Origin of the sequence: Micromonospora echinaurantiaca (assembly GCF_900090235.1) — a bacterium.
GTDB lineage: Bacteria > Actinomycetota > Actinomycetes > Mycobacteriales > Micromonosporaceae > Micromonospora > Micromonospora echinaurantiaca.
The window spans coordinates 803229-858314 of record NZ_LT607750.1; the positions used below are offsets into that span (position 1 = coordinate 803229).

Genomic DNA, 55086 nt, shown 5'->3' on the forward strand with positions numbered 1-55086 from the left:
GACCCGCGAGAGAGCCGGATCGACCCACTCACCGCGGGCGAGTGCCGTCTTCATCAAGGCGGCCCGCAAGCGGGCCGCGCCGGCCCGGCCCCGGCCTGCTGGCGACCTCCGGCCGGCATCGGCCGGGCCGGCCACGTTGACGGACGACACGATCAGAAGACCTCGGGGCTCCGCCCCGAACCCCGGCCCTCCTCAGAGATCAGCCGGGAGCGGATCACCTCATCGGGCACCACAGGGCTACCGGCCTCCCCGGACGGGGCCAAGGTCGTTCGTCCGGTAGGGCGCTCCACCTTGTCCCCGTCCGGGGAGGCCGGACGGTCTGGCGACTGCCCGACGAGGAGATCCGCTTCAACGCTTGGCCTTGGTCTGTTACGCGTCAGCCCACCGTGCCTAGGCGTGAGCACTTGCTCAGAGCATCGCGCTCCCAGTCGCTTCCTACGAGAGCGACGGGGTAGCTGACCTCTCGGCCCCGCTTGTCATCGGTCTCGACTGACAAACCTAGCGGCAGCGGCTCTCGCTGGACGCGTTCCACCGAGCACTCGAACCACAGCTCGACCGCGAGCTGACCGGTGCTGCCAGGGGGTAACAGCCGGGGTGATCCGATGCTGCGTATCACGACACCCGGCCTCTCTGCATGAACCCCACGAATGGTGATCGGCCCGGGGCCAGCGTTGGCCAACGCCAAATACCCGGACAGTCGGACGGATCCCTCGGAGCCCGCGCTTCCAGAGTCGGCCGATTGAGGGAAGGCCACGAATGCGACCACGGCGTTCCGCTCGCGCTGTTCACGCGAGTCTTGCAGTTGGCTGACACCGAAGCCGCCAAGCACAACGCCGACCACGAAGGTGGCAACGAGCCGCAGGGTCGCCTTGCGTCTGACCACGAGGCGATCATGGGCGGGGGTACCCGACTTCGCCGACTGGTGATTGTGCTCGTCCAGGTCGATCACTGCATGCTCCGCAACATGGACGTCAGCCTAAGTCTCTTCACACCAGCAGGCCGCCCGGCCGTAGAGCCGCCCGCACAGCCAAGGCCATCCACAGACGCCGACCAAGCCCGACAACGACGGACAGGCTGACCAGGCGTGCAAAGCCGGACCAGCCACCCCTGATGTTCTTCTCACCGGGAGGCCAGCATGGGCCATCCGTGGGCCAGTAACCGTGGCGCGCAGCGGGCACGAGGGCATGAGACGCAACCGGACCGGCCGCCGCCCGCAGGCGTTTCGGGCGTCGCGACCGCCTGAGCGCACACTTCCAAACTGGCGGTGCGCGTTCATTGCCTCGGCCGAGGTGGGTTCTCTTCTCGCTCCACCCCTGCCGCCAGATCGGTCTCGAAGCTAGTCGATCTATCTGCTGCCAGCGACTCAAGCGCTTGCACGAGCGCTTCAACATTGGGCCGCGAACAGCCGACCCGGATGAAGAACTCGGCACGGGAGGAACCAGCAGTCGCCTCCGCCAAGACGGCCGCCAGGCGGCGACCTCACCGCGGCTCAATGTGAGAGTTACCTGGTCACCTTCGTACGCGCCCCGCACCAGTCCCCTCCCTCCATCCAAGAGCCGTACAGCCATCCGTACAGCCAAGCCACTCAGCTAGAGCCGACGCAGCCCGACAGCGGCAGACCAGTTGAGCAGCGGCAGGGTACATCTACCAGCCAGCCGCGATCTTCTTCTAATCCCCAGGCCGTCGCGGACCGTCCACCGCGATGCTTGACAGCCGCGATTGAGACTCGTCCGGTAGGGCGCTCCACCTTGTCCCCGTCCGGGGAGGCTGGAAGGTCTACGACTGCCCGACGAGGAGATCGCAGGACCGTCCAGGTCAGACGACTGCACCATCCGTGCGTGTGGCGACGTCATTACCGGTCGCAGGCAGGATCGGTCGGTAGACGCCGAAGGGAACCAACGAGAATCCCGGATGCTGTGGGTGATCTGCCAGACCGAGGCTGCCCAAGAGCATCAAGAGATCGTTGATTGCTGCTACTACCTTCGGTCGCTCGATTCCCTTGTCGCCCGCCATCTCCGGAACCTCGAAATCGAAGTCAGGGTCAGCGCTATATGAACCGATCGTTCCCACGATTGTCCAGTCCTGCTCTTGCACGCCATACCTAGCGAACAACACGTCGGGTTCGCTGTCCAAAAACCTGCGCCCCTCTTGCAGGCGTGCAGTAATGGTCGGACCATCGTCATGCTCACTTGGAGACATCGCTAGGTGGAGACCCGGATAGAACATGCCCCGAGCAAGCTTGACCATGGAACGCAAATCGTCTGCTTCGAGTCCTTGCATAAAGGACGTAGCCGACGAGTCGTAGTCAGGGATCAGGCTCTCTAGCTCGTCAGACTGGGCGGCAGCTGACACCGCTCTCTGCTTGGGCCGCTGCTTGGACTTGCCTTTGCCGGGCGTCCGTTGCTCCCTCCCCGAACCTTGCAGATTAAGTACGCCCGCAGCGGCTGTAGTAAAACCGCCGAAGGCTCGCGCAACGTAGCGGGCATCAAAGAGGCGTGCTGGCCCAGTAACTCTTACGAAACTCCCAGGGGGAAAGCGCTCCTGAAACTCCTCAAAGTCTTCCCCATCCATATCCCTGAGCTCGTTCGAGACATCCTCAAGGTATCCCTGCGTAGTTAGGGCGTCCTCTAGTGATGGAAAGACAGCATCCGCCAAAGAGCGTTGGGTGCTTTCCTCGGTCCCCCAGACCTTCTCCCGGCTTGCGACGTTCCTAATCCCTCCCGTCAGATTTCCCTGATCCTTTTCGGTGACCTTCAACTCTTCGGCGACGCCGCCGTCCAACTGAGCCAAAAGCGACCGGACTTTGTCTGCATCGACATAGATGAACTCGCGAAGCAAGGGCTGCTCCCTGCCGGTCCGATGGTGTAAGCCAGTAACGGACATCACTCTATGGGCGGTCTGTAGTTGACGCATCGGTTGATGGGTCGACCAGGTCTGACATGTTGGTCGCAGGAGCGACCGTCGGGAGCGAAGGAAACGCCAGAACCAGCAGGTCAGCGGACACTCGGTTGTGGGTTCCATGAACGAGCCGCGGGACGCCTCCCGACCGTCGCGACCGAGCGACAGCCGCCGGCAGCCCCTCTCGGCGCCGACCGCCGTCAGAACGAAGAGGTCGTCGGTTCGAATCCGGCCAGCCCGACCCGTCCTGAGCCTCACGGACGCCAGGTCTGGTCGTTCGGCCATGCGATGTAGTTCGGCACGTCGATTCGTTCTGTATGCAGATCGAACGTCGACAGGTCAACCCAGCGTCTGCGGTGCGCCATCTTGACCTCAACGGTGGCCGTGCACGGACCGCCGAGCCAATCCAGCGGCAGCCCGTCCGACTCGCGCTCGCGCCCAAACTCAATAAACGCCGTGAGGGCTGTCCTACCGGCAACCGGAAAGGCGGCGGGCAGCGGCCGGTGCCCTTCGCGGGGTTGCACCTCAGATCTGGTCCCACGCCACCACAGGGTGATCGGTAGAGGTTCGGGTACCTCTAGCTTGTTCCACGGGCGATTCTGGCCACCGCCGATGCGTTTGGCTGCCTGCCCGGTGGGACGTTCTAGCCGTAGCCGGAGGTTTTGGACGACGATCGGTGCCGCCCCGTCGTTGTGGAAAACCAGCGGCAGGTTGATCAAAACCTTGTCGGGCGCTACAGCGGCTGCGAACGTGTGCGGGCGATGCGCACTCAGCGAACCCCGGCGGACGTTCATCCACCAGAACGACGCGATGGTGAACGCCAAGGCCGCCATGGCGATGACCATGCTTGGCGTGACCCAGGCGTCGGCGTTGGTGCCGAATACCGGCGCTGCGGACGTGGCATCGGTCATGACCGGTAAGCGTGCCATCCACGTGCCAGTAGCGGGTGCCCCGAGCGGCCACGGGCGGGCACGAGCCGTGGCCCACGGGCCTGCCACGAGCAGGCGTTCCGGGCATCTCCGGGCGGTGATCCTCGTCCTTCCAAGCTGACCATCCGCCAGCATGGCAGCGATTCCCGAGCACCCAACCTCGGTACCATGCGAGCAGCGGGTGATAAGCCTAAGTGGACAAAGGGACTCAGATGCCTCAGAAGATGGTGCACTACGTGGGCGGACCTGCCGATGGCCTCGTCCAGCTCGTGCAGGAAGGTCAGCACCCCTTTGTGGTGTCCCTGAACACCGATACGGATGGTTACTACGTCATGGAGTACCAGGTCGCTGGTCGACGCATCGGCTCGGGTGACCTTGAGCTGACCAGCGACGACATCATCGCAAGGTGGCATCAGCGTTCTAGCGCACAGGACTTCATGACGGGTGACACGATCATCGTGAAGGACACCGGTGCCCGGGGCACGACCTTCGCCCCCACGACCTACGTGAACGATGACGGGACTACCGAAGAAGGCTGGATGGTCAGCATTGACTCGAAACTGATGTTCGTCGCCCCGGATCAGATCCGTGTCGCTACGCCGCAAGAACTCAGTGACGAGGAACTGGCTTAACCTGCTGAGTGCGTGCCCGCTGTTGCCCGTTGGTGTGGACGACTGCGGTCACCGGCGGTCAGCTCCTGGACGTGACAGCCAGGGTGGCGGCGCAGGTCAGGCCAGCTCACTGAGGAGTAGCTTCCGCCCGTGTCCACACTTCCTAAACCGTGTGGCACCGTGACGGACGGACGGACGGACGGGCGACCGACTGGGGGACACATGAGCAAGAAGAGCCGATACATCGGTCCCAGCATGAAGGGGCCGTACAGGGGGGTGCCTGAGCAGGCGGACCGCTTGACGCTGATCACTGAGTGGCACAACTTCGTGCCCGAGCGCCCTGTCCTGGTCCAAGCCGGCGAGACGATCTGGATCGAGGACCACCGACTAGCTGAGCACCGAAGGCCGCAATATCACCTGATGGTGAAGCGGAACAGCGGCCAGCTGGACTCATACCCCGGCGAGCTGTACCGCTGAAGTTCTGCGACCAGCGCCGAGGCCCACGGTGCGGACGCCGATGGCTGTACAGCCAAGCCACCCGATCCAGGCCGACATCCCCAGACGCCGCCAGCCGCTCTGAGCTAGCGCCTCCCAGCAGGCCGCCGCGATCTTCTTCTAATCCCAAGGCCGCGCCTGGTCCTAGCGGTCCGCATCCAGTCCGCAAGAGGTCGGCGGACGGCGGGGGAGTAGTGAGAGATGTCGAGAGGTGTTTCCGCTGGTAGAGGCACAGGTGCCCAGGTCGTCGGATCGCCCATCTTGATCTCATAATCCCTCGGTCGCGGGTTCGAGTCCCGCCCGCCCCACCACGCAAATGCCCTGGTCAGCCAAGCTGCCGGCGATCCGGTCGACTCCGCAACCCGATTGAAGGCCGCGACCAACGTCCTGTCATGGCGATGAGCGGTCGTCCGGGACGGGCGCCTTACCCTGCCCTTGACCGGACCTCGCTCCATATGAGTCGGGCCGTGACGGTCAGACGGCGGCGAGAAATGCCCGCACCCGCTCCATGAGCAGCGCGGCCGCCTCAGGGTCGTAGGCATCGAGCGAGGAGTCGGCGAAGAGGTGCTGGTCGCCGGGATAGACGAACAGCTCGGCGGCCGCCGTGGAGCCGGCGAGCTCGCGTGCGGCCGGCAGGTCCTCGTCGAAGAAGTCGTCGCCCTCCTTGCCGTGAATCTGCACCGGCACGCCCTCGGGCCACGTCTCTCCGAATTCCGAGACCGGGAGGCAGGAATCCATGAGGAGTGCTCCGCGGGCGCCGGGCCGGGTCTGCGCGAGCCGCTGGGCGATCGTCACGCCGAAGGAGAATCCGGCGTAGACGAGCCCGGGGCCGAGTTCGTCGGCCGCGGCGACGCCGCGCTCCCGGATCGTGTCGAGTCCCAACTCTCGAGCGAATCCGAACCCCTCCTCGATGCTGCCGAACGTGCGGCCGTCGAACAGGTCCGGCGTGTGCACGGTGTGCCCGGCCTGGCGCAGGCTGTCGGCGAAGCTCCGGACCCCGTCGGTCAGGCCTTGGATGTGGTGGTAGAGCAGCACCTCGGTCACGGCGTTGAACTCCTCGCGAACGATCGAAATTTCTGGAACGTTCCGCGATGCTAGTCTGTTACGCCATGGCCGACAACCCCCCCGACTACGAGCTAGCCGATCGGATGGCGCTGACCAGACCGGACCAGGTGAAGGCCATCGGCCACCCGCTCCGCACGATGATCCTGCAGCTCCTCCACGAGCGGGCCGCGACCGTGACCGAGTTGGCGGAGGCAGTCGAGCGCCCCAAGAGCACCGTCGCGCACCACGTGGACGTGCTCACCCGCAACGGCCTGCTCCGGGTGGTGCGCACGCGGAAGGTGCGGGCGATCGAGGAGCGCTTCTACGGGCGCACCGCGCGCATGTTCTACGTGGCGGCGGAGCCATCCCCCGCTGGCGAGCAGATGCCGGGCGACTTCAACGACTTCGAGGTGGCCGCCCGCGAGTCCGCGACGGCGTTCGAGCAGGGAAAGCTCTGGGGCTTCATCCGGCATGCGCGCATCTCGGAGGATCAGGCCTCTCAATTCTGGGACCGGATCGCGGAACTCGTTGACGAGTTCGACCGGATGCCGAGGTCCGGCGAAACCATGTACGGGTTCGCGATCGGCATCTACCCCACCGACCACCCGACCCTGCCGACGGCTCAGTGAGTCGAGCGGTCTGAGGTCACAGGTCTTTGGCCATGTTGCGGGCGGTCTCGGTGAAGCCCAACTGCTCGTAGAGGGCCCGGGCGCCGGTGTTGTGGGCGAAGACGCGCAGACCGATTCTGGTCAGCGCGTTGTCGCGGCACCAGCGCTCGGCGGCCAGCATGATCGCGCGGCCGTAGCCCTGCCGGCGTACGTCGGGTTCGACGGCGACGTTGTAGACGAACGCGGTGTCGCGGGTGACTTTGACCCAGAGGAAACCGACCCGGCGGTCGCCGTCGTAGGCGTACCAGAAATGGTGGTCAGGGGTGGCGAACTCGGCGGGGAGCAACTGCGCGTAGGTGTCGGCGGCGTCGCGCGCCGCCTCCTGCGCCGACTGGCCCAACCTGGCGACGCTCTGCGCGTAGTGCGCCTCGGCCTCGGCCCGCCACGGCCCGTACTGATCCTCGGTCATCGGCTCCAGCCGCACGTCCACCATGATCGACAACCTACCGACTCAACGGCACCCGGGTCAGTTCGCGCCGCCGGTCCGCAGCCCGACAGCGGCAGACCAGCCCGTTCAGCGGCAGCCGCGTTGAAGCGCCGGTCGGAACGGCGATGGGGGAGCGCTTCCCGTGCTCAGCGGCCCGACAGGCGCGCCGCCCGACGCTTCTCGAGATCCCGGCGACGGCGCCTGCGCTCGTCCGCCGAGAGGTCGGTGACGCGGCGCTCCGTCCGCCCGGTCGACCCGCCATGGAACCGGGCGAGCCAGCGCCGGCGGAGCAGCACGGCGGACCAGCCGACCAGGCCGGCGGCCGCGACGGCGAGCAGCACGCGCAATGGCGCCGGCAGGTCCTCCATCGTGGCGAGGACGGCCGCCAGCCAGCCGAACCCCGCGGGGAGCGCCGCGATCATCGACCGCAGGCTGACGGCCCAACCCTCCAGGTAGAACCGCATCAGGGTGTCGGTCCACCGGGAGCGTACGACGGGCTGGAGCGACAGGGACACCTGCGTCAACGTGACGCCCATGGTGCTCCCGCGCGCCCCCCACGTCGTGAACGACAGGGCGTCGCCGGCATAGGAGGGGCGCAGCGACCGGCCCACGAAGGTGAACGACAGCAGCATCAGGGGCAGCGACGCGCACGGCAGCATCCACAGCACACCGGCACCCCAGAGCAGCGCGAGCACCGGGAGCACGATGAGGATCGCGATCAACTCCCCTGGGCGGTGCAGCGCCTCCGCGACACCCCCGGTGAGGAGCTCGACCTCGCCGAGGGCGCCCGTGACGTCGGACCAGACCAGGAAGGCCAGGACCCCCGGCCCGAGCGCGAGGACCACCGCCGAGAGCGCCGTCCAGACGAGCCCGACCATCAGGTAGCCGAAGGGCCGGAGCGCGAGCGCGACCGGACCAGGACGCCGGACCTCCGGAGCCGTCTCGGACCGCACCCTCGCCCTGCGCGCCCCGTCGCCCATCGCTGCGACCGTCCCATCGTTCGTCCGGTCCGAACTACTCGCCGACCTGCCCCACTGGCCGGCCGGCGGCGCTGTCACCATACCGGCCGCCGCCAACAGTGCCCGTTCCCGCTGGGGTCTCCCGTCGGGCATCCGGCCCGGGTGAGGCGCACTCTCCTGAAGATCTCGTCGGCTTCGGGATAGCCGCACGGTCGTCAGGCGTCTGTAACGGTGAGAACGAGGAAACGAGGTTGGCGGGTGGAAGACGACGATCGGGCACTGCTGGCCGAGTTCGTGGCCAGCCGTGCACCGGTCCTGGTGCGGGTCGCCTACCTGCTCACCGGTGACCGGAGCAGCGCCGAGGACCTGTTCCAGACGGCGTTGGCCAAGACGATCCCGAAATGGCGGAGCATTCGCCATTCCGATCCGGAGGGGTACCTGCGGGCGGTCATGTACCGGGAGCAGGTCAGCTGGTGGCGACGGTTGCGTCGCCGCCGGGACGTACCGATCAGTGCGGACGACCTGGTGGTGTGCGATCCGAGTGCGGGAACCGATCTCCGGTTGGCCTTTCGGGCCGCACTGCGGCAGTTGCCGCCGACGCAGCGAGCAGTGGTGGTCCTCCGCTACTACGAGGATCTGCCGGAGGCCGAGGTCGCCGAGCTGCTGGGCTGCTCGGTCGGGACGGTTCGCAGCCGGACCCACCGCGCCATCACCCGGCTGCGCCAACTCCTGCCGCACACGGAACTGCTGGAGCTGCAGCGATGACTGATCCGTTCGAACACCTACTCCGCTCCAACCTCTCCGAGCTGGCCGAGGAGGCACCGACCGTGCAGGACCCACTGAGCAAGGCGGAACGGCGGGCGCGCAACCGTCGCCGGAACACCGTGGCGGCGAGTGCGGCCGTCGTGCTGGCTGCCCTAGTGATCGCCACGCCGATGGGGTTTGCCGACAGCGGCGGCAACGATGGCCGACCGGCACAGCCGGCGAACCCCGCCCCGACCGCCAGTCCGAGCAACCCTGACGAGCCGGTCCCGAGCCCGAGCGGGCCCGAAAAGCCGGCCCTCAGCCCCACCCCGAGCGGGCCTGGCGAGCCCATCCCGAGCCCGAGCGGGCCTGGCGAGCCGGTCCTCAGCCCCACCCCGAGCAACCCCGGCGAGCCGATCCCCAGCCCCAGCCCGCGTTGACAACGGCCAGATCGCCGGCGTGTGATCGTCCATGGTTCTATGTGGACGTGCAGAACGACGTAGGGCTTACCGCATACCTGGTCAACGAATCGCGAGCGCGTCGGAAGAATCTCGCGGCCGATCCATTGGCGAGCGAGTGGATCGCGGACGATCAGCGCGGCGCGGTCCGGGATCTGTGGGACGAGTTCGCGGAAACGGTGTATCCCCACGACGACCTGGTCGTGTCGCTGCGTGCCCGGATCATTCTGGATACCCTGAGTCAGGCCTTGGACAAGCGCGGCGACACGGTGCTGGTGGTGTGTGGCGCGGGCTTCTCCTCATACCCGTGGCTGCTGCCGTTCGCCGCGGCGATGGAGGTCGATCTGCCCCACATCGTGGCGGCCAAGCGGCGACGAGCCGCCGAGCTGCGGGCCGCCGGGGTGCTCGATCAACGAGAGGTCGAGCACGTCGCGGCGGATCTCAACGATCCGCAGGCACGTCAGCATCTGCTGAACCGTATCCGGCAGTTCGCCGCCGGACGGCCCGTCGCATACGTGGCGGAGGGGCTGATCTTCTATTTGCCGCCGGATGAGGCTCGGGCGGTCGTCGGACTGGGGGTCTCGGTGGGACCGGAGTCCCTGACGGTGGTCAGCTACTGGCCGCTCGCCGCGGCGGATCATCCGGTGCTGGCAGCACAGCGCCGATGGTTCCGGAGACGGTCGGTGCCGGAGGATGCCACCTACCTGACGACCGGCGATCTCTCGGCGATCGTGGGGGATCGGGTGGACAACCACAGCCCCGAGGACCTCCAGCGCCGGTACCTCGGTGAGGTCGTCGTGCCCGAGACCGAGCTGATCCCGGAGCACGTGGCGGTGGCTGGGCAGCTATGAGCGACGTACTGCACATCCAGACCAGGGCCTACCCCCTGCACTACACCTCGATCGACCGCACCGTGGAACGGGTCGTGCTGCCCGGGCGGGGCCAGCTTCGGCCCGTCCCGGGAGTGCTCGGTTCGGTGGCCTACAACGCCGAGGAGACGCTGGACTTCGATCTCACCGAGATCGTCCAGGCCGCGGTCAGCCTGCCCGACATCACGATCGTCAGCTGTCGGAGCCGGATCCTCGCCGCCGGTGGGGTGCTCGTGTCGTACGCCCTGCGGCATACGACCGATCTGCGCACGCTCGACGCGCACGACCTGGCCGCGTTGGACGCGACGATCAACCGCGAGCTGCGCGAGGCGGACCGCGCGTTGCTGGGGGAAGTGCTGGCAGCCGCGAAGCAGTCCGGGGTCTTCGCGCAGGTGGTGGTACCGCCCGGTGGCGCCGAGGCCGCCGACTGGACGGAGGTCGACCCTCGCGCCGTCCGGTACAACTGCCACTTCATCACCCGGGATCCCGCCTGGGAGCCGGACGGTCGAGTGCCGAACCTGGTGCTGGGCCGCCGCTGCCGGATCCTGCTGCCATACACCTACGCCTGGGACGACGATCCGTCCCCGGACCGGATCGACGACATCCTGACGATGCTGGAACCCGCCGACATCGCCGTCGCTCAGCAGTCGGTTCTGGTCGGTGCCAGCGTCGGCGGGCTCCGGATCCTGACCGAGCTGGCTCAGGCCACTGCCGGACGGCTCGAGGGACCAGAATTTCGTCGTTTCCTCGACGGGGTCTGGGCCGACTACCACCGGCTCGATGCGTATCGGGTCGAATCGGGTCAGGACCACCGCGCCACGTACATCGCCGCACGCGAGACCATCGGGCTCGACGGCACGCATGAGCGGGCGGAGAAGCTGCTCAACCACGTGAACGCCTCGCTGCTCGCCGAGTCTTCGCGGCGCAGCGAACAGCTGGACGGGCGGCTCAACCGGGTCGCCGCCGCGCTGACCGTGGTCGCGTCCGCGGCGTTCCTGCTGGACATTGCCGCCTTCCTCTGGCCGGACGTGAGTGGCCTGACGAAGGCGGTGACCGTCACCGGGGTGACCCTGCTGGCCGCCGGCATGCTGGGCGCGACGATCTTCTGGTCCCGGAGAGCAAGCGATGAGGGGCCGGGGGATCGCAGCGATGGCCGGGTAGCTGATGGCATCCGCCAACGTGCCGGTGGAGCCCGCCAAGACCGAGGTCGGGTGCCGGCGGCCCGCCCGCCTGGCCCGTTGGAGATCGACCGGTGACGGTCATGACCGCTCAGCTCATGCGGCCGGGGTGCGCACCCGCAGGTGCATGAGGACAGCGGCGGCGCGTCGGATCGCGACCGCTGACCTTGTGGAACGGAACTGCCTGTCGTGATCCGCTCGGCGGGGCGGTCACGCGTCATCAGCCGTCGGGGTGCGGGGTGTGGTTTTCCGCACCCCGACGGTTGAGGTCGGCCTGCTGAGGTCGGCGGTCGACCTCATGGTCCGGGCCGCGTCGGGTTCATAGCGTCATCGGCATGATTCGTACGTGGCAGGTGCCGATGCACGCTGGCCGGTTGGCCCAGGAATCCGATCCGCCCCAGGGTGGTCTGGTCGGGTTGGTGACCGACCTGACGGAGCGGCTCGGTGCCCCCGGCGCCGGCCTGGCCGTCGCCCTGGAGAACCTGTTCCCGCCGATTCCGAGCGAGGTGATCCTGCCGCTGGCGGGGTTCACCGCCAGCCAGGGCAGGATGAGCCTGCTCGCCGCGATCACCTGGACCACGATCGGTTCCGTGGTGGGCGCGGTGGCGCTGTACTACGTCGGCGTCGCGTTGGGACGGGACCGGGTCCGCGCGATCGCGGTGCGGCTGCCGCTGATGAAGCTGAGCGACATCGACCGGACTGAGGCGTGGTTCGCCCGCCACGGGGGCAAGACGGTCTTCTTCGGGCGGATGATCCCGATCTTCCGCAGTCTGATCTCCATTCCGGCCGGGGTGGAGCGGATGTCGATCGTTCCGTTCCTGCTCTACACCACGTTGGGCAGTCTGATCTGGAACACCGTGTTCGTGATGGCCGGCTACCTGCTCGGGGAGAACTGGCACGCCGTCGAGTCGTACGCGGGGGCGTTCCAGAAGGTCGTCATCGCGGTCTGCGCGCTCGCCGTGGGGTACTTCGTCGTCTCCCGCATGATCAAGATGCGCAGGCGATCGGCGACGGAGAGCGAACTGACGCCGAGCCAGCCCGAACCGTACCGGTCGGACAGCCGTGCCGATCGGCACGGGCACCTCGGCACCGACCACCCGGCCCACGTCGCACGCGGCACCAGGTACGGATCCCCGCGCTGGTCGGAGCGAGACCGATGATGCCGGGGACCGCGAACCCCGCACCGGTGGGGCGTCGCCGGCGGCAGGCCGTCCGCACGCCGTTCGCCACCCGGGTCGGCCGGTGGAGCGCCAACCATCCCTGGCTCGCGATCACCGCCTGGTTGTGTTTCGTGCTGGCCAGTGTGGTCGGTGGCAGCCTGGTCGGCACGGTGAAGGCCACCACCCAGGACAGCCTGCACGGGGAACTGGCCCGCGCGGACCGCATCGAGCGGGCCGGCGCGTTCCCGGAGGCTCCGGCGGCCGAGAGTGTCCTGATCACGGCGCGCAGCGGCGACCTCGATGTCCAGCGGGCCCTGGCTGTGGCGGCCGACCTGTCGGCGCGGATGCGCCCGCTGCCCGAGGTGGCGAAGGTGGCCGACCCGGTCACCTCGCCCAGTCGTGACGCGGTGCTGGTCGAGGTCGAGATGGCGGGTTCGGCGACCGACGCCGACGCACGGGTCGGATCGCTGCTGGAGGCCACGGGGCAGGCGCAGCAGCGGCATCCCGACCTGCGGGTGGAACAGGTCGGATCGGCGTCCCTGGGCAAGGCGCTGACCGAGACACTGGCGGCGGACTTCGTCAAGGCGGAGCTGATCAGCGTGCCGGTCGCGCTGGTGATCCTGCTGTTCAGCTTCGGCGCGTTGATCGCCGCCGGAGTGCCCGTCGTGCTGGCGTTGTCGGCCGTGGCCGGCGCCATAGGACTGTCCCAGTTCGCCTCGCACATCTTTCCGGCCGGGGAACTGGTCAGCAGCATCATCCTGCTGATCGGCATGGCCGTCGGTGTCGACTACTCGCTGTTCTACCTGCGGCGCGAACGGGAAGAGCGAGCCCGCGGGCGGGACCATCGCAGCGCGGTCGAGATCGCGGCCGCCACCTCGGGGCACGCGGTGCTGGTCTCCGGCGTCGCCGTCATGGTCGCCATGGCCAGCTTGTTCCTGGTCGGCGACAACACGTTCAGCTCGATGGCGACCGGCTCGATCCTGGTCGTCGGGGTGGCGGTGGTCGGCTCGCTGACCGTCCTGCCGGCGATCCTGGTCGTCCTCGGGCGTTGGGTGGACCGGCCGCGGGTGCCCTTCCTCGGCCGCCGGATCCAGCGGGCCGAGCGCAGCCGGTTCTGGTCGTTGGTCCTGCGACCGGCGCTGCGCGCGCCGCTGGTGACGTTCGTGCTCTCCGCCGGGGCGCTGGTGCTCCTCGCCGTGCCGGCACTGGAGATGAACCTCAAGCGGCCGACCACCACCGACCTGCCCCGCTCGATCCCGATCCTGGGCACCTACGACCGCCTGGCACAGGCGTTCCCGAGCAGCGAGCTGGGCACCAGCCATGTGGTGGCGGTCCGTACCGGCGTCGCGGACGGACCGGCGGTGGAGCAGGAACTCGCCGATCTTGCCACGCGGATCGAGGGCGACAGCCGGTTCGCCCAGGACCGCCCCCCGACGGTGCGCAGGTCCGCGGACGGCACCGTCTTCCTGGCCACCATCCGCGTGGCCGGGGCCAGCGACAGCAGCGAGGCGACGCAGTCGCTGCGCCGGCTGCGCAGCGAACTGCTGCCGGCCACGGTCGGCACCGTCCCGGACACGGAGTGGGCGGTGGCTGGCCGCACCGCGAGTGATGCCGACTTCCGCGACCGCATGGCGGCGGCGCTGCCGCCGGTCGTCGCGTTCGTGTTCGGCATGACGTTCCTGGTCATGCTCGCCACGTTCCGATCGGTGGTGGTGGCGTTGGTCTCCATCCTGCTCAACACCATCTCCGTGGCCGCCTCGTACGGACTGCTGGTGCTGGTGTTCCAGCACACCTGGGCCGAAGACCTGCTCGGGTTCACCTCCAACGGCGCGGTCGTGTCCTGGCTGCCGCTGATGCTGTTCGTCATCCTCTTCGGGCTCTCGATGGACTACCACGTGTTCGTGGTGAGCCGCATCCGCGAGGCGGTTCAGCGCGGCGTACCGACCCGGCAGGCGATCGAGCGGGGCATCGTCTCGTCGGCGTCCACGGTCAGCAGCGCCGCGATCATCATGGTGGCCGTCTTCTGCATCTTCGCCACCCTGTCGATCGTCGAGTTCAAGCAGCTCGGTGTCGGGCTCGCCGCCGCGATCCTGATCGACGCCACCATCATCCGCGCGGTCGTCCTGCCATCCGTCATGCGACTGCTCGGCGAAGCGAACTGGTGGGCCCCGCGATTCCTCGCCGGCCGCCACGGAGCCGATGCCACACCCGACATCAGCGACGCCGATACGCAGGTCATCACGCTTGCCGATGACCGGTAACGCGACCGCTGAGATCAAACCCCACACACCGAACCGAAAGGAGGACGGGCACGCCCACCCGCACGGGCGCGGCGGCCCTGACCACAGATGACCACCACCTGGGACCCCACAGCGCCGGGCGTGCTCCGACTGCCCTCCGGCCGACTTGTCCGCGGTCGTGCGCTCCGGCGCCCGCTTCCGCCCGGCGCGCAGCCCACGTTCGCGCTCTACCTCCTCGGCCGCCAGCCAACCCCGGTGGCATGGGAACATCGGTGGCTGCGCTGGCCCGACTTCCGGCTGCCGTCCGACCGCACGGCGACCGCCCACGCGTTACGCGAGGCCTGGGCTCGCGCCGTCGACGAACGCGTCGAGATCGCCTGCGGCGGTGGGAAAGGACGCACCGGCACCGCCCTCGCCTGCCTCGCGGTCCTCGACGGCGTGCCCAACGACCAGGCGGTCGCCTATGTCCGGCAGCACTACGCCGCGGGTGCCGTCGAGACGCCCTGGCAACGCCGTTTCGTCACCCGGTTCCGATAGGTGCGACCCGGTCCCGCTCCGGCTCGTGCGGGGGCCAGCCGGTAGCCAGGCGACCTCGCCTGGCTACCGGCGAACCCGCCACGGCTGGCCCGCGAGCTGGACGGGCGCGGCTGGGCCAGTGGCGTCCCGATCCTGGTTCCGAGCCGGTCGGACCTGCAGGACCGCGACCGACGACAGCACCAGCACGCCGCCGACGAGTTGGACAGCGCTCAGGGATTCGCCCAGGGTCAGCGCGGCCAGTCCGGTGGTGACCACCGGTTCGAAGGTGGACAGGATGGCGGCGGTCGACGGGCCGGTCCGCTTCAGGCCGGCGAAGAACGTGAGCATCGCCAGGACGGTGGAGACGACGGCGATGCAGGCCAGCCAGAACCATCCGGGCAGCCTGAAGTCGAGGTCGACCCCGCCGGTGAGCAGCGCACGCGCGCCGAGGGTGCCGGCGGCGCCGGACATCACCAGCGCGGACAGCACCACCGGCGGCAGCCGGTGCACGACGGTGTCGGCGACCAGGATGTAGCCGGTGTAGGTGATCGCGGCACCGAAGGCCAGCAGCGCCCCGAGGGGATGGAAGCTCACGCCGCCGGCCCCGAGGAGGACGAGCAGCGTTCCGCAGGACGCGGCCACCAGGGCGGCGCCGCGCCCGGGTGTCAGCCGGTCCCGGCCCAGCAGCACCGCCGCCACGGTGACCAGGACGGGGTAGGTGTAGAGGATCAGGGACAACAGCGACGCGTCCATCAGCTGCAGGGCCGAGAAGAACAGACTGGCCTGCGTGGCGTACCCGACGGCGCCCAGGCCGACGGCGGTGGCCAGCAGCCGGCGGCGTGCGGCCGCTGGGCGGTCGGCCGGCTCGCCGGGTGGTCCCGGTGCTTCTCGCCGTAGGTCGTGGCGGACGAGCAGGACCATCCCCAGCAGCGCGGCGGCCAGGCTGAAGCGCACCAGGAGCAGCGTCCCGGGCGATACGCCCGCCTGGTAGGCGAGCTTTCCGAAGATCGCCATGGCGCCGAAGCACGCCGCGGAGAGAAGACACAGAGCCGCACCCATGCGATTCAGCATTGGTTACCCGATTCATCAGGTCCAGTGACGATATATGGAGCTGACCCGTTAGCATTCCTGCATGGTCGCGCTGGATCTTCGCCGGCTCCGCTTCCTTCGGGAGTTCGAGGAGCGGGGCACCCTGGCCGCGGTCGCCGGGGCGCTCGGCTACAGCCCCTCCGCGGTGTCCCAGCAGTTGGCTCTCCTGGAACGGGAGGTCGGCACCCGGTTGTTCGAGAAGGCCGGGCGGGGCGTGCGGTTGACCGACGCCGGGCAGCTCCTGGCCCGGCACGCGCGGGTGCTGTTGTCGGCGGCCGAGGCGGCGGAGGCGGATCTGGCCGCGTTGAGCGGTGCGGTGCGGGGCACCGTGCGGGCCGGCGGCCTGCAGTCCGCCGCTCGCCGCCTGCTGGTGCCGGCCGTCGCCCGGTTGACGGTCGAGCACCCGCAGGTCCGCGCGGAGATCTCCGAGCTCGAACTGGAGCAGGCACTACCGGGCCTGCGGCTGGGCGCGGTCGACCTGATGATCGGCGACGAGTACGACGGTCATCCCCGGCCCCGGCCCGCCGGGTTGCGCTTCGCGGTCCTGCACGAGGAGCCGCTGAGGGTGGTCCTCCCCGCGGCCCACCCGCTGGCCAGGTCTGGCGGACCGGTCCCGATCGCCATGCTGCGATCCGAGGTCTGGGCCGCCTCCGACGAGGGGACCGGCCATCACGCCATGGTCGTCGGGACCTGCCGCTCCCTCGGCGGGTACGAGCCCGACCTGCGGCACCGCTCCAGCGACGCCGACGTACAACTCGAACTCGTCCGCGTCGCGGCGGCCGTCGCGTTGATGCCCCTGCTGACCCTGCCGGCCGACGACCCCGCGCTGGCCGTCCGCGACGTGGCCGAAGCCACCCTCGGGCGCCGCCTGGTCGTGGTCACCCGGGACAGTCCGCCGGCTCCCGCCCTGACCGCCCTGCTGGCCGCCGTGACCGACCAGGCGCGCCAGCTCGAACGATCAGGGTCCGAGTCGACGCCCGGACGCCGATCCAGGCGCTGCGCCGAGGAGGGTCGGGTGCTCGGTCCACAGCCACCGCAGGTACTGCCGTAGTTCCTCGGGGGTGGCCACCCACCCCTCGTCGGTGTAGGCGAGGATGCGTCGGACCTCACCCGGCACCAGGTCGTAGCCGGTCGCTGCGGTCTCCGGGACGGGGCGGTCCGGGGGCACGGCCACCGGCAGCGGAATCAGCGGGAGGCGAAGCCCGCCGCCGGTGAGGGCCTTGAGGACCGTGAGGTAGACGCGGGCCAGGTGGTACGGGGAGACGACGAGCGCCAGGCTGGTGATGCCGTACGCCCGGACCCGGTCGACGATCCACGCGGCCTGCAGGCCGGTGTTGGGGGCCGGCTCGGCCTGGAGGTGGACCCCGTCGGTGCGACGGAGGCCGAGGCCGCGCAGGTGGTCGAGGGTGAGCTCGGCGTACGTCTGTTCCGCCGGGTTGCCGTTCGCGACCAGGAGGTGGCGGACCCGGGGGTTGGCCTCCCAGTGCCGGATGGCGTGGGTGAGCCGCCAGTCCTCGCCCTGCCCGGTGGGGACGACGAGCGCGTCGACGTGCGCGGCGGCCGACTGGGGCAGGGTCAGGATCATCGTGAGGGCCTTCGCCACCGCCAGGAACTGGCCGGCGGTGCAGCCGGCGAAATCCTCGTCCGGCACGAGCCGGGGGGTCGCGGGGCGCGACGGCGAGACAGCCACCCGACGATGCTACGAAGCCGCGCCGCCCGCCGCTTGCCCGCCCGCGCCCGCCGCTCGCCGCCATCGGCCCGATGTCCGTAGGCGGGCCGGGGCGCGTAACGGCGGGGGGGGGCGTAGGGTGCCGGCATGGCGCGCGAGGTCTGGGCCGACGGCCAGGCATACGAGGCGTACGTGGGCCGGTGGAGCCGCCGGGTCGCCGAGGCGTTCGTCCGCTGGCTGGCCGTGCCACCCGGCCGGCGCTGGCTCGACGTGGGTTGCGGCACCGGCGCACTGACCTCGACGGTCCTGGGGCAGGCGGTCCCGGCGCAGGTCGTCGGCGTCGACGCGTCCCACGGGTTCGTGACCCACGCCCGGGCGCTGGTCGACGACCGGCGGGCCGCCTTCCAGGTCGGCGACGCCCGGGCGCTCCCGATGCCGGACCGCAGCGTCGATGTCGTGGTCAGCGGGCTGGCGCTGAACTTCGTGCCCGACCCGGCCCGCGCCGCGGCCGAGTTCGCCCGGGCGCTCCGGCCGGGCGGCGTGGCCGCCGCGTACGTCTGGGACTACGCCGAGGGCATGGCGATGATGCGGCACTTCTGGGACGCCGCCATCCGGCTCGACCCGGCGCTGGCCGACCTGGACGAGGCCCGCCGGTTCCCGATCTGCGCCCCGGAGCCGCTGCGGGCGCTCTGGGCGGATGCCGGGCTGACGGCGGTGTCGGTCCGGCCCATCGAGGTGCCCACGGTGTTCGCCGACTTCGACGAGTACTGGGCGCCGTTCCTCGGCGGTCAGGGCGCGGCACCGGCCTACCTGATGGCGCAGCCCGAGCGGCACCGCGCCGCGCTGCGCGAGGAACTGGCGGCCCGGGTGCCGACCGAGCCGGACGGGTCGATCCGGCTCACCGCCCGGGCCTGGGCCGTACGGGGCACGGCGGCCGGCTGATTCCTTGTTGGACGGCGGTCGGCTGGCCTTCCCGCGAATCGGCCGCGCCGCACCGGGCCCCCTGTCGCCGGCAGGGGGCCCGTCGGCGGTCGCCCCGGAGAGCGTGATGACTCAGCGGCATATTGATGACTCAGCGGTGTCACGGCTGTGCGCGACACGACCCGGGACGGCGACGCCGGTGCCGCCCCCCGTCCCGACCCGGCCGGCGGAGGACCGGGCGAACCGGCGTGGTGTCCGATAGCTGACAGGACGCCGGTGCCCCTCGCGCAGCACTGTTGTAGCAGGTCAGAGGCGTGCGGACGGCGGGCCACAGCGCATTCCTCCGGCCCGGTGGCGACGGCGGTGTCGCCACCGACCCCGCCGGCACCGCCCGGGCGTCCGAGCCGGTGCCCGCCCGCCGACACCGAGCAAGAGAGGAGGGGCCGGCATGGCCGCTCCCACCGCGACCGCAACCCTGAACGCGTCGACGTACTCGCCCGGCGACCAGATGACCCTGACCGTCGCCTACGGGGATGCCGACACCCGACCGTTGACCGTCACCGTCGTGGTCACCGACGCGCTGGGCAACAGCAGCGCCCCGGCCCGGGTCACCGCCGTCCTGGACCCGCTCACCGTGGCCGTCGCCGACGACTCCGGCCGCACCTGGACCCGGGTCTCGGACAACGGCTCGGTGGCCGTCTACCGGGCGGTGGCGTGATGCCCCGGGTGACCGTGACGGTGCGTGACTCGGCCGGGCGTACCGTCACCGCCACCGCCGCCTACTCCGTCGCCCCGCCGGTCCTCGGCGGCTACTACCTGTCCGGCGGAGCCGACCCGACGGCGGACATGGCGGGCGGCAACTTCCGCTCACTGACCCAGTACCGCAGCTTCGCCGACGGCTACACCTTCCCCGGCTACAACCGGCCCTGGCTGACCAACCTGGGCCGGGCGGCCGTCCAGATCAACATGGTGTTGGAGTTGAAGCACTACGGCGCGGCCGACGGCCCGCAGACCTTCACCGTGGACGGGGTCAGCTACACCGTGCCGGCGCCGGCGATGACCATGCAGCAGCGCCCGGGCACGACCTGGCCCAAGGCGTACGGCTACGGCCAGGTGCTCGCCGGGCAGTGCGACGGGCTCTTCGCCCGGGCGCTGTCGCAGTACCGCACGCTGGGCTTCGGGGTGAACATCCAGCTTGCCTCGGAACTGGACACCGACCACGAGTTCGGCACCACCGAGGCGGGCCGGGCGTACACCTGGGCGGAGTCGGACGCCCGCGCCGTGCAGGCGATGACCTACATCGTGAACTGGTTCAAGGCCCGCTCGCTGCCGGCCGGCACCACCTTCTCGGTCGGCCTGGGCGGCTTCGACCGGGCCTGCTTCCGGCGCACCCACCCGGAGGCGCTGATGGCGAGGCTGGACTTCCTGCAGTGGAACGTCTACGCCACCGCCCCCGAGCACACCGCGCTGGCCCGGTTCCGCCGCACCAAGGACTGGGCCGTTGCCGACCTCGGCCCGGTCGCGCTCTCCCGCCCGGTGGTCATCGCCGAGTGGGGGGTGCGGGTGGCGGAGATCCCCGACCAGGCGAAGTGGATCGCCACCGTGCCGGCCGCCATCGCGGCGCTCAACGCCGAGCGTGGGCCGCGGATCGTCCGGACCAACTACTTCAACTCCGGCTGGGGCACGCTGTCGCCCAAGGCGGCTGGGCTGGCCGCGCTGCGCGCCGCGTACGCGACCCGGCCGTACGTCTGAGCGCGCCGGCGGCGCCGGTCCGGCCCCGGCCCGGCGCCGCCCCGGTCAGCTCGGCGCCCGGCTCAGGCGTCGCCGAGCCGGGTGGCGTACGCGTCGCGCAGCTCGGCCCAGCCGAACTCCTTCGCCTCGGCGCCCCGGATCGCGCCGACCGGGTCGCCGTCGAGCAGGTGCTCGGCCACGTCCAGGCAGAGGTGCCAGCCGGCCGCCACCATCGGCGCGATCCCGCGCTCGGTGACGGTGTGCCGCAGGGTCAGCCGGCTGCCGGTGGCGGTGGGCGTCAGCTCCCAGCGCAGCAGGTCGTCGCCCCAGGTGTACTCGAGTAGGTGCGGTGGCTCGGCCCGGCGTACCGTCGCCGGGAGGTCCTCGGTGGTCTCGCCGTCGACCATGGTGAGCACGGCGGCGCCGGGGGAGCCGAGGTCGCGGTCGGCGAGGAACGGCGCCCACTCGCGCAGCCGCGCCGGATCGGTCAGGGCCGCCCACACCGCCTCCGGCGGGTGCCGCAGGTCGCGGACGAAGACCAGGGTCGCGCCGCCGTCAGCCGGCTCGGCGCGGACCTCGGCGGGTGGGCTGGGGCGGAAGCTGTCGCGTGGCATCACTGCTCCTGACGGTCGAGGTGTCGTTCCAGGGCGTCCAGGTGGGTCTCCCAGAGTTGCCGGTACGGGGCGAGCCAGTCGTCGACGGCCTGGAACGGGCGGACGTCGATCCGGTAGATGCGCTGCCGGGCCGCGGTGCGGCAGGCGACGAAGCCCGCCTCGCGGAGCACCCGCAGGTGCTTGGAGACGGCGGGCTGGCTGACCCCGAGGGTGTCCACCAGCTCGCCGACGCTGGACTCGGCCCGGCGGAGCCGGTCGAGGATGCGGCGCCGGGTCGGCTCGGCGAGGACGGTGAAGGCGTCGACGGACACCCCTTCAATATGCCCCGCTGGTTATATGACTGTCAAGGCATATGAGCCTTCCCGGCGGTGCCCGGGCCGGCTCCCTATGCTCGGGGCATGGAACTGCGGATCTTCACCGAACCCCAGCAGGGCGCCAGTTACGACGACCTGCTCGCCGTGGCCCGTTGCGCGGAGGAGACCGGCTACGCCGCGTTCTTCCGCTCCGACCACTACCTGAAGATGGGCTCGGTGAGCGGGGAACCGGGCCCGACGGACGCCTGGACCACCCTCGCCGGGCTGGCCCGGGACACCCGCCGGATCCGGCTCGGCACGCTGATGACCGCCGCCACCTTCCGGCTGCCCGGCCCGCTGGCGATCACCGTCGCCCAGGTGGACCAGATGAGCGGCGGCCGGGTCGAGCTGGGCATCGGCACCGGCTGGTTCGCCGAGGAGCACACCGCGTACGGCATCCCGTTCCCCTCGGTGGGCGAGCGGTTCGACCGGCTGGAGGAACAGCTCGCGGTCATCACCGGGCTCTGGGCGACCCCGCCGGGCAAGACGTTCGACTTCGCCGGCCGGTACTACCCGGTGACCGATTCGCCGGCGCTGCCGAAGCCGGTGCAGCAGCCGCGCCCGCCGATCCTGCTCGGCGGCATGGGGCCGAAGCGCACCCCGCGGCTGGCCGCCCGGTACGCCGACGAGTTCAACCTGCCGTTCGTCTCGGTCGAGGACACCGTCGCCCAGTTCGAGCGGGTACGCGCGGCCTGCGCCGAGGCGGGCCGGGACCCGGCGGAGCTGCGCTGGTCCAACGCCCTGGTGCTGTGCTGCGGCCGGGACGACGCCGAGGTGGCCCGCCGGGCCGCGGCGATCGGCCGGGAGCCGGACGAACTGCGCGCCAACGGCCTCGCCGGCACCCCCGCCGAGGTGGTCGACAAGATCGGCCGGTACGCGGCGGCCGGCAGTCAGCGGATCTACCTCCAGGTGCTCGACCTGGCCGACCTGGACCATCTGGAACTGGTCGCCGCCGAGGTGATGCCCCAGGTCTGAACCACGCCGCCCGCGCGGGCCGGCCACCAGCAGCGCCGCGCCGACCGGCGGCCGGTCGGTCGGCCTGACCCGGCTCGGCTCGGCCCGGCTCGGCCCGGCTCGGCCCGGCTCGGCCCGGCTCGGCCCGGCTCGGCCCGGCTCGGCCCGGCTCGGCCCGGCTCGGCCCGGCTCGGCCCGGCTCGGCCCGGCTCGGCCCGGCTCGGCCCGGCTCGGCCTGACCCGGCCGGGGTTGGCCCGGCCTGACCCGGCCGGGGTTGGCCCGGTTGACCGGGTCAGCGGGTCGGGTCGCGCAGCACGGTGTCCAGCCGGCCGTCGCGGTCCCGATCGATCAAGGTCACGTCCGGCAGCCCGTCGCCGTCCAGGTCGACCTGGACCACGTCCGCGACGCCGTCTCCGTCCAGGTCGGTGACCACCTCGACGGAGCCGTCCAGGTGCCGGGTGACGATCGAGCGCGCGCCGGCCCGGGGCGGCGGTCCGGGCGTCGGCACCGGCGTGGGGGCCGGCGGCGGCGCGGGGGTCGGCTTCGGCCCCGGGCCGGTCCCGGCCACCCGCCGGTACGCCTCGACCGGCCCGCTGGCCGGCTCGACGCCGCTGCCGGTCGGGTCGATCTCCTCCTCCGACGGGAAGACGTCGCCGCGTGGGGCGGGATCACGGTAGGTGCTCATCGGCGTAGGGTTCCCCGACGACGGCGGTGGTAACCGCTGGCCGATCGACCGGTGCTGGCGCCAGCCCGGTCGGCGCATGATGCAGACCGGAAACCACGGCCACGAACGGGGGGTACGACGTGGAACTGCATCGCAACCGGGGGGCGTTGGTGCTGCCCCTGGTCTGCGTACTGGGGGGTGCGGCGCTGCTGCTGTTCGCGCGCGACGGCGCCGTGCTGCACCGGATCGTCGGCGGGGGCGGCGTGCTGCTCGGCGGCGTGGTGCTGGCCGGGCTGCTGCGCCCGTTCCGGTTCGCCATCGGCGCCGACGGGCTGACCGTACGGCTGCCGAAGCTGCGCCGGCTGATCCGCTGGCCCGAGATCGACGCGCTGGCGCTGGACCAGCCGCCCGCCGAGCAGGGCCGTCCCGCCTCGCCCCGGCTGCTGCTGGTGCCCGCCCCGGGAGTCGACCTCGGCCTGCCGGCCACCGGGCACCACCCGCGCGACGGACGGGCCGCTGTCGAACTGCTCGACCTGGATCGGGTCCGGGAGAAGCCCGCGGAGATCGCGGCGGCCCTGACCCGGCACGGCGGGGACCGCTTCGTCGACGTGCTCGGGCTGCGCCAGGCCGCCTTCGACACCTCCGACTTCACCGTCGGCCTGCGTGGCTACCAGCCCGACCGGGTCGACGCGCTGATCCGGCGCGGCCAGGACGCCCTGGTCTGGGGCGGCACGCTGGAGCGGCAGGCGGCCCGCTCGGAGATCGAGCGGACCCGGGCCGAGGGCCTGCCGGTCGCCGGTCGCGGCTACAACACGACGCAGGTCGACGCGGCCCTGGCCAGGTTGAGCGGCGCGTTGACCGGCGACCCGTCCACCGACCGGAGGCCGACCACGTGACCCGCCCCGACGCACCGGCCGCCGCCGAGCGGCCCGCCGACGGGGTGCCGCGCCGCAACTGGGCGGGCAACGTGCACTACGCCGCCCGCCGGTTCCACCGACCCGAAACGATGGACGAGCTGCGCCGGCTGGTCGCCGGCAGCGACCGGATCCGGGCGGTCGGCACTGGGCACTCCTTCAACCGCCTCGGCGACACCGGCGGCGACCTGGTCTCGCTGGCCGGCCTGCCGCCGAGCGTACGGCTGGACCCGCAGCGGCGGACCGTGACCGTGCCGGCGGCGATGCGGTACGGGGACCTCGCCACCTTCCTGCACGAGCAGGGGTACGCGCTGGCCAACCTCGCCTCGCTGCCGCATATCTCGGTGGCCGGCGCGGTCGCCACCGGCACCCACGGCTCCGGCCCGACGAACGGCAACCTGGCCACCGCGGTCGCCGGGCTGGAACTGGTCACCGCCGACGGTGACCTGCTGACCGTGGACCGGGCCAGCGACAGCTTCGCCGGGATGGTGGTGGGGCTGGGCGCGCTCGGCGTGGTCACCCGGCTCACCCTGGACGTGGTGCCCACTTTCGACCTGCGCCAGTACGTCCGGCTCGACCTGCCCCGGGAGGCGCTGGACGCGGCCTTCGACTCGGCGTACAGCGTCAGCGTCTTCACCGACTGGCGCTCGCCGCGGCTGCGGGAGGTCTGGCGCAAGCAGCGCGCGGACCAGCCACCGCCCCCGGCGGACTGGCTCGGTACGACGGCGGCCGACCGGCCCCGGCACCCGGTGCCCGGCATGCCGGCGGAGAACTGCACCGCGCAGCTCGGCGAGCCCGGCCCGTGGCACGAGCGGCTGCCGCACTTCCGGCTCGGCTTCACCCCGAGCAGCGGGGAGGAGTTGCAGTCGGAGTACCACCTGCCGCGCGCGGCGGCGGCCGAGGCGCTGGCCGCGCTGGACGGCGTGGCCCACCTGATCGCCCCGGTGCTCCAGGTCTGCGAGCTGCGGACGGTGGCCGCCGACGACCTGTGGCTCAGCCCGAACCAGGGCCGGGACAGCCTCGCCGTGCACTTCACCTGGATCGCCGACGCGGCGGCGGTGCTGCCGGTGGTGGCGGCGGTGGAGGAGCGGCTCGCCCCGTTCGCGCCCCGCCCCCACTGGGGCAAGGTGTTCGGGCTGGCTCCGGACGCCGTCGCCGCCACCTACCCCCGGTACGCCGACTTCACCGCCCTCCTACGCCGCCTAGACCCCCACGCCAAATTCCACACCGACCTGCTGGCCCGCTACTTCCCCCGCTGAGCGGGCTCCATGATCGTCTGCTGCTGGGCAGGTCGCCGGCGGGCCGACGGCCCTGCCCAGCGACAGACGATCAAGAAGGTCAGTGGCGGGCGAGGTCGTCGCGCATGCTGCCGCGCTGGACGGCGCGGCTGATGTCGCTGGGGGAGATGATGCCGACCAGGCGGCCCTCGGTGACCACCAGCGCCCGGCCGTCCGCGCACTCGCTGAGCCGCGGCAGCAGGTCGTTGAGCTGCTCGTCGGGGGAGGCGAGCACCAGCTCGTCGGCCCGGCAGGAGACCTCGGCCAGCGTGGTGCCGGGCCGCCGGTCCGCCGGGATGCCGCGTACCCGGTCGAGGGTGACCAGCCCGACCGGCCGGCCGTCCTCGGTCAGCGGCAGCGCCGAATGCCGGTACGCGAAGAGGTAGTGGTCCACGAAGTCGGCCACCGTCATCTGTCCCGACGCGGTCTGCGGCTGCGGGGTCATCACGTCGGCCACCCGGATTCCGCGCAGCGCGCTGCCCAGCCGGGCCTGCCGCTCCTCCATCCCGGCCGCGCCGATCAGGAACCAGCCGATCAGGGCCAGCCAGAGCCCGCCGAAGCCGACGCCGGCCAGGAACTGCCACAGCCCCAGGCCGATCAGCAGCGCGCCGAGCACCCAGCCTGCCCGGGCGGCCACCACCGACGCCTTCGTCCGGTCGCCGGTGGCCTTCCAGACCGCCGCCCGCAGCAGCCGCCCGCCGTCCAGCGGTGCGGCCGGCAGCACGTTGAACACGGCCAACAGCACGTTGATGCCGGCCAGCCAGGCCATCACGCCTAGCAGCAGACCGTCCTCGCCGGCCAGGGCGAGCAGTACGGCGATGGCCCCGAAGAAGAGCCCGATCACCAGGCTGACCAGCGGGCCGACTCCGGAGATGCGCAGCTCGGCGCCGGGGTCCTTCGCCTCGCCCTTCAGCTCGGCCACCCCGCCGAAGAGCCAGAGCGTGATCCCCTCGACGGCCAGGCCGTTGCGCTTGGCCACGATCGCGTGGGACACCTCGTGGGCGAGCAGGCCGAGGAAGAAGACCACCGCGGCGGCCAGCCCGGCCAGCACGTACGCGGCCACCGACTCGCCGGGGTAGGCCCGGGGGAACTGGTTGGCCGACAGCCCCCAGGCGATCAGCGCGAAGATGACCAGGACGCTCCAGTTGACCCCGACGGGTACGCCCGCGATCCGGCCAAGCCGGAAGCTCGCCCTCATGGTCCCGTGATACCCCCGCATCCCGTCCGCATGCCAGAAACCGGACCGGGGTGGCCGAACCGCAACCGCGCGCGCCGCCCGGGTCGCCCACCGCCCACCGGCCACCGGCCGCCACGCCGCGCTACCGTCCGCCACGGCCGGTGGCCGGCGACCACCGGCCACGGGGAGACACCACCACGCGGAGGTGTGATACCTCTGAGTCATCAATATGACTCAGAGGTATCACGCTCTCCCGCTATCCATCGCCCGTCGCGGCATCGGCCAGGCGACTGGCTGCGGCGCTGTCAGCTCAGCTCGGCGCGCGGGTCCGGGACCGCCTTCTCGGCGGCGCGGCTCACCTCTTCCCACTCGGCCCAGGTCGCCAGGCGTCGCTGGGTGATGTCGAAGGCGACGTCGTAGACCATGCTGCCGAGCAGGAGCCGCAGCGGCGGCTTGTCGCTGGCGACCAGCTTCATGAGGGCTTCGGCGGCCAGCCGGGGTTCGCTGTCGATGGATCCCTCGGCCCACTGCTTGGCGAGTTCCTCGCGCAGCGGGTCGTAGGCGGGGTGGGGGGTGGTGGCGGTGCTGCTGGTGTAGAGGTCGGTCCAGTAGCCGCCGGGCTGGACGATGGTGACCTTGACGCCGAACGAGGCGGCCTCGGCGGCGAGGGCTTCGCTCATGCCTTCGAGGGCGAACTTGCTGGCGCTGTAGAGGCCGGTGCTGGGGAAGCCGCCGAGCGCCCCGATGCTGGAGATCTGTACGAGGTGTCCGCTGCCCTGGGCGCGCAGGTGCGGCAGGACTGCCTGGCTGACCCAGAGGGCGCCGAAGAAGTTGAGTTCCATCTGGGCGCGGGCCTGCTCTTCGGTGAATTCCTCCACCATGCCGGCGAACAGGGCCCCGGCGTTGTTGACGACGATGTCGAGCCGGCCGAAGTGCCGGACCGCCTTGGCGACGGCGTCGACGACCGCTGGGCGGTCGGTGACGTCGAGGCGCAGGGCGAGCAGGCGGCCGGGGTGCCGGGTGGCGAGGTCGTCCAGCGGCGCGACGTCGCGGGCCGCGCCGACGACGCGGTCACCGGCGGCGAGGGCCGCCTCGGCGAACGCGCGGCCGAGGCCACGGCTCGCGCCGGTGATGAACCAGACCCGGGGTGCGGCGGTGCCTGAGGCCTCCATGGGGAACTCCCTCCATTGCGAGACGAACCGTCTCGTCTCGGTTGCGAGGATGACAATACCCGGCCGCATCGGGATGTCAAGACGGACCGTCTCGTCTCTCTTGCTGCTACATTCGGCCCGTGCCCACGCAGAAGGTCGCTCCCGACTCCAGCCGTCGCAGCCAGTCCGCGCGGCGGGCCATCCTCACCGCCGCCCTCGACCTGGCCAGCGAGCTGGGGTACGCGAAGCTCAGCATCGAGGGCATCGCCTCCGCCGCCGGCGTGGGCAAGCAGACGATCTACCGCTGGTGGCCGTCGAAGGGGGCGCTGCTGTTCGACGCCTTCCTCACGCTCACCACGGAGGGCCAGGACGTTGGCGAGGCGGCCCTACCCGACACCGGCGACCTGGCGGCCGACCTGAAGACGGTGCTGCGGGCCACCGTCGAGGAACTCAACGATCCCCGTTACGACCTGCCGATGCGGGCCCTGCACATCGAGGTCGTGCACGACCCCGCCCTGGCCGCCGCCTACCAGGAGCGGCTGGACGGCCCTCTGCGGGAGCTGAAGAAGGAGCGCCTGCGCGCCGCCCGGCGGGCCGGGCAACTGGCCGAGGACGTCGACCTCGACGTGGCCGTGGACCTGCTGTTCGGCCCGATCCTGAACCGGTGGCTGCAACGCACCGGCCCGCTCACCGCCGAGTACGTCGACCAGGTGGTGGACACGGCGCTGCGCGGGCTCCGGCCGACGCCGCCCGCCGGATAGTCGCCGCGCGGGCCGGCTGCCCGCGGCGGCGACGGATCACCGGCGGGGCGTCTCGCTGGCGACCGTCTGCTCGCGGGGCAGCGCGGCGGCCCGCAGCGCCCAGTCCAGCGCGTAGTCGGCGACCTGCTCCCAACCGGGCTGCCCCACGGTGAAGTGCGAGCGGCCGCGGAACTCGTGGTACGCGGTCAGCGCCCGCGACTTCTGGTACAACGCCGCGTTGGAACGGACCACGGTGGGCGGCACCACGTGGTCGGCCCCGCCGGCGATCAGCAGCAGCGGCGCCCGGTCGGTACGGCGGGTGTCCACCTCGGCCGGGGACTTCGGGTCGAGGTTGGCGAACGCCCCTTCGAAGAGCACCCGCCCGGCGCCGGGCACCGCGTACCGCTGCCAGGCCCGGTCGGAGTCCTCCCGGCTGAGGGTGTTGCCGAAGGCGTAGTGGAAGTCGTCGGGCGTGAACGGCACCGCCCGGTTCCGGTTGGCCGGGTTGTGCAGGATGGAGAAGGCCGAGCGCAGGGTGCTCAACGGCAACTTGAGCACGCCCTTCACCGCGGCCGGGTGGATGCCCACCGCCGCCGCCCCGAGCCCCCGGTCGACCAGCACCTGGGTGATCAGACCGCCGAACGAGTGCCCCATGATGATCGGTGCGGCGGGCAGTGCCCGGATGATCCGGTCGTAGTGGTCGACGATCTCGGCGATGCGTTGCTGGGCGATCGGGGTGGGATCCTCCCGCAACTGCTCGACGTCACCCTCCATGCCGGGCCAGGACGGGGTCACCACCCGCAACCCGCGTCCGGCGAACCGGGTGGCCCACCGCTCCCAACTGCGCGACGTCATCCAGAGGCCGTGGATGAGCACGACCGTGTCGACCGGTCCCTGCGGCGCGCTGGCCATGGAACCCTCCCCGGTGTCGTGGCGTCCGGACCGGTGGTTACCCGCCCGACCGGCGGGGATTCCCCGACCCGCCCGGCCAGCGCCGCAGCGCGGTCGCCGTCGACGGGTCGAGCGCCGGCGGGCGGCGGGTCAGGCGGTCGGCGGTGGGGCGGGCAGTTCGTCGACCACCACCACGGCGCTGCCGGTCCGCACCTCCGCCAGCAGCTCGCGCTGGCCGCTGCGGGTCAGCCGGATGCAGCCGTTCGTGGTGTTCCGGCCCAGCTCGCCGTCGTGGTACCAGCTGTGCAGGCCGATGTGCGCCCCGCGCAGGCTGGCCGGCACCGAGTTCGGGTCGTCGGGCACCGCGCCGAGGGCGAAGATGTCCACCCCGCCGTACACCTGCTGCGGAGGTGGGGTGCGGCCGAGGATGAAGGTCCGGCCCAGCGGCGTCTCCTGCCCCCGCTGGCCGAGGCTGACCTCCCAGGACCGGACCGCCCGCCCGGCGCGGTACCAGGTGATCCGGTGCGCCCGGCGCTCCACCACGAGCTGGTCGCGCAGCTCCACCGTGCTGAAGCCGCCGGGCGGCAGCCAGGCGAGCCGGCGGTTCGCCGACGGGAGCAGCACGGCCGTCCAGCCGGCGCGGCGCTCGGCGATCGGCATGGTCAGCTCGACACCGCGGATGGTGGGGGCGAGGAAGGCCAACGGGCGGCCGCCGGGCGCGTCGTACGCGGCGATCCGGCGGGTCGGGTGCAGTCCCTCGGTCAGCGGGGTGACGTCCGAGGCGTCCGGGTCGGCGGGGAAGCCGCGGGGCGCCGGGTCGTAGTCGACCACCGGCAGGTCGTCCGGCGCGGGCGCCGCGGCCGGCACGGTCTCCTCGGGCGTCGGGCTCGGCGCGGGGGCGGTGGGCTCCGGTTCGTCCGGGGCGGCCGCCTGCTCGACCGGCGGCGGCACGGGTTCGGGGGTGAGCGCCCAGCCGGTCGCCCCGGCCGTCGCCAGCAGCGCGGACACTCCGACGGCGGTGGCCACCCGGCGGAGCCAGCGGTACGCGTTCATTCGGTCAAACGGCACAAAGAGACTGTAATGGCAGGACCCCCGTCAAGCCGGTAAATCGGCCGGACGGGGGTCCCGGGGGTGGGGGGTCAGCTCAGCCGCGCGCCGACGTGGATGGCGACCGCGTCGTGGGCGGGGATGTTGGCGGCGAACCAGCCGTTGCCGTCCACGGTGATCACCGGCCCGCTGCACGAGCCGTTGCTGAACGTGCCGTGGATGACGTCGCAGTACCGGCCGGCGGGCAGCCCGGCGTGGTACGACCGGCCGGTGATCGCGTGGTCCTCGTCGTTCACCGTGAGGTAGCCCTTGCCGGTTCGGCTGAACGCGATGTGGTTGTTGCCGTTGTCGTACCAGTTGGCGACCGCGGCGCCCTCGGTGGCGTTGCGGAAGCCGACCATGTTGGCGATCACCGGCCAGCGGTGCTCGCACTCCCAGCCGGAGTAGCAGGTCACGTCGAGGGTCCGGCCGGAGCCGTCCTGCGGCGGGCCCTGGTCGCGCTGGCTGAAGGTGTAGCTGGACATCACCGTCGGCGAGCCGTACGGCCAGGCCAGCATGAACGCGTTGGCCAGCGCGTAGCTGCCCCGGTCGCGGTAGGTCAGCACCCCGCCGACGTCGCGCTGGGTGTCGTGGTTGTCCACGAAGACCGCCGCCACGCCGCCGGGCAGGTGCCCCCAGCCCTCACCGAAGTTGCGCAGGTAGGCGAGCCGCTCGGAGCGGAACACCCGGGCCAGGTCCTTGCCGTAGCGGAACTCGTGCACGTCGCCGTTGCCGGTGTACTCGCCCGGCTGGATCGGCTCGCCGGCGCCGTGGATCACCTCCTGCACCAGGTACGCCGGCCGGGAGAGCCGGCTGCGCAGCGCCGCGATGTCGGCGGCCGGCATGTGCTTGCTGGCGTCCATCCGGAAGCCGTCGACGCCGAGCGAGAGCAGGTCGTTCAGGTAGCCGGCGAGCCGGCCGCGGACGTAGTCCGACTCGGTCTTCAGGTCGGCGAGGTTGACCAGTTCGCAGTTCTGCACCTCCCACCGGTCGCCGTAGTTGGCGATGTCGTCGCCGCCGTTGCGACCGCAGTGGTGGAAGTCCTGGTACTGGTATATGCCCGGGTAGTCGTAGTGCCCGTACGACGAGCCGGCCCAGCCGGTGCCGCCGTTGTCCTGCCCGGACATGTGGTTGACGACCGCGTCCACGATCACCTTGACGCCGGCCGCGTGGCAGGCGTCCACCATGGCCTTGAACTGGGCGCGGGTGCCCTTGCGGGACTCGATCCGGTAGTTGACCGGCTGGTACGCCAGCCACCACTGGGAGCCGCGGACGTGTTCCTGCGGCGGGGAGACCTGGACCCAGCCGTAGCCCTTCGGGCCCAGCGTGGTCCGGCACTCGTTGGCCACCGAGGTCCAGTTCCACTCGAAGAGCTGGACGATCACCTTCTTGGCGCCGGCCGGGGCCGCGACGGCCGGGGGTGCCGTCACGGTGGTCGGCACGAGCACGCTCGCGATCACACCGAGGGCGAGCAGCGCCGAATGCCATCGACGTCGATGCATCGGAACTCCTGACGGGGGTGCGGGGGACGGGGTGGTGGTGCGGGGGAGGCTCTCAGCTGCCCGAATCTTGCAATCGAGGCTGAAAGATTTCGGAAAGATTACAAGCGCATTGCAGCAGCTGTCAACGTATGGAAATTCATCGTTGCTCCGGTGGGTCGCCGAGGGCGGATGCCGCTACACGCGGCGGGCGGCCGGACGGTTCGACGGCCAGGCGGAAATTTTTCCCGGGTCGGTGATCCGACCGCGCCGTCGCTCCGTACTCGATGGGGGAGCAGGGTCGGCCGGCGGTGCGCCGCCGCGAGACGATCGAGGAGCAGATGGCCCGGGTCAAGCAGAACCAGAAACCGGCCACCGTCCGGACCGCCAGCACCAGCCGGGGCGTCCGTACCCGGTCCCGGCCCGCGGTAGCCGTGCTGACCGTGTCCGCGATCGCCGCGCTGTGGGCGGGGACGATGCTCACCGGCGCCGGCCAGACGGCGTACGCCTACGGCTTCTTCTTCACCGAGTTCTTCGCCGGGGTGATCGCCCTGGTGGCGCTGAGCCTCACCGTGATGCTCGGGCTGCTGGCCACCGACCGGCTGGTGCTGCTGATCCGGCACCGGGTGCTGCTCCAGTCCGCGCACCGGGCCACCGGCATCCTCGGCGTCGCCGGCCTCTTCTTCCACGTGCTGACCAAGGTGGCTACCGGCCGGGCGGCGAGCACCGACGCGATCGTGCCGTTCGTCGGTGGGCGCGGGCTCTACGTCGGCCTCGGCACGGTGGCCGGGCTGCTCATGGTGAGCGTGCTCTGGACCGGCATCGTCCGAGCCCGGTTCGCCGGGGTCGGCCCGAAGTGGCTGTGGCGGACGCTGCACTCGACCGCGTACCTCTCCTGGCCGTTCGCCATCCTGCACGGGCTCAACGCGGGTCGGCCGGCCAGTTCCTGGGTGGTGCTCAGCTACCTCGCCTGCGTGCTGCTGGTCGTGCTGGCGCTGCTGGTCCGCCTCTCGGTGACGTTCGGCCGGCGCAGCCGGGAGCAGCACCAGGCGGCCGCGATGAACCAGGCCCTGGCCGCCCGACCGGCCGAGGACGGCAAGGGCCGGTCGCTGCTCGGTGGCGGGCTGTCTCGCCGCCGTGCCGAGGGCGACCGCGCCGGCCGGGACAGCAGCTGGGCCGAGACCACCCTGGCCGGCACCTGGACCGCGCCCGGCGCCAAGCGGCGCGACCCGGAGCGGTTCACCGTGCCGGTGGTGCCCGAGCCGGGGTCGCTGCGCGAGCCGGTCCGCCCCGCCCGCCGCCGCGACCAGGAACTGGCGCCGACCGCCCGCCGACGCCGCACCGAGGAACGGGAAGCGGTGGCCCGCCGCCGCGAGGACGAGCTGGAGCCGGCCGCCCGGCGCCGCCGGGAGGAGGAGCCGGAGCGGCGGGCGACCCGCCGGCGCGGCGAGGAACCGGAGCGCGCCGAGCGGCGGTCCCGCCGGGCCGAGCAACCGGCCCGGGCCGGCCGCCGCCGGGACGAGGAGTTGGCCCCCACCGGCCGGCGGAGCCGGGATGACGAGGAGCTGGCGCCGACCGGCCGGCGGAGCCGGGACGCCGAGGAGTTGGCGCCGACCGGCCGGCGCCGCCGGGGCGCCGAGGAGACCGGGCGGGTCAGCCGCCGGTCCCGGGTCGACGCCGACGCCGACGCCGGCACCCGGTACTCGGTGCCGCCACGGCGGCGGGCCGACGAGCCGGAGGAGCCGTGGGACAGCCCGCGCCGCTGGGAGGTCGCCGAGCCGATCTCCGCCGGCCCGATCTCCGCCGGTCCGATCTCGGCCGGTCCGGTCTCCGCCGGCCCGATCTCAGCCGGTCCCGTCTCGGCCGGGCCGATCTCGGGCGGGCCGATCTCCGCGGCGCCGCGCAGCGGTGGGGGTCGGCACAGCGCCGAGGACGACGTGCCGGAGGAGCCGGACTACTGGCGTCCGCCGGCCCGGTACATCCCGGAGGAGATCCCGGCCGACGACACCCCGACCCTGGTCGACCTCGCCTCCCGGCGAGCCCGCCGGGAGGCCAAGGAGAGCCGCCGCCGGCGTCGGGCCAACGCCGACGCGGTGGACGGGGCGTACTGGGCCGGGCTGCGGGGTGAGGCGCGGTGATGCGGACCACCGTGCCCGCGGTGGCCTGCGTCGGCGAGCCCCGGCTCACCGCCGGCTTCGCCGAGTTCGGCCGCCTCGACCTGCTCGCCCACGAGGAGGTGCACGGGCCGATCGGGCCGATGGAACCGGCCAACCTGCTGCGGCTCGCCGAGGGCATCCAGCTCAAGGGCAAGGGCGGCGCCGGCTTCCCGTTCGCCAAGAAGCTCCGCGCGGTGCTGGAGTCCTGCGAGCGGCAGGACCTGACCGCCGTGGTGGTGGTGAACGCGACCGAGGGCGAGCCGGCCAGCTGGAAGGACAAGGTGCTGCTCACCCGGGCCCCGCACCTCATCCTGGACGGCGCCGCGCTGGCCGCGTACGCGCTGGACGCCGACGAGATCGTGATCGGCATCGCCGACGACGGGGTCGGCAAGGAGTCGCTGACCGAGGCGTTGCAGGAGCGCCGGATGCCGGTGCCGACCACCGTCGTCACCGTGCCGCACCGGTTCATCTCCGGCGAGGGTGGCGCGCTGGTGAACGGGATCAACGGGCTGCCGCACATCCCGCCCGGCACCAAGAAGCGCTCCAGCGACTCCGGCGTCGGCGGCCTGCCGACCCTGCTCTCCAACGCCGAGACGTACGCCCAGCTGGCGATCGCCGCCCGGCTCGGCCCGTACGAGTACGCGGCGCTCGGCACCGACGACGAGCCGGGCACCGTGCTGCTCACCGTCACCGGCGCGGCGAAGCGGCCGGCGGTGGTGGAGTGCGCCGCCGGCACCCCGCTGCGGGAGATCCTCGACCTGTGCGAGGCGCCGGACGGCCCGGGCATCCTGATGGGCGGCTACCACGGCAAGTGGATCACCCAGGAGGCCGCCGACCGGGCGGAGATCTCCCGCAAGGGGCTGGCCGCGGTCGGTGGCACCCTCGGCGCCGGCATCGTCGTCCCGCTCGGCGCGGACACCTGCCCGCTCGGCGAGGCCGCCCAGGTGGTCCGCTACCTGGCCGGCGAGTCCGCCGGGCAGTGCGGCCCGTGCAAGATGGGCCTGCCCGACCTGGCCCGCGCCGTCGACCTGGCGGTCTCCGGCAGCGCGCCGGTGGAGGTGGTCCGGGCCGCCGCCGGTGACGTGAAGGGCCGCGGCGCGTGCAGCCACCCCGACGGTACGGCCCGGTTCGCCCTCTCCGCGATGGAGGTCTTCGCCGAGGACCTGCGGTTGCACACCACCGGCGAGGGCTGCGGCCGACGGGTCAAGGGTGTGATGGGGCTGCCCGGCGCACCCGACCCGAACCCGCAGAAGCTCACCCTCGACTGGTCCCGCTGCGACGGGCACGGGCTCTGCGCGCACGTGGTGCCCGACTTCATCCGGCTGGACGCCAACGGGTACCCCGCCTTCCCGCCCACCCCCGTGCCGACCTGGCTGCGCGAGGGCGCGCTGAAGGCGGTCAAGGTCTGCCCCGAGCTGGCCCTGCGGCTGGCCAAGGCCGAGTAGCCACCTGCGAAGGGAGACGTGATGCGGACGCTGTGCCGGTCGGTCCGGCCCGGGCGGTCACCCCGCCGCACCCCGCGCCGGGTCAGCGGCCCGCTCGCGGTGCTGCTCGCCGCCGTGCTGGGTGCGACGGCCTGCGCGGGCGGAGCAGATCCGGCCGGTCCGGCGGCCGCCGCCACCGGCGGCACCGCGCCGTCACCCACCGGCGGGACCGTGGCGTCGCCGACCGGATCGGCGGGGCCGGCCGCGCCGGTGCCGGACACCCTGGCCTTCACCGCGCGCACCCTGGACGGTGCGGCGTTCTCCGGTGCCGCGCTGGCCGGTCGGCCGGTGGTGCTCTGGTTCTGGGCGCCGTGGTGCGCGACCTGCGCCAGCCAGGCCTGGACGGTCGCCGAGGTGGCCCCGAAGTACCGGGACACGGTGCCCATCGTCGGCGTGGCCGGGCTCGGCGAGCAGCGGGCCATGAAGGACTTCGTCACCGAGTTCGAACTGGCCGGGACGCCCCAACTGGACGACCGGGCGGGCGCGCTGTGGCGCCGCTTCGAGGTGGTCGAGCAGAGCACCTTCGTGATCATCGACCGGAGCGGCGCGGTGGTGCACCAGGGCTTCCTCGACGGCGAGGACCTCACCCGGCGGGTCGCCGCGCTGGCCGGCTGACGCAGGCCCCGCTGCCGGGGCCCGGGCCGTCGGGGCGCCGGTCGCCCCGGTCGGCCCGGAGACGTGATACCTCACAGTCGTATTGATGACTCTGAGGTATCACGCCTGGCGGCAGGGGTGCGCCCGGGCCGCCCGCCTGAGCGGCGACGTCGGGTCCGGTCGCGGCGGGTGCGGCGGCCTCGGGCGGCGGAGTCAGCGGGCCGGGGTGAGGCGGTCGGTGCCCAGCCGGTCGCGGAGCACCTCGGGGATCAGCACCGACCCGTCGGCCTGCTGGAACTGCTCCAGGATGGCCGGGAAGAGCCGGCTGGTGGCCAGCGCCGACCCGTTGAGGGTGTGCACGAAGCGGGTCTGCTTGCCGCCCGGCTCGCGGTAGCGGATGGCCGCCCGGCGAGCCTGGTAGTCGCCGGCCCAGGAGACCGACGACACCTCCTTGTACTTGCCGGTGCTCGGCATCCACACCTCGATGTCCAGGGTCTTCTTCATCGAGGCGCTCGCGTCGCCGGCCGCGAGCAGGCTGGTCTGGTGGTGCAGGCCCAGCTTCTCGACCAGGCTCTCCACGTGGCCGACCATCGCCGTCAGCGCGGCGTCGGCCTGCTCGGGGAGGGTGAACTGGAAGATCTCCACCTTGTTGAACTGGTGGCCGCGCACCGTGCCGCGCTCGTCGGAGTGCGAGCCGGCGGCCTCGCGCCGGTAGCACGGGGTGTAGGCGAACGCCTTCAGCGGCAGCTTGCCGGTGTCCAGGATCTCGTCCTGGTACGCGCCGAGGATCGCCGTCTCCGCGGTGGGCAGCAGGAACTGCCCGCGCGGGGCGGACTGCCGGTCCAGGTGGTAGACGTCGTCGTAGAACTTGGGGAACTGCCCGGCGGCGAAGCCGGCGCTGTCCAGCAGCAGGTGCGGCGGGAGCAGGAACTCGTAGCCGGCCGCGATGTTCTGCTCGATCAGCCAGTTGAGCAGCGCCCACTCCAGCCGGGCGCCCAGGCCGGTGTACATCCAGAAGCCGGAACCGCCGAGCTTGACCCCGCGCTCGTGGTCCACCAGGCCGAGCGCCCGGCTCAGCTCCACGTGGTCGCGGACCTGCTCGATGGCCGGCGGCTCGCCGAAGGTCCGGACGACCCGGTTGGCCTCCTTGCCGCCGGGGACGACGTCGTCGGCGGGCAGGTTGGGCAGCTCGCTCATCCGGTCGCGCAGCCGGGCCTGCACCTCGTCGAGCTCGGCCTCCAGCTCGGCGAGCTGCTTGCGGCCGGCCTCGGGCGTGGCGACCTCCGGCTCGCGGCCGGCCCGCTTCGCCTCCGCGTACGCCCGGGCCTCGGCCTTGCGGCGCTGCCGCTCGCCGTCGATCTCCGTGATCAGGCTGCGTCGCTGCTGGTCGAGCTGCTGGAGCTCGTCCAGCGCGCGGGACACCTCGGCCGGGTCCAGCCGCTTGGCCAGCGCGGTCGCCACCGCGTCCCGATCCTTCCGGATCAACTCCATGTCGAGCATGCTGCTCCGTACGCCTCCGTCCGGACGTCAGGTGGACCTCCAGATGCTACCGTCGCGGCCCCGCGCTCCCCGGGCGGGACCGGCGACGGTCAGCGCCGGATCGGCATCGGGCGGTCGGCGCCGGATCGGGTGGTCAGAGCCGGATCGGCATCAGGATGGAGAACGAGTCCGCGTCGTCCGGCCGGCGTACGGCCAGCGGGGCGATCGGGTCGTCCAGCTCCAGCACCAGCTCACCCCGGCCGCCGGCGTCCAGCGCGTCGAGGAGGTAGCCGCCGTTGACCCCGATCCGGAACACGTCCGGGTCGTCGGTCAGCTCGTCCGCACCGAGCAGCCGCAGCCCGCCCTGCTCGTCCAGGCCGAGCACCGTCACGGACAGCTCGATCCCGTCGTGTCCGCGCGCCACGACCGGGGCGTCCGGGCTGGTCAGCGCGGCCCGCAGGGCGGCCACGTCGACCGTCAGCCGGTACGCCGGCGACCCGTCGGCCAGTGGCCGCAGCAGGGGGGCGTAGTCCGGGAACTCGTCCGGCAGGGCGGTGGCCTCGACGCCGCGCCCGGCCACCGAGACGGCGATGGTGTCGCCGGCCACGGTGAGCCACGCCTCGGCGGTGCTGTCCGCGGCGGTGTCGAGCAGGGCGCGAACCTCGTCGACGAAGCCGACCGGGGCGAGCGCGCGTACCGGCGGGCCGTCCGGCCGGCCACCGACCCGGGTCACGGCCAGCCGGTGCCGGTCGGTGGCGGCCAGCCGGACCCCGTCCGGGCCGATGTCGAACAGCACGCCGGCCAGCACCGGCAGCTCGGGGTCGGCACCGACCGCGAAGCGGACGGCGTCCACGGCGGCGGCCAGGTCGGCGCGGGACAGCCCGAGGCGGGTGAACATCGGCCGCTCCCCGGGATCGACTAGGGCACGGATCCGGGAGAGTTCGCGGCGGGCGTCGGCGAGCCCGTCCTCCAGCCGGCGCAGGTGCGCGTCCAGCAGCCGGTGCACCTCGGCCGGTTCGGCCCGCACCGCCCGCGCGATCTCGGGCACCGGCATCCCGACCCGGCGCAGCCCGGCCACCAGCCGGGCCGGCGCCACCTGGTCGTCGGTGTACCAGCGGTACCCGGTGACCGGGTCGACCCGCGCCGGGACCAGCACCCCGGCCGAGTCGTAGAACCGCAGGGCGCTCACCGTCAGGCCGCTGGCCCGGGCCAGCTCGCCGATGCTGCGCAGGTCGCTCTCCACGGCCGATGATCCTGTCGTCTCAACCAGGTCGAGGGTCAAGCCGCCGCGGCGGCGGGGCCGTCCAGCACCCGGAAGGTCAGCCCGGCCCGGGTCAGCCGGTCCAGCAGCGCGTCGCCCATCGCGGCGACCGGGGTGAGCTGGCCGGCGGCCGGCGGCAGGTCGTCCAGCGCCAGGCAGAGCGCCGACTCGGCGAGCATCTTGGCCGTCTCGTCGTAGCCCGGGTCGCCGCCGGCCACCTCGGTCAACACCTGCCGGCCGCCGCCGGTGCCGACGAACCGGACCCGGAACCAGGACTTCGCCCGCTGCTGCGGCGTCGGCCCCTGCCCGGAGGCGAGCCGGCCGAACAGCCAGCGCCGGGTCGGTGGCAGCTTCACCAGGGCGACCACGGCGGCCAGCCCGGCCGCGCCGGCCAGCACGGTGGGCAGCCGCTTCACCGCGGCGAAGTGCCGGTAGCGGAAGTCCGGGCCGTACTCCGGTCGGGCCGCGGCCGAGCGGCGGACCACCTGCGGGTCGATGGTGGGCAGCGGCACGGACCAGACCCGCAGCTCGGCGGAGCGGGCGAGCCGGCCGGGCACCGCGCGGACCCGGCGGTCGGCCGGGCGCGGTTCGACCGCCCGCCGCTGCCGGGCCGCCCGGGACGCCTGGGCGGTACGGGAGAACGCGGTGAGCGCCGAGTGGTAGGTGCCGGCGGAGAACCGGCCGCCGGCCCGGACGTAGCCGTCCACGGTGATCGGGCCGTCCGCCGGCAGGTGCTTGACCGTGTACCAGACGCCCAGGTCGTGCGGGATCGAGTCGAACCCGCAGGCGTGCACCAGCCGGGCTCCGGTGCGTACCGCCTCGGCGTGGTGGCGCAGGTACATGGTGTCGACGAACTCGGGTTCGCCGGTGATGTCCAGGTAGTCGGTGCCGGCCTGGGCGCAGGCGGCGACGAGCGGCTCGCCGTGGTGCACGTACGGGCCGACCGTGCTGGCCACCACCCGGGCGCTCTCCGCCACCGCGCGCAGCGACTCCGGGTCGGTGACGTCGGCGGTGAGCAGCGGCAGGCTGGCCAACGCCGGGTTTATGGCGGCGAGCCGCTCGCGGACCGCCGCCAGCTTGCCCGGGTTCCGCCCGGCCAGCGCCCACCGCAGCCCCGCCGGCGCGTGCCGCGCCAGATACTCCGCGGTCAACCCCCCGGTGAACCCGGTAGCCCCGACCAGCACCACGTCATGTTCCCGCCGCTCCCGCCCCTCACCCACCCCCCGATCCTCCCACCCCCTCCGCCTGCCCGCCCACCCCGCCGACTCCCCGTTGATCATGAAGTTAGCGGTGTCGTCTGCCCCTTTTGCCGGTATTAACTTCATGATCAACGCGGTGTGGGCTAGGGGGTGGGGTGGAGGACGGGGCGGAGGCAGCCTTCGGCGCGGGTGCGCAGCAGGGTGTAGGCCTCGGGGGCGCGGTCCAGGGGGAGGTGGTGGGTGGCGAGGTACTCGGTGCGCAGCTCGTCGCGGGCCATCCGGTCCAGCAGCATCGGGATGTAGCGCGGCCCGTGCTGCCGGGCGCCGCGGACGGTCAACCCCTTGGCGGTCACCGCGCCGAGCGGGAACGTGTCGACCACGCCCGGGTGCGCCCCGAGCACCACGACGCTGCCGCCCTTGCGGCAGGCGTGCACCGCCTCCCGGACGGCCGCCGGGCGGGGTGCCGCGCCGGTGAGGCGGTCACCCAGCGAACGGGTCGCGGCGGGCGTGCCGACCGCGTCGACGCACACGTCCGGTCCCCGGCCGCCACTGCGTTCCCGCAGCTCGGCGGCGACGTCGACGCGGCGGTAGTCGAGCGTCTCGGCACCCGCGTGCCGCTCGGCCGCGCGCAGCCGGTCGGGGTGCCGGTCGACCACCACCACCCGCTCCGCGCCGAGCAGCCGCGCCGCCCGCGCGGCGACCTGGCCGACCGCGCCGGCGCCCCAGACCGCCACCACGTCGCCGGGGCGGACCCCGCCCAGGTCGGCGCCCATCCAGCCGGCCGGCGCGGCGTCCGAGGCGAACAGCGCCCGGTCGTCGCTGACCGGCTCCGGTACGGCGAACGCCCCGACGTCGGCGTACGGCACCCGGACGTACTCGGCGTGGCTGCCGGCGAACCCGCCCTGGGACCGGGGCTGACCGAAGCAGCCAGCGACCGGGTGGCCCCAGGCCGCCTCGCCCGCCGCCGGGTCGGTGCTGCCGTTGTCGCAGCAGGAGTGCAGCTCGCGGCGGCAGTACCAGCAACTGCCGCAGGAGACCGAGGAGCAGACCACCACCCGGTCGCCGGCCCGGTGCCGGCGCACCTCCGGACCGACCTCGACCACCTCGCCGACGAACTCGTGGCCGAGCACCTCGCCGACGGCCGGCCCCCGCCCGGCGAGCAGTGCCAGGTCGGCGGCGCAGGCGGCGCTGCGCCGCACTCGGACGATGGCGTCGTGGCCGTTGCGCAGCTCCGGGTCGGGCACCTGCCGTACCGCCAGCTCACCGGCGCCCATCCAGCAGAGGGCCCTCATTCCGGCGTCACCGCCGGGCGGTCCAGCTCGCCGCGGTCGGGGCGGAGCACCTCGCCGGTCTCGGCGAGCTGCTTGACCTCCCGCAGCGCCTGCCGGACCAGCCGACCCGGGTCGTCGCCGACCAGGTGGACGGCGAGCCCCGGCGGCGGTCCGGAACCGGGGCGCGGCCGGGCGGCGAGTTCCGTGCCCCGGTCGCCGGGGGCGGGGCGGACCCGCACCTGCACCGCGTCGCCGAGCCGGCGTAGCGGCTCCGCCCAGCGGCCCTCGGGCAGCACCTGGCCGGGTGGGCGGTCCACCGTCACCACCTGCCAGCGCGCCGGCCGCCCGTCCCCGCCGTTCGGCCAGCCGACCGGGCGGGGCGCGGTCAGCGCGCGTACCGCGGCCGCGCCGGCCGCCGCCGCGCCAAGTGCGACTCCGCCACCGGCCAGCCGTGCGATCGGTCCCACCTGTCGCGCACCCCCTGTCCCACCGGTCACCGCTGGCGCTCCGGCCACCTCCGGCCGCCGCCGGGTCGAGCCCCGGCCGGAACGCGCCAGCGGGCGGCCGGTCACGCGCGGCCGGCCGCCCGCGTACGCCCAGGGTGGGCCCGGGACGGGTGAAGCCGGCTCCCCCCGAAGGGGTGAACCCGTTTCGGCCGGGTAACCGGGCGCCGCAGGACCGGGGGAGTGGACGCGTCCGTGGGGGTGGGGGCCGGATGCCGGAGGAGCAGAACCGAACCGTGGTCACGGCGGCGGTGCGGGGCCCGGCCGGCACACCCCTGCTGGCGTCCCGGTTGCGTCCGCCCGCGCTGCCCGATCCGGTGCTGCTGCGCCCCCGGCTGCTGGACGCCCTGGACCGGGGGACCGGCGGCCCGGTCACCCTGGTCTCCGCGCCGGCCGGCTGGGGCAAGACCACCCTGCTCGCCTCATGGTGCCGGGCGGCCGGTGCCGCCGGGCCGGACCGGGCGGAGGGTGGCCCGGTGACCGCGGCTGCCGAGGGGGCCCGCGAGACCGTGCCGGCGGGCGCGCCGCCGGGGGACTTCGGCGCGGCCGGCGACGCTCCACCGGACGGCGAACCGCTCCGGGCGGCCTGGGTGTCGGTGGAGACCGGCGACGACGGCGACCGGTTCTGGTCCTACCTGGCGGCGGCGCTGCGCGCGGCCACCGGGCCGGCCGGGGACGCGCCGGAGCCCCCGGTGCCCGACCGGCCACCCCGCCCCGACCAGCTGGAACTGCTGGCCGCGGCGCTCGCCGCCCGGGAGCGGCCGGTGCTGCTGGTGGTGGACGACCTGCACCGGATCACCGACCCGGCCGCGCTGACCGGGCTGGAGTTCCTGCTCCGCCACGCCGGCGAGCGGCTGCGCCTGGTGGTCGGCGCGCGGGCCGGGCTGCCACTGGCCGTGCACCGGTGGCGGCTGGCCGGGGAACTGACCGAGCTCGGCCCGGACGAGCTGGCCTTCACCGGTGACGAAGTGGCCGACCTGCTCACCGCGCACGGGGTGGTGCTGCCGGTGGCCGGGGTGCGCCGGCTGCGGGAGCGGACCGGGGGCTGGCCGGCGGCGCTCCGGTTCGCCGCGCTGGCGTTGCGCGGGCAGCCGGACCCGGCGCGCTGGGTGGAGCAGTTCGGCGGCGACCAGCCGGACATCGCCGGCTACCTGCGCGAGGAGGTGCTCGCCGGGCTGGAACCCGAGGCGCAGGACGTGCTGCGGCGCACCGCCGTCGCGGACGCGGTCTGCGCCGGGTTGGCCGACGCACTCACCGGCCGGGCGGACACCGAGCCGACGCTGGCCGCGCTGGCCGGCGCCGGCGGGCCGCTGCGCCGCGACGACAGCCGCCCGCCCTGGTACCGCTGCCACCCGCTGCTCGCCGATCTGCTGCACGCCGAGCTGGCCCGGCTGCCCGCCGACGAGCTGCGCGACCTGCACCGGCGGGCGGCCGGCTGGTACGCCGACAACGGCCGGCCGGCCGACGCGCTGCGACACGCCCTCGCCGCCGGCGAGTGGGGCCCGGCCACCGACCTGTTCATCACCCGCTGGCCGGAGCTGGCCCCGTACGACCGGGACACCCCGGCCGGGCCGCCGCCCGCCGTCCCGCCGACCGAGGCGGTGGCCCGCGACCCGGAACTGGCGCTGGCCTGCGCCGCGGAGCGGGCGCACGCCGGGGACGCGGCGGCCGCCGCGGAGCGACTACGGCTCGCCGCCGAGCACGCCCCGACGCTGCCCGCCCCGCGCCGGGAGCGGTTCCTGCGCCTGGTCGCCGCGCTGGAACTCACCCTGGCCCGGCTGGCTGGCGACCACCGGGAGGTACGCGCCGCCGCAGTTCGCCTGCTCGCCACCCGGACGCACGCCGGGATGCCCGGCGCCGCGCCCCGGGGCGACACCGGCGAGGACGCCGACGTGCGGGCGGTGGGGGAGACCGCCGTCGGCCTGGTCGACCTGGCCGAGGGGGACCTACGGGCGGCCGCCACCGGCTTCGGTCGGGCGCTCGCGGCGGCCCGCGAGGCGGGGCGGCCGCGCACCGAGCTGGTCTGTGCCAGCCGGTCCGCGCTGCTGCACGCGGCCCGGGGCGAGCTGCGGGCGGCGGAGGACGCCGCCCGGGCGGCGCTGGCCCTGCCGCCCTGCCAGGGTTGGGCCTGCCGGCTGGACTGCGGCCACGGCTACCTGGCGCTGGCGCTGGTGGCGCTGCACCGCGACCAGCCCGAGGAGGCGGAGGCCAACCTGGGGCTGGCCGCGCCGGCCGCCACCGGCGAGCCGACTGTGGCGGCGCTGGCGGCGCTGTGCCAGGGGTACCTGCGGCGGGACGCCGGTGACCCGGCCGGCGGGCTGCGACTGCTGGTCGAGGCGCGGGAGCGGCTGGCCGACCGGCCCCGGGCCGTCGAGTTGACGCACTGGCTGCTGGCCGCCGAGGCCGACCTGCGCGCCGGTCGGGGCGACCTGGACACCGCCCGCGAGCTGCTCACCGACCGGGTGCGCGAGCGGGCCGAGCCGGCGCTGGCGGTGGCGCTGGCCCGGGTGGAGCTGTGCGCCGACGACTTCCGCGCCGCCGGGCACCTGCTACCGGACTGGCGGGCCCCGGAGGCGACCGAGTGGGCACTGCCGGTACGCCTGGACGCCGCCGTGCTCGACGCGGTGCTGGCCCGGCGGGCGGGGGACGAGCGGCGGGCCGGCCGGCTGCTGGAGGCGGCGCTCGACCTGGCCGGGCCGGACGGGTACCGGCGGGTGTTCACCCGCGCCGAGCCGGGGGTGCGGGACCTGCTCGCCGCGCACCTCGATGCCGGCACCGCGCACTGGCCGACGGTCAGCGACCTGGTCCGGGGCGCCGACGAGCCGGCCGGGCGGGCGGCGACGGAGCCGGCCGCGACGGCGCTGGACGAGCCGCTCACCGAGCGGGAGCTGACGATCCTGCGGTACCTGCAGAGCATCCTGTCCAACGTGGAGATCGCCAGCGAGCTGTCGCTGTCGGTCAACACGGTGAAGACGCACGTCCGCAACATCTACCGCAAGCTTGACGCGACCCGCCGCCGCGAGGCCGTCCGCCGCGCCCGCGAACTCCGCCTCATTTGACCCACCGACAAAAGTGATCAAGAGCTTCGCGTCGACCGGGAAGCCTTCCGGTGCCGCGAAGCTCTTGATCGACAGGAGGGGAGAGGGGCTCAGGGATTGGCGGCGGCGTCCACCGCCGTGAGGAGGTCGGCCAGGTCGTAGGCGTCGTCGTGGCGGACCTCGTTGATGAAGAGGGTGGGTGTGGCGTTGACCCCGCTGCGGATGCCGCTGACGAAGTCCCGCCGCACCCGGTCGCCGTGCGCCTGCCGGTCCACCTCGGCGCGCACCTCGTCGATCGGCAGGCCGAGCTGCTCGATGCCGAGCGAGAGGTGCACCGGGTCGAGCTGGTCCTGGTGCTCGTACAGCCAGTCGTGCATGGCCCAGAACCGTCCCTGCCGGTCGGCCGCCTCGGTGGCCTCCGCCGCGCTCTCCGCGTACGGGTGCAGGTTGGCGATCGGGAAGTGCCGGTACACCAGCCGCACCGTGTCCGCCCGCTGGCGGAGCAACTCGGTCAGGTTCCGGTGCGCGGCTCCGCAGAACCGGCACTGGAAGTCGGCGTACTCGACGATGGTCACCGGCGCGTCCACCGGCCCGCGGACGTGGTCGTGCTCGGTCACCGGGGTGCGCAGCCGGGCGGTGACCTGAAGTGGCGTGGTCATCCGACCCCCCGATCGCCGGCGGACCCGGGCGCGGCGCGCCCGGGTCGGATCAGCCCGTTCGGCTCAGTCATGGCTCCCAGCCTGGTCCTCGACGGGGTGAGCGCGGCTCACCCCGCGCGGGTGGTTCGGCGCCCGGCCGGGCCGCATGGCAACGCCGTTCCGGGCAGCGTGGCCGGGCCGTTCCGGGTGGGTGACGGCGCCGCTCGGGGCCGTGCGGCGGCGTCGTGGCGTACGGCCTCAGCCGAGCACGGGAGCCACCGCTATGTGGTTCTGCACCTCCCGGATGCCCGGCGCGGACCAGACGATCCGCTCCACCTCGGCGCGTTCGGGCATCGAGTGGACCAGCCCGCCGAGCAGCACCGTGTCGCCGTGCACCCGCACCGTGATCCGTTCCGCCTCGGTCGCCCGGTTGCGGGCCAGCGCGTCGACGATCCGCTCGGCCAGCAGGTGCCCGTCCGGCCGTACGTCGGGGCGGACGGTGATCCCGTTGCTCACCCCGCGTACGCCGGTGAGCCGGGCAACCGCCCGTTCCGCGGCCCGGCGCTGGTACTCCCACTCCACCTCGCCGTGCAGGGTCACCCAGCCGTTGGAGACGGTGACGTCGAGCTGTTCGAGCGGCACGAAGGCGTCCCATTCGAGGGCGTGGCCGGCCGCCGCGGCGAGGTCCGGGTCGGCCCGCTCGGCGCCGGTGCTCAGCTGTACGGCCAGGTCGTTGGCGACCGCGCGGACCCGGGCCACCCGGTGGGTCGCCCGCTCGGCGGCCCACTTCTTGGCGTAGCTGTCCACCCGGCCGGTGAGGGTGACCACGCCCTCGGAGACGGTCACCCCGATCTCGTGCGGCTGCACCCGGGGCTCCCAGGTCAACTCGTCGAGGACGGCGGACTGGATGTCCTGGTCGGTACGGGTGATCGTGGTGATCGCCATCTTCGCTCCTCCCCGATCTGGCGGGCCTGCGTACGTCACGCCGTCCCCGATCCTGCCGCCGGCGGGGATGAGACCCCCTCACCCGACCGGGGCGAACCGTGGCTGTGGGAGCGCTTCCATTCGCCGGGGGCGATCGGTTAGGGTGAGCGCGTTCCTCGGGTGCGGGAGCCGTCGCGCCGGGCAGCGGAGCAGGGGCAGCTCCGCCGTTGCCCACGTTCGCTCGTCCCCGGGCGCGCCACCTGGCGCGCTGTCCCGGGCGATCACCCTGGAGGGGAACCGCAGATGCGGAGAAGTTTCGTCGGCGCGGTGGTGGCCGCGCTGGCCACCGCGGCCGTGGTGGCGGCGCCGTTCACCGCCGCCGGCTCCGCGCCGGCCGCCGAGGCGTACGGCTGGAAGAACGTCCGGATCGACGGCGGCGGCTTCGTCCCCGGGATCGTCTTCAACCCCACCGAGAAGAACCTGATCTACGCGCTCACCGACATCGGCGGGCTGTACCGCTGGGAGCAGGGCAGCCAGTCGTGGACCCCGCTGCTGGACTGGGTCGGCGCCGACAGGTGGGGCTGGAACGGCGTGGTCAGCGTCGCCACCGACCTGGTGCAGACCAACCGGGTGTATGCGGCGGTCGGCGCCAGCACCACCGTCAGCTTCCTCGGCAGCTGGACCGGCGCCAACGGTCCACCGGGCACGGTCACCTGCACCAGCCGATGACCCGGGCGGCGGGCGGCCCGGACCGCCCGCCGCCGGCGGTGCGGCGCGGACTCCGGTCCGCCGGGGCGGCCTGAGGGGTCCGGCGCCCCGGCGGACCGGGCCCGGGCGGGTCGCCCGGACCGGCGGAGTCCCCGGGACACGCCTAGGCTCGGTGGCCGGAACGAGGGAAGGGGATCACCCGTGAGTCCGATCAGGACGGCCTACCTGACCGCCGCGCGCTCGGCGCTCGACCTGCTCGCCGACCCGGCCGTGGCGGTCCGGTGGGACGAGTCCAGCGCGTTGGCCGAGTTCGGCGTCGGCGGGCTGGCCGGCCATCTCGCCGGGCAGCTGTTCCAGGTCTCGGCCGTGCTGGCCGAACCGGTCCCGCCCGGCGAGCCGGTCGGGCTGCTCGACCACTACGCGCCGGCCCGGTGGATCGGGACGTCGCTGGACGACGAGATCAACGTCGGCATCCGCCGGGCCGGTGACGAGGTGGCGGCGGACGGGCCGGCGGCGCTGGTCGACCGGGCCACCGCCACGCTGCGCGAGCTGGCCGAGGCGCTGCCGGCGCAGCCGGTGGACCGGGTGGTGCACCTGGCGCGGGGGCCCTGGTCGCTCACCCTGGACGACTACCTCACCACCCGGCTGATGGAGATCGCTGTGCACTCCGACGACCTCGCGGTCAGCGTCGGCGTACCCACTCCGGACCTGCCCGCCGAGGTGCTCGACCCGGTGCTCTCGCTGCTGGCCCGACTCGCCGTACGCCGGCACGGGCAGCCGGCGGTGCTGCGGGCGCTCAGCCGGGCCGAGCGCGCCCCGGCCGACATCACCGCCTTCTGACCGGTCCGGGGCCAGGAGCCGCGCGCGTTCACTGAAAGAGTGGCTGTTCCGTCGGGAACGGCCACTCTTTCTCTGTACGAGGCGCACCAGGTGGAGGCGGTGGTGTGGGGCGACACGGGCGGGCCCCGGTCGACCGGGTGGTCGACCGGGGCCCGTGGAGTGCCCGTGCCGGTGGGCGGTCAGCCGTCCAGGCCGACGGGGGAGTTGGGCCGGTCCACGTCGACGAACTCGATGTCGTCGGCGGCGCGGTCGCGGCTGCCGGCCGCCCGCGCGGCGGTGCCGGCGGCCCAGCCGATCGCCGCGCCGGCCAGCGCGGCGGCGATCAGCAGCGTCCAGGGCAGCGCCGGTCGGCGGCCGGCGAGCGCGTCGAAGGCGAGGCTGGCCCGGCGCCGCGCCTCGTCCGCCGCGGAGCCGACCAGGTCGCCGGCGCCGTCGGTCAGCCCGGAGCCGCCCCGCCGGGCCGATCGGGCGGTATCGCGGACGCTGTCCCCGGCGGAGCTGACCGCCGAGACGAGCTGCTGCCAGGCCTGGTCAGCGATCCGCTCGGGCTTGCTGCGGCGGTCCAGCAGGTTGGTTCCGAACATCGTGGTTACCTCCTCGGGGTGCCGAAGTCGGCCGGCCACTTCGGACTCCGGCGTCTGTCCGGCGCGTTACGGTTCGCCTGCAACCGCCAGTGCCCCGACCGTGGCCGGCGCAAACCAGGCGGCGGGCCGGTGGTAGCGGGTCAGTGGGACGCCCGCCGTCTCGCCGTCAGCGCAGCACCATCACCGCCGCCGGGCCGCGGGCGAAGTCCTCGTCGTCATCGTCGTCGTCATCGCCGCCGCCACCGAACCCGCAGGCCAGTACGAGGGCGAGCAGCGCGCCGACCCCGGCCAGCGCGGCAAGTCTCCTGAGCATCGATAGTCCCCTCCGTCGCAGTGGGCAACCTCTTCGCCGATGCTAGGCGCGGCGGGCAACGGCGGGGCGTAGGCGCGGTGGGCGCGCCCGGGACGGTGGAGTTCGGCGGGGGTGGTGCCGGCCCGTTACCCTTGGACGGCGACGCGTGGGCGTCCGCTGATCGTTGGGGAAATAGAATACGAAAAGTCCGGATAAGGGCGATTTGGCATGCCCGGATCCGCGAATTGCTCATCCCGAGGGGTGGCGACCGAGGCCGTGAGAGGAATACTCTCGGTCGCGGCCCGCGTACTGATGAGGCGCCCGTCGGACGGGCGAGTGGAGGTGCTCGCGTGAGCCTGTCGATCGTGAAGTCGGTTCTGTCCGGTGGTGTCATCGAGATCGCCCCGCGGGGCGAGATCGACGTCGACACCGCGTACGAGGTGCGCGAGGCGATCGCCGAGGTGCTGGCCAAGGGCCGCCCGACCCGGATCGAGCTCAACATGCGCCTGGTCACCTTCATCGACTCGGTCGGCATCAGCGCCATGGTCGCCGGCTTCCAGACCGCGGAGGTCAGCGGCGTCAAGCTGGTCGTCACCGAGCCCAGCCGGTTCGTGCACCGCCAGCTCTGGGTCACCGGCCTGCTCGGTCTGTTCGGCGCCCCCGAGCCCTACTACGCCGGCGCGCCCGCTCCGGAGGTCCTCCCCGGCGCCTGACCACGAGGCGACCCGGAGGTGCCGCGCCCCCGCATCCGGAGGGTCAGGCCGCTGCCACCTCAGTCCCCCGGTCCGGCCGGTGCGCCGAGCCCGGAGAGGTCTATGTCGGTCACTTCGGTGACCGCGCGGATCGCTGTCACCGAGGCGTACCCCTCGGCGAGCAGCGCCAGGTCGGTGCCGGGCTGGACCGACTGTCCCGGCTCCTCCAGCGAGGTCCGCACGTACCCGTGGCCGGACTCGGCCACCGTCATCTGCACCTGACCGAAGCTGGCCAGCGAGCCGCGCCGCACCCCGCGCAGCCGGGCGGGCGGCAGGTCCGGCGCGTTCACGTTGAGCACGCTCTCCACCGGCCCGGCGGTCAGCCGGGGAAGCAGGTCGAGGGCGACCAGGGCGGCGGTCGCCCAGTGCCGCTCGGCGTCGCGTACCCGGGCGGCGGCGGCCACGGCCGCGCCGCCGCTGGCGGCGGTCGCCTCCCCGGCGGAGAGCACGTCCAGCGAGACGGCCATCGCCCGGCAACCGTTCGCCGCGGCGGTGAAGGCGGCGCCGACGGTGCCGGAGTGCAGCACCGCGCGGCCGGCGTTGGCGCCCCGGTTGATGCCGGAGAGCACCACCGACGGCGGCGGGCCGAACGCGCCGTGCACGGCGATCAGCGCGATGAAGCCGGGGGAGCCGCCGACTCCGAAGGCGGGCACCCCGGGCAGTTCCGGCAACGGATGGTCGTGGACCACCACGTGGCCCTCGCGTTCCACCGCGCTCATCGAGGCGCTGGTGCCGCTCGCCTCCTCCAGCGGGGCGGCGACCACCACGTCCAGCCCCCGGTCCACCGCTGCCCGGGCCAGCGCCTGGATGCCGGGCGCGGCGATCCCGTCGTCGTTGGTCACCAGCACCCGCAGCGTCATCGTTCGGCCGCCCGTTCGGCCAGCTCGTCCGGGGTGGTCCGCTCCTGCGGGCGGCTGCCGGCCGGCACCAGCCGCACCCGGTCGACCAGGCCGGTGACCGAGTCCAGTCGGCCGGTGCCCAGGCCGTGGCGGGTGACGTTCAGCGCGCCGGCCGCCGCCCCGGTACGGATCGCGGTGCGCACGTCGCCGCCCCGGGCCACCACGGCGGCCACCCCGGCGGTCATCGAGTCGCCCGCGCCGCGCGGGTCGGCGGCCTGCAGCCGGGGCATCTCCACCTCGAACACCTCGCCGTCGACCAGGGCGAGCGCGGGTTGGTCGGCCCGGCTCACCACCACGTTCTCGGCGCCGCCGGCGTGCAGGTCGTACATCGCCCGGGTGAGCTGCTCCTCGTCCTCGCCGGCGGCCCGCCCGTCGGCGATCAGCTCCTCGTGGCTGACCTTGAGGAAGAACACGCCGCTGTCCAGCACCGCGGCGAGGTGCTCCCCGGACAGGTCGACCACCACCCGGGTACCGTTGGCGCCGAGGTCGGCCGCGAAGCGCCGGTAGAGCTCGGCCGGCACCAGCGACGGCTCGTTCGGCCCGCTCAGCACGCTCACCGGCGCGCGCAGCCCCTCGCCGAGCGCCAGGTTGTAGAGCTCGTCCAACTCGTGGCGGCTCAACGGCTGCCCGGGCACGTCCACGATCTCCCGGCGGGCACCCTCCCGGCGGTCGTGCACGTAGCCGCCGCTGCCCGACTCGCGGATCACCACCTTGAGGTCCACCCCCTCGCTGACCAGCAGCGGCTCCAGCACCTGGCCGATCTCGCCGCCCAGCGCGGTGCAGAGCACCACCTCCACGCCGAGCGACATGACCATGCGGGCCTGCCAGACGCCCTGCCCGCCCGGGTGCAGGTGCAGCTCCGGCTGGTCGCTCGGCTGGTCCACGGTCACCGTCAGTCGCGGGGTGGGCGCGAAGACCATCACGTGTTCGTTCATCCCTGCTCCGCGCTCCGTCATCGACACGCCCGGTGATCCCTCATCAGCTGACCGTATCCGGGCGGTGGGCCGCCGTCCGCCGGTCCGCCCCGCGAGCCCGCCCGGGCGTTGCCAGGCGTCCCCGCGGTGGGCGACGATCGTCCGACCAGTGACGGTGGGGAGACGGTGTGCTCAAGCGGGATTCCTTCAGTTACACCGTCCAGGCCCGCTGCCCGGTGGCGGAGGCGGCGGCGCTGCTCGCGGACCCGACCCGGCAGGTGGAGCTGCACCCGCTGATCGTCCGGGTCCGGCGGGTGCGGACCCGCCGCGGCGCCCGGGCCAGCTACGCGATCACCGACCGGCTGGCCGCCGGGCCGCTACGCTTTCCGGTCACCTACCGGGCGGACGTGCTGGTCGCCGACGCCGATGAGATCGTCACGGTCGCGCGGCAGTGGCCCGCCACCACGGTGCGCAACCGCACCCGGCTGGGGGTCGAACCGGACGGGGTCCGGATCGACGTGGAGATCACGCTGACCGCGCCGGCGCCGCTGTTCGGCTACGCCTTCCGGCAGGCCCGCTCGGCCCACCTGGGGCTGGCCGCCCGGCTCGGCGCGCTGCTCGACCGCGGCCCGGCCGACCCGCCGGCCCCCGGCTGAGCGCCCGGGCCGCGGCCGGGCCCGGTGCCGGGGATCAGCGGGCCGCCGCCGTGGTCGGGCGCCGCGCGGGCGTGCCGGTGGCCCGCCGCAGCCGGCCCCACGGTTTGTACGTGGAGAGCACGGTCGCCACGATCAGCAGGGTGGTGGAGACGGACGGGGCGACCACCAGGTCGATCCGGTCCCGCACCGGGAACGCCGCCCCGGCCTCCCCGGCGTGCCGCAGCGTCGGGCTGAGCTGGAACAGCACCAGCCCGGTCATCACGGTGGTGAGCAGGAACTTGACCAGCACCCAGCGGTGCCGCAGCAGGCCCCACGGGGTGAGCAGGGCGCTGGCCACGCCGACCAGCCAGACGGCCACGCTCAGCGGGGCGAAGAGCACGGTGCCGACCAGAGCGGAGATCGGGTAGACCGCTGCCGGGTCGGCGCCGCGCAGCACGGCGACGCCGAGCGCGAGCAGGACGAGGTCGACGCCGAGCCAGCCGAGCGAGGTGACCAGGTGCAGGGTGAGCAGGGCCTTGCGGGCGGGAGGCGAGAGTCGGCTCATACCGGACGATGCTGCCGCCGTACCGGGCCCGGGTCGTCGGGCCGCTGACGACACCCGGCCTACGTCCGGGGGCGTAGCGCCGGGCGTGGCGCCCGCTGCGTCCGGCGTACCCCGGTGACCCGCCCGCCGTGGACGGGTCACCGGGGCCGGGGTCAGTACACCGACAGGTGCACGTGGTTGGTGTGGTCGCTGGACGGGTCGCCACCCGCCCCGCTGTACGACTTCCACCCGCTGCTGGGCAGCCAGATCTGCCGGTACCAGATCACGTAGAGCACGGCGAGCCGGTCGGCGTTCCTGATGAAGAACGCGGCCAGGTTGTTGCCGTACGTCTTGTCCCCGCCGGTGGCGTCCCCGCCGAAGCCGTTCTTCTGCGCCGCGAAGTCGCAGGCCCGGCCCTTCGGGTGCTCACCGGAGCCACCCGAGCGGTAGCAGGAGACGTACCGGGTGAAGCCGGCCGCCTTGGCCTGGTTCAGCGCGTGCAGGGTGCGCGGGGTGATGCAGCCGTTGGCCGGCGTCGGGTCGTTGACGCTGCACGACTCGGACGGCCAGGAGCCGTCGGCATTGCGCGGGGCCGGCTTGGCCGTCGCGCTGGAGGTGCCCCGGTTGGAGGTGTCGCCGGAGGCCTTCGCGTTGGCCACGGTCAGCGCCCGCTCGGCCTGCTCCTTGCGCTTGGCCATCAGGGTGACCTGCTTGCGCTGCTCGCGGATCTCGCCGTCCAGGGCGAGCTTGGTCCGGTTGGCCTCGTCGCGGGTCTCCTGGAGGTTGCGCAGCGCCCGGTCCTCGTTGGCGGCGACCGCGTCGAGCGCGGCGGCGCGGTCCATGAAGCCCTCCGGGGAACTGCTGTTGAGCAGCGCGGACGCCGTGCCGAGCCGGCCGGCACGGTACGCCACGCCGGCGATCTCGCCGACCTTGCTGGTGCGCTCGGCCAGCTCGCGCTCGGTGGCCTGGAGCTGGACGCCCAGTTCCTTCTGCCGCTTGACCGACTTGTCCAGGGCCGCCTTCGCGTCCAGGTAGCCCTTGCTGGCCGCCTCCAGCTGGGCGCGCAGGGCGGGGGTGCCGCCCTCGGAGTCCTGGCCGGGTGCGGCGGCGAGCAGGCCGGCGGTGGGCGCGGTGGCGCCGGCCGGTGCGGTGGTGACCGGCGCGATGGCGACGCCGACGGCGAGAGTGGTGACGATCAGTGCCGCCATCCGGGCGGCGGTACGTCGTACAGGTGCCACTACTGGCATGCAGGTGTCCTTCCGTCAGCCGCCGACCGGGTTAGCTGACGGGTTCGGGACGGAAGATCCCTACCGCTGACGCGGATGCACCCCAGGAACATGGTTCCCCGGCTCGCCTCGTCGGGCGATTAGGCGGCGGCCACCGCCGGCACCGGTGCGTGCCGCCTGGCGGAGGCCGGAACAGAGCCTACCGGTGCCACTGTGACCCGTGCAGCGGATGTGACTGAGGGTGTCCTAGTGGTCACTCGAAAATCCGGCATAAGCGCACGATACACACCCAGATTTAAGGTTGTGCTCATTACCACTCAACCGACCCGCAGGCCCCAGGCGCCGCTCCGGGCTCGATCTGCAACGTGGCGTGCTCGATCCGGAAGTCCTCGTGCAGGGCGGTGCGCGCCGCCGCGAGCACCCGACCGACGTCCGCGCCGGGTGCCATGGTCAGGTGTGCCGAGGCCACCTCCATGCCCGAGGTGAGCGTCCAGACGTGCAGGTCGTGTACGCCGGCCACGCCGGGCACCGCGGCCAGCCGGTCGTGCACCGCGGTGACCTGGAGGTGCTCCGGGGCGGCCTGCACCAGGATGCGCAGCGCGGCCCGCCCGAGCCGCCAGGTGCGGGGCAGGATGAACAGGCCGATGCCGACCGCCACCAGCGGGTCCGCCCACCACCAGTCGGTGACCGCGATCAGCAGCGCCGCCCCGATCACGCCGAGCGAGCCGAGCAGGTCGCCGAGCACCTCCAGGTACGCCCCGCGCACGTTGATGCTCTCCCGGGCGCCGGAGCGCAGCAGCGCGAAGGCGGCCACGTTGGCGAGCAGGCCGAGTAGGGCCACCACCAGCATCGGGCCGGCCAGCACCTCGGGCGGGTCGCCGAACCGGCGTACCGCCTCGATCACCACGTAGACCGCGACGCCGGAGAGCAGCACGGCGTTGGCCAGCGCGGCCAGCACCTCCAGCCGGTAGAGCCCGAAGGTGCGCTGCGGGTCGCCGGTCGTCCGCCGGGTGGCGGTGATCGCGGCGAGGGCCATCCCGATGCCGAGCACGTCGGTGAACATGTGCCCGGCGTCGGAGAGCAGGGCCAGCGAGCCGGTGCGGAAGGCGGCCACCGCCTCCACCACCATCAGCGCGGTGAGCAGGCCGAAAGCGGCCCAGAGCCGGCCCCGGTGGTGGTGGGCCGCGTTCACCGCCGACCCGTGGTGGTGGTCATGACCTGCGCCCACGCGAACACCCT

The 55086-nt window shown here is 73.1% G+C and carries 56 protein-coding genes and 1 riboswitch (1 of these 57 cut by a window edge); of the genes, 25 read left to right on the plus strand and 31 right to left on the minus strand.

All coding sequences use genetic code 11. The features are described from left to right. The 4 genes from GA0070609_RS33505 to GA0070609_RS03740 form a co-directional block, all read right to left on the minus strand. On the minus strand, positions 1–54 hold the 5' end (the start) of the coding sequence (locus GA0070609_RS33505) for a phage integrase central domain-containing protein (RefSeq protein WP_172899282.1). It extends 324 nt beyond the left edge of the window; the window shows 54 of its 378 coding nt (coding positions 1–54); it begins with the start codon at positions 52–54; the stop codon falls past the left edge of the window. Positions 55–376: 322 nt separating this feature from the next. Continuing rightward, on the minus strand, positions 377–949 hold the full coding sequence (locus GA0070609_RS03735; RefSeq protein WP_088992500.1) for a hypothetical protein: 573 nt from the start codon (positions 947–949) through the stop codon (positions 377–379). An 866-nt stretch (positions 950–1815) separates the two neighbouring features. Further along, entirely contained in the window at positions 1816–2838 is a 1023-nt protein-coding gene (locus GA0070609_RS33020; protein WP_157748049.1) for a DUF6414 family protein, read from the minus strand. A 314-nt stretch (positions 2839–3152) separates the two neighbouring features. Next, positions 3153–3809 (minus strand): hypothetical protein, encoded by a 657-nt coding sequence (locus tag GA0070609_RS03740; RefSeq protein ID WP_088992501.1) that lies wholly within the window; start codon positions 3807–3809, stop codon positions 3153–3155. Between the two features lie 230 nt (positions 3810–4039). Here GA0070609_RS03740 and GA0070609_RS03745 point away from each other — a divergent pair, with 230 nt between their 5' ends. Together GA0070609_RS03745 and GA0070609_RS03750 are read left to right on the plus strand one after the other, a co-directional pair. After that, entirely contained in the window at positions 4040–4459 is a 420-nt protein-coding gene (locus GA0070609_RS03745) for a hypothetical protein (RefSeq protein WP_088992502.1), read from the plus strand. A gap of 201 nt (positions 4460–4660) precedes the next feature. Beyond that, the gene (locus GA0070609_RS03750) at positions 4661–4915 is read left to right on the plus strand and encodes a hypothetical protein (RefSeq protein ID WP_088992503.1); all 255 of its coding nucleotides are present in this window, start codon (positions 4661–4663) and stop codon (positions 4913–4915) included. A gap of 492 nt (positions 4916–5407) precedes the next feature. Here GA0070609_RS03750 and GA0070609_RS03755 read toward each other — a convergent pair whose 3' ends face one another. Beyond that, complete coding sequence (locus GA0070609_RS03755) at positions 5408–5977, minus strand: dienelactone hydrolase family protein (protein ID WP_088992504.1); 570 nt, start codon at positions 5975–5977, stop codon at positions 5408–5410. A gap of 65 nt (positions 5978–6042) precedes the next feature. Here GA0070609_RS03755 and GA0070609_RS03760 point away from each other — a divergent pair, with 65 nt between their 5' ends. Further along, complete coding sequence (locus tag GA0070609_RS03760) at positions 6043–6606, plus strand: ArsR/SmtB family transcription factor (RefSeq protein ID WP_088997470.1); 564 nt, start codon at positions 6043–6045, stop codon at positions 6604–6606. Positions 6607–6622: 16 nt separating this feature from the next. On the opposite strand, the gene GA0070609_RS03765 is transcribed toward GA0070609_RS03760, so the two are convergent. Then, entirely contained in the window at positions 6623–7078 is a 456-nt protein-coding gene (locus tag GA0070609_RS03765) for a GNAT family N-acetyltransferase (protein ID WP_088992505.1), read from the minus strand. A gap of 140 nt (positions 7079–7218) precedes the next feature. After that, complete coding sequence (locus tag GA0070609_RS03770) at positions 7219–8025, minus strand: hypothetical protein (protein WP_157748050.1); 807 nt, start codon at positions 8023–8025, stop codon at positions 7219–7221. Positions 8026–8289: 264 nt separating this feature from the next. On the opposite strand from GA0070609_RS03770, the gene GA0070609_RS03775 reads away from it, so the two are divergent. From GA0070609_RS03775 to GA0070609_RS03805, 6 genes are all read left to right on the plus strand, one after another. Next, positions 8290–8796, plus strand: coding sequence for a SigE family RNA polymerase sigma factor (locus tag GA0070609_RS03775; RefSeq protein ID WP_088992507.1), 507 nt, complete (start codon positions 8290–8292; stop codon positions 8794–8796). A gap of 460 nt (positions 8797–9256) precedes the next feature. Further along, the gene (locus GA0070609_RS03785) at positions 9257–10084 is read left to right on the plus strand and encodes a class I SAM-dependent methyltransferase (protein WP_197700211.1); all 828 of its coding nucleotides are present in this window, start codon (positions 9257–9259) and stop codon (positions 10082–10084) included. Beyond that, positions 10081–11358 (plus strand): hypothetical protein, encoded by a 1278-nt coding sequence (locus GA0070609_RS03790; protein ID WP_088992509.1) that lies wholly within the window; start codon positions 10081–10083, stop codon positions 11356–11358. The genes GA0070609_RS03785 and GA0070609_RS03790 overlap by 4 nt, the downstream gene beginning before the upstream one ends. A gap of 257 nt (positions 11359–11615) precedes the next feature. Then, positions 11616–12440 (plus strand): DedA family protein, encoded by an 825-nt coding sequence (locus GA0070609_RS03795; protein WP_088992510.1) that lies wholly within the window; start codon positions 11616–11618, stop codon positions 12438–12440. Continuing rightward, positions 12440–14701 carry an MMPL family transporter gene (locus GA0070609_RS03800; protein ID WP_088992511.1) on the plus strand — a complete coding sequence of 754 codons (2262 nt, stop codon included), beginning with the start codon at positions 12440–12442 and terminating at the stop codon, positions 14699–14701. The genes GA0070609_RS03795 and GA0070609_RS03800 overlap by 1 nt, the downstream gene beginning before the upstream one ends. A gap of 234 nt (positions 14702–14935) precedes the next feature. Further along, positions 14936–15217, plus strand: coding sequence for a protein-tyrosine phosphatase family protein (locus GA0070609_RS03805; protein ID WP_331716908.1), 282 nt, complete (start codon positions 14936–14938; stop codon positions 15215–15217). A 63-nt stretch (positions 15218–15280) separates the two neighbouring features. Here GA0070609_RS03805 and GA0070609_RS03810 read toward each other — a convergent pair whose 3' ends face one another. Next, positions 15281–16255, minus strand: coding sequence for a DMT family transporter (locus GA0070609_RS03810; RefSeq protein WP_088992513.1), 975 nt, complete (start codon positions 16253–16255; stop codon positions 15281–15283). 73 nt (positions 16256–16328) lie between these two features. Between GA0070609_RS03810 and GA0070609_RS03815 the strand changes: the two genes are divergently transcribed. Beyond that, entirely contained in the window at positions 16329–17336 is a 1008-nt protein-coding gene (locus GA0070609_RS03815; RefSeq protein WP_088992514.1) for a LysR family transcriptional regulator, read from the plus strand. On the opposite strand, the gene GA0070609_RS03820 is transcribed toward GA0070609_RS03815, so the two are convergent. After that, a complete protein-coding gene (locus tag GA0070609_RS03820) occupies positions 17244–17975 on the minus strand; it encodes a YdcF family protein (protein ID WP_231928524.1) in 732 nt (243 codons plus the stop codon). The genes GA0070609_RS03815 and GA0070609_RS03820 overlap by 93 nt on opposite strands. Positions 17976–18101: 126 nt before the next feature. On the opposite strand from GA0070609_RS03820, the gene GA0070609_RS03825 reads away from it, so the two are divergent. The 3 genes from GA0070609_RS03825 to GA0070609_RS03835 all read left to right on the plus strand — a co-directional run bounded on the left by GA0070609_RS03825 (position 18102) and on the right by GA0070609_RS03835 (position 20627). Next, a complete protein-coding gene (locus GA0070609_RS03825) occupies positions 18102–18896 on the plus strand; it encodes a class I SAM-dependent methyltransferase (RefSeq protein ID WP_088992515.1) in 795 nt (264 codons plus the stop codon). Positions 18897–19323: 427 nt separating this feature from the next. Further along, entirely contained in the window at positions 19324–19593 is a 270-nt protein-coding gene (locus GA0070609_RS03830) for a hypothetical protein (protein WP_088992516.1), read from the plus strand. Further along, positions 19593–20627, plus strand: coding sequence for a hypothetical protein (locus GA0070609_RS03835; RefSeq protein ID WP_088992517.1), 1035 nt, complete (start codon positions 19593–19595; stop codon positions 20625–20627). Before GA0070609_RS03830 ends, GA0070609_RS03835 begins: the two co-directional genes overlap by 1 nt. 62 nt (positions 20628–20689) lie before the next feature. Here GA0070609_RS03835 and GA0070609_RS03840 read toward each other — a convergent pair whose 3' ends face one another. Beyond that, entirely contained in the window at positions 20690–21220 is a 531-nt protein-coding gene (locus GA0070609_RS03840) for an SRPBCC family protein (RefSeq protein ID WP_088992518.1), read from the minus strand. Then, positions 21220–21531 carry an ArsR/SmtB family transcription factor gene (locus GA0070609_RS03845; RefSeq protein ID WP_088992519.1) on the minus strand — a complete coding sequence of 104 codons (312 nt, stop codon included), beginning with the start codon at positions 21529–21531 and terminating at the stop codon, positions 21220–21222. The genes GA0070609_RS03840 and GA0070609_RS03845 overlap by 1 nt, the downstream gene beginning before the upstream one ends. 87 nt (positions 21532–21618) lie before the next feature. On the opposite strand from GA0070609_RS03845, the gene GA0070609_RS03850 reads away from it, so the two are divergent. Next, positions 21619–22548, plus strand: coding sequence for an LLM class F420-dependent oxidoreductase (locus GA0070609_RS03850; protein WP_088992520.1), 930 nt, complete (start codon positions 21619–21621; stop codon positions 22546–22548). A gap of 272 nt (positions 22549–22820) precedes the next feature. Here the strand turns inward: GA0070609_RS03850 and GA0070609_RS03855 are convergent, their stop codons facing one another. Then, positions 22821–23213 carry a hypothetical protein gene (locus GA0070609_RS03855; protein ID WP_088992521.1) on the minus strand — a complete coding sequence of 131 codons (393 nt, stop codon included), beginning with the start codon at positions 23211–23213 and terminating at the stop codon, positions 22821–22823. Positions 23214–23332: 119 nt separating this feature from the next. On the opposite strand from GA0070609_RS03855, the gene GA0070609_RS03860 reads away from it, so the two are divergent. Together GA0070609_RS03860 and GA0070609_RS03865 are read left to right on the plus strand one after the other, a co-directional pair. After that, a complete protein-coding gene (locus tag GA0070609_RS03860; protein ID WP_088992522.1) occupies positions 23333–24088 on the plus strand; it encodes a hypothetical protein in 756 nt (251 codons plus the stop codon). Positions 24089–24132: 44 nt separating this feature from the next. Continuing rightward, on the plus strand, positions 24133–25365 hold the full coding sequence (locus GA0070609_RS03865; protein WP_088997473.1) for an FAD-binding protein: 1233 nt from the start codon (positions 24133–24135) through the stop codon (positions 25363–25365). Between the two features lie 79 nt (positions 25366–25444). Here GA0070609_RS03865 and GA0070609_RS03870 read toward each other — a convergent pair whose 3' ends face one another. Further along, positions 25445–26581 (minus strand): site-2 protease family protein, encoded by a 1137-nt coding sequence (locus tag GA0070609_RS03870; RefSeq protein WP_088992523.1) that lies wholly within the window; start codon positions 26579–26581, stop codon positions 25445–25447. A 284-nt stretch (positions 26582–26865) separates the two neighbouring features. Continuing rightward, positions 26866–27732: an SDR family NAD(P)-dependent oxidoreductase gene (locus GA0070609_RS03875; protein ID WP_088992524.1), complete on the minus strand. Its 867-nt coding sequence runs from the start codon at positions 27730–27732 to the stop codon at positions 26866–26868. A gap of 119 nt (positions 27733–27851) precedes the next feature. Between GA0070609_RS03875 and GA0070609_RS03880 the strand changes: the two genes are divergently transcribed. Then, a complete protein-coding gene (locus tag GA0070609_RS03880) occupies positions 27852–28472 on the plus strand; it encodes a TetR/AcrR family transcriptional regulator (protein WP_088992525.1) in 621 nt (206 codons plus the stop codon). Positions 28473–28508: 36 nt separating this feature from the next. Here the strand turns inward: GA0070609_RS03880 and GA0070609_RS03885 are convergent, their stop codons facing one another. From GA0070609_RS03885 to GA0070609_RS03895, 3 genes are all read right to left on the minus strand, one after another. After that, entirely contained in the window at positions 28509–29363 is an 855-nt protein-coding gene (locus tag GA0070609_RS03885) for an alpha/beta hydrolase (protein WP_088992526.1), read from the minus strand. 129 nt (positions 29364–29492) lie between these two features. Beyond that, positions 29493–30410: a L,D-transpeptidase gene (locus GA0070609_RS03890; protein WP_231928525.1), complete on the minus strand. Its 918-nt coding sequence runs from the start codon at positions 30408–30410 to the stop codon at positions 29493–29495. A 71-nt stretch (positions 30411–30481) separates the two neighbouring features. After that, positions 30482–31930 (minus strand): alpha-amylase, encoded by a 1449-nt coding sequence (locus tag GA0070609_RS03895; protein WP_088992528.1) that lies wholly within the window; start codon positions 31928–31930, stop codon positions 30482–30484. A gap of 1720 nt (positions 31931–33650) precedes the next feature. On the opposite strand from GA0070609_RS03895, the gene GA0070609_RS35145 reads away from it, so the two are divergent. From GA0070609_RS35145 to GA0070609_RS03910, 3 genes are read left to right on the plus strand one after another with little or no spacing between them, the layout of a single operon-like run. After that, positions 33651–34034, plus strand: coding sequence for a pentapeptide repeat-containing protein (locus GA0070609_RS35145; protein WP_157748359.1), 384 nt, complete (start codon positions 33651–33653; stop codon positions 34032–34034). A gap of 6 nt (positions 34035–34040) precedes the next feature. Beyond that, positions 34041–35507, plus strand: coding sequence for an NADH-quinone oxidoreductase subunit NuoF family protein (locus tag GA0070609_RS03905; RefSeq protein ID WP_088992529.1), 1467 nt, complete (start codon positions 34041–34043; stop codon positions 35505–35507). A gap of 21 nt (positions 35508–35528) precedes the next feature. Continuing rightward, entirely contained in the window at positions 35529–36161 is a 633-nt protein-coding gene (locus GA0070609_RS03910) for a redoxin domain-containing protein (protein WP_088992530.1), read from the plus strand. 192 nt (positions 36162–36353) lie between these two features. Here the strand turns inward: GA0070609_RS03910 and serS are convergent, their stop codons facing one another. The 5 genes from serS to GA0070609_RS34045 form a co-directional block, all read right to left on the minus strand. Next, entirely contained in the window at positions 36354–37640 is a 1287-nt protein-coding gene (serS, locus tag GA0070609_RS03915) for a serine--tRNA ligase (RefSeq protein ID WP_088992531.1), read from the minus strand. Positions 37641–37773: 133 nt separating this feature from the next. Further along, positions 37774–38850 (minus strand): DNA polymerase III subunit beta family protein, encoded by a 1077-nt coding sequence (locus tag GA0070609_RS03920; RefSeq protein WP_088997475.1) that lies wholly within the window; start codon positions 38848–38850, stop codon positions 37774–37776. A gap of 47 nt (positions 38851–38897) precedes the next feature. After that, positions 38898–40100 carry a saccharopine dehydrogenase family protein gene (locus GA0070609_RS03925; protein ID WP_231928527.1) on the minus strand — a complete coding sequence of 401 codons (1203 nt, stop codon included), beginning with the start codon at positions 40098–40100 and terminating at the stop codon, positions 38898–38900. A 122-nt stretch (positions 40101–40222) separates the two neighbouring features. Continuing rightward, positions 40223–41371 carry a zinc-binding dehydrogenase gene (locus tag GA0070609_RS03930; RefSeq protein ID WP_088992533.1) on the minus strand — a complete coding sequence of 383 codons (1149 nt, stop codon included), beginning with the start codon at positions 41369–41371 and terminating at the stop codon, positions 40223–40225. Then, positions 41368–41808, minus strand: a complete 441-nt coding sequence (locus GA0070609_RS34045; RefSeq protein ID WP_408630655.1) for a hypothetical protein — start codon at positions 41806–41808, stop codon at positions 41368–41370. The genes GA0070609_RS03930 and GA0070609_RS34045 overlap by 4 nt, the downstream gene beginning before the upstream one ends. Before the next feature lie 182 nt (positions 41809–41990). On the opposite strand from GA0070609_RS34045, the gene GA0070609_RS03940 reads away from it, so the two are divergent. Continuing rightward, positions 41991–44912: a helix-turn-helix transcriptional regulator gene (locus GA0070609_RS03940; RefSeq protein ID WP_408630630.1), complete on the plus strand. Its 2922-nt coding sequence runs from the start codon at positions 41991–41993 to the stop codon at positions 44910–44912. A gap of 89 nt (positions 44913–45001) precedes the next feature. On the opposite strand, the gene GA0070609_RS03945 is transcribed toward GA0070609_RS03940, so the two are convergent. Both GA0070609_RS03945 and GA0070609_RS03950 read right to left on the minus strand, forming a co-directional pair. After that, the gene (locus GA0070609_RS03945) at positions 45002–45550 is read right to left on the minus strand and encodes a DsbA family protein (RefSeq protein ID WP_088992534.1); all 549 of its coding nucleotides are present in this window, start codon (positions 45548–45550) and stop codon (positions 45002–45004) included. A 237-nt stretch (positions 45551–45787) separates the two neighbouring features. Beyond that, complete coding sequence (locus tag GA0070609_RS03950) at positions 45788–46474, minus strand: BON domain-containing protein (RefSeq protein ID WP_088992535.1); 687 nt, start codon at positions 46472–46474, stop codon at positions 45788–45790. A 282-nt stretch (positions 46475–46756) separates the two neighbouring features. Between GA0070609_RS03950 and GA0070609_RS03955 the strand changes: the two genes are divergently transcribed. Further along, entirely contained in the window at positions 46757–47182 is a 426-nt protein-coding gene (locus tag GA0070609_RS03955) for a hypothetical protein (protein ID WP_231928528.1), read from the plus strand. A 180-nt stretch (positions 47183–47362) separates the two neighbouring features. Continuing rightward, the gene (locus GA0070609_RS03960) at positions 47363–48001 is read left to right on the plus strand and encodes a maleylpyruvate isomerase N-terminal domain-containing protein (RefSeq protein WP_088992536.1); all 639 of its coding nucleotides are present in this window, start codon (positions 47363–47365) and stop codon (positions 47999–48001) included. A gap of 179 nt (positions 48002–48180) precedes the next feature. Here GA0070609_RS03960 and GA0070609_RS03965 read toward each other — a convergent pair whose 3' ends face one another. Both GA0070609_RS03965 and GA0070609_RS33030 read right to left on the minus strand, forming a co-directional pair. Next, complete coding sequence (locus tag GA0070609_RS03965) at positions 48181–48585, minus strand: hypothetical protein (RefSeq protein WP_088992537.1); 405 nt, start codon at positions 48583–48585, stop codon at positions 48181–48183. Between the two features lie 166 nt (positions 48586–48751). Then, positions 48752–48898 (minus strand): hypothetical protein, encoded by a 147-nt coding sequence (locus tag GA0070609_RS33030; protein ID WP_157748051.1) that lies wholly within the window; start codon positions 48896–48898, stop codon positions 48752–48754. Positions 48899–49227: 329 nt separating this feature from the next. Between GA0070609_RS33030 and GA0070609_RS03970 the strand changes: the two genes are divergently transcribed. Then, positions 49228–49590: an STAS domain-containing protein gene (locus GA0070609_RS03970; protein ID WP_088992538.1), complete on the plus strand. Its 363-nt coding sequence runs from the start codon at positions 49228–49230 to the stop codon at positions 49588–49590. Positions 49591–49649: 59 nt separating this feature from the next. Here the strand turns inward: GA0070609_RS03970 and surE are convergent, their stop codons facing one another. Together surE and GA0070609_RS03980 are read right to left on the minus strand one after the other, a co-directional pair. Next, a complete protein-coding gene (surE, locus tag GA0070609_RS03975) occupies positions 49650–50489 on the minus strand; it encodes a 5'/3'-nucleotidase SurE (RefSeq protein ID WP_088992539.1) in 840 nt (279 codons plus the stop codon). Further along, positions 50486–51463 carry a 1-phosphofructokinase family hexose kinase gene (locus tag GA0070609_RS03980; protein WP_172899284.1) on the minus strand — a complete coding sequence of 326 codons (978 nt, stop codon included), beginning with the start codon at positions 51461–51463 and terminating at the stop codon, positions 50486–50488. The genes surE and GA0070609_RS03980 overlap by 4 nt, the downstream gene beginning before the upstream one ends. Before the next feature lie 167 nt (positions 51464–51630). On the opposite strand from GA0070609_RS03980, the gene GA0070609_RS03985 reads away from it, so the two are divergent. Beyond that, entirely contained in the window at positions 51631–52098 is a 468-nt protein-coding gene (locus GA0070609_RS03985) for a hypothetical protein (protein ID WP_088992540.1), read from the plus strand. A gap of 34 nt (positions 52099–52132) precedes the next feature. Here the strand turns inward: GA0070609_RS03985 and GA0070609_RS03990 are convergent, their stop codons facing one another. From GA0070609_RS03990 to GA0070609_RS04000, 3 genes are all read right to left on the minus strand, one after another. Then, positions 52133–52642, minus strand: coding sequence for a DUF2269 domain-containing protein (locus tag GA0070609_RS03990; RefSeq protein ID WP_088992541.1), 510 nt, complete (start codon positions 52640–52642; stop codon positions 52133–52135). 152 nt (positions 52643–52794) lie between these two features. Then, positions 52795–53868: a coiled-coil domain-containing protein gene (locus GA0070609_RS03995; protein WP_088992542.1), complete on the minus strand. Its 1074-nt coding sequence runs from the start codon at positions 53866–53868 to the stop codon at positions 52795–52797. Positions 53869–53872: 4 nt separating this feature from the next. Next, positions 53873–54004, minus strand: a riboswitch (cyclic di-AMP (ydaO/yuaA leader). A gap of 153 nt (positions 54005–54157) precedes the next feature. Beyond that, entirely contained in the window at positions 54158–55075 is a 918-nt protein-coding gene (locus GA0070609_RS04000; RefSeq protein WP_088992543.1) for a cation diffusion facilitator family transporter, read from the minus strand. Positions 55076–55086 lie beyond the last annotated feature (11 nt).

Excerpts from the sequence above, each read along its gene's own strand:
- GA0070609_RS03800 (WP_088992511.1), top strand. The coding sequence starts at position 12,440 with ATGCCGGGGACCGCGAACCCCGCACCGGTGGGGCGTCGCCGGCGGCAG.
- GA0070609_RS03830 (WP_088992516.1), top strand. The coding sequence starts at position 19,324 with ATGGCCGCTCCCACCGCGACCGCAACCCTGAACGCGTCGACGTACTCG.
- GA0070609_RS03810 (WP_088992513.1), bottom strand. The coding sequence starts at position 16,255 with ATGGGTGCGGCTCTGTGTCTTCTCTCCGCGGCGTGCTTCGGCGCCATG.
- GA0070609_RS03765 (WP_088992505.1), bottom strand. The coding sequence starts at position 7,078 with ATGGTGGACGTGCGGCTGGAGCCGATGACCGAGGATCAGTACGGGCCG.
- GA0070609_RS03910 (WP_088992530.1), top strand. The coding sequence starts at position 35,529 with ATGCGGACGCTGTGCCGGTCGGTCCGGCCCGGGCGGTCACCCCGCCGC.
- GA0070609_RS03945 (WP_088992534.1), bottom strand. The coding sequence starts at position 45,550 with ATGACCACGCCACTTCAGGTCACCGCCCGGCTGCGCACCCCGGTGACC.
- GA0070609_RS03795 (WP_088992510.1), top strand. The coding sequence starts at position 11,616 with ATGATTCGTACGTGGCAGGTGCCGATGCACGCTGGCCGGTTGGCCCAG.
- GA0070609_RS03750 (WP_088992503.1), top strand. The coding sequence starts at position 4,661 with ATGAGCAAGAAGAGCCGATACATCGGTCCCAGCATGAAGGGGCCGTAC.
- surE (WP_088992539.1), bottom strand. The coding sequence starts at position 50,489 with ATGACGCTGCGGGTGCTGGTGACCAACGACGACGGGATCGCCGCGCCC.
- GA0070609_RS03955 (WP_231928528.1), top strand. The coding sequence starts at position 46,757 with ATGCGGAGAAGTTTCGTCGGCGCGGTGGTGGCCGCGCTGGCCACCGCG.
- GA0070609_RS03980 (WP_172899284.1), bottom strand. The coding sequence starts at position 51,463 with ATGAACGAACACGTGATGGTCTTCGCGCCCACCCCGCGACTGACGGTG.
- GA0070609_RS03930 (WP_088992533.1), bottom strand. The coding sequence starts at position 41,371 with ATGAGGGCCCTCTGCTGGATGGGCGCCGGTGAGCTGGCGGTACGGCAG.
- GA0070609_RS03740 (WP_088992501.1), bottom strand. The coding sequence starts at position 3,809 with ATGACCGATGCCACGTCCGCAGCGCCGGTATTCGGCACCAACGCCGAC.
- GA0070609_RS03875 (WP_088992524.1), bottom strand. The coding sequence starts at position 27,732 with ATGGAGGCCTCAGGCACCGCCGCACCCCGGGTCTGGTTCATCACCGGC.
- GA0070609_RS03745 (WP_088992502.1), top strand. The coding sequence starts at position 4,040 with ATGCCTCAGAAGATGGTGCACTACGTGGGCGGACCTGCCGATGGCCTC.
- serS (WP_088992531.1), bottom strand. The coding sequence starts at position 37,640 with ATGCTCGACATGGAGTTGATCCGGAAGGATCGGGACGCGGTGGCGACC.
- GA0070609_RS03840 (WP_088992518.1), bottom strand. The coding sequence starts at position 21,220 with ATGCCACGCGACAGCTTCCGCCCCAGCCCACCCGCCGAGGTCCGCGCC.
- GA0070609_RS33030 (WP_157748051.1), bottom strand. The coding sequence starts at position 48,898 with ATGCTCAGGAGACTTGCCGCGCTGGCCGGGGTCGGCGCGCTGCTCGCC.
- GA0070609_RS03825 (WP_088992515.1), top strand. The coding sequence starts at position 18,102 with ATGGCGCGCGAGGTCTGGGCCGACGGCCAGGCATACGAGGCGTACGTG.
- GA0070609_RS03835 (WP_088992517.1), top strand. The coding sequence starts at position 19,593 with ATGCCCCGGGTGACCGTGACGGTGCGTGACTCGGCCGGGCGTACCGTC.
- GA0070609_RS03850 (WP_088992520.1), top strand. The coding sequence starts at position 21,619 with ATGGAACTGCGGATCTTCACCGAACCCCAGCAGGGCGCCAGTTACGAC.
- GA0070609_RS03895 (WP_088992528.1), bottom strand. The coding sequence starts at position 31,930 with ATGCATCGACGTCGATGGCATTCGGCGCTGCTCGCCCTCGGTGTGATC.
- GA0070609_RS03790 (WP_088992509.1), top strand. The coding sequence starts at position 10,081 with ATGAGCGACGTACTGCACATCCAGACCAGGGCCTACCCCCTGCACTAC.
- GA0070609_RS03995 (WP_088992542.1), bottom strand. The coding sequence starts at position 53,868 with ATGCCAGTAGTGGCACCTGTACGACGTACCGCCGCCCGGATGGCGGCA.
- GA0070609_RS03885 (WP_088992526.1), bottom strand. The coding sequence starts at position 29,363 with ATGGCCAGCGCGCCGCAGGGACCGGTCGACACGGTCGTGCTCATCCAC.
- GA0070609_RS03870 (WP_088992523.1), bottom strand. The coding sequence starts at position 26,581 with ATGAGGGCGAGCTTCCGGCTTGGCCGGATCGCGGGCGTACCCGTCGGG.
- GA0070609_RS03965 (WP_088992537.1), bottom strand. The coding sequence starts at position 48,585 with ATGTTCGGAACCAACCTGCTGGACCGCCGCAGCAAGCCCGAGCGGATC.
- GA0070609_RS03815 (WP_088992514.1), top strand. The coding sequence starts at position 16,329 with ATGGTCGCGCTGGATCTTCGCCGGCTCCGCTTCCTTCGGGAGTTCGAG.
- GA0070609_RS03990 (WP_088992541.1), bottom strand. The coding sequence starts at position 52,642 with ATGAGCCGACTCTCGCCTCCCGCCCGCAAGGCCCTGCTCACCCTGCAC.
- GA0070609_RS03760 (WP_088997470.1), top strand. The coding sequence starts at position 6,043 with ATGGCCGACAACCCCCCCGACTACGAGCTAGCCGATCGGATGGCGCTG.
- GA0070609_RS03950 (WP_088992535.1), bottom strand. The coding sequence starts at position 46,474 with ATGGCGATCACCACGATCACCCGTACCGACCAGGACATCCAGTCCGCC.
- GA0070609_RS03855 (WP_088992521.1), bottom strand. The coding sequence starts at position 23,213 with ATGAGCACCTACCGTGATCCCGCCCCACGCGGCGACGTCTTCCCGTCG.